Source organism: Dactylosporangium sp. NPDC000555, assembly GCF_040300025.1.
GTDB lineage: Bacteria > Actinomycetota > Actinomycetes > Mycobacteriales > Micromonosporaceae > Dactylosporangium.
In genome coordinates this window covers 1-42689 of sequence record NZ_JBEPDB010000012.1, presented here as the reverse complement: position 1 = coordinate 42689, position 42689 = coordinate 1, and the positions used below count along the sequence as shown (strand labels likewise).

The 42689-nt window shown below is 73.1% G+C and carries 37 protein-coding genes, 1 pseudogene and 1 riboswitch; of the genes and pseudogenes, 15 read left to right on the top strand and 23 right to left on the bottom strand.

Annotated elements, in window-relative coordinates; translation table 11 throughout:
• Positions 1–10: 10 nt before the first annotated feature.
• The 5 genes and pseudogenes from ABT297_RS10520 to mraZ form a co-directional block, all read right to left on the bottom strand.
• Positions 11–1528, bottom strand: a complete 1518-nt coding sequence (locus ABT297_RS10520; RefSeq protein ID WP_350547191.1) for a UDP-N-acetylmuramoyl-L-alanyl-D-glutamate--2,6-diaminopimelate ligase — start codon at positions 1526–1528, stop codon at positions 11–13.
• A gap of 45 nt (positions 1529–1573) precedes the next feature.
• Positions 1574–3775 carry a peptidoglycan D,D-transpeptidase FtsI family protein gene (locus ABT297_RS10515; protein WP_350547189.1) on the bottom strand — a complete coding sequence of 734 codons (2202 nt, stop codon included), beginning with the start codon at positions 3773–3775 and terminating at the stop codon, positions 1574–1576.
• Positions 3776–4042: 267 nt separating this feature from the next.
• Positions 4043–4591 carry a cell division protein FtsL gene (gene ftsL / locus ABT297_RS10510; protein ID WP_350547186.1) on the bottom strand — a complete coding sequence of 183 codons (549 nt, stop codon included), beginning with the start codon at positions 4589–4591 and terminating at the stop codon, positions 4043–4045.
• Between the two features lie 17 nt (positions 4592–4608).
• Positions 4609–5574, bottom strand: a pseudogene (rsmH, locus tag ABT297_RS10505) (16S rRNA (cytosine(1402)-N(4))-methyltransferase RsmH); the annotation flags it as partial.
• Positions 5575–5771: 197 nt separating this feature from the next.
• The gene (gene mraZ / locus ABT297_RS10500) at positions 5772–6203 is read right to left on the bottom strand and encodes a division/cell wall cluster transcriptional repressor MraZ (protein WP_350547183.1); all 432 of its coding nucleotides are present in this window, start codon (positions 6201–6203) and stop codon (positions 5772–5774) included.
• Between the two features lie 384 nt (positions 6204–6587).
• Between mraZ and ABT297_RS10495 the strand changes: the two genes are divergently transcribed.
• Both ABT297_RS10495 and ABT297_RS10490 read left to right on the top strand, forming a co-directional pair.
• Positions 6588–7832 (top strand): Mur ligase family protein, encoded by a 1245-nt coding sequence (locus ABT297_RS10495; RefSeq protein ID WP_350547180.1) that lies wholly within the window; start codon positions 6588–6590, stop codon positions 7830–7832.
• Positions 7822–8532 (top strand): type 1 glutamine amidotransferase, encoded by a 711-nt coding sequence (locus tag ABT297_RS10490; protein ID WP_350547177.1) that lies wholly within the window; start codon positions 7822–7824, stop codon positions 8530–8532. Before ABT297_RS10495 ends, ABT297_RS10490 begins: the two co-directional genes overlap by 11 nt.
• Positions 8533–8623: 91 nt before the next feature.
• Here ABT297_RS10490 and leuS read toward each other — a convergent pair whose 3' ends face one another.
• Together leuS and ABT297_RS10480 are read right to left on the bottom strand one after the other, a co-directional pair.
• Positions 8624–11491, bottom strand: coding sequence for a leucine--tRNA ligase (gene leuS / locus ABT297_RS10485; protein ID WP_350547174.1), 2868 nt, complete (start codon positions 11489–11491; stop codon positions 8624–8626).
• Positions 11492–11690: 199 nt separating this feature from the next.
• Positions 11691–13205, bottom strand: coding sequence for a serine/threonine-protein kinase (locus tag ABT297_RS10480; RefSeq protein WP_350547171.1), 1515 nt, complete (start codon positions 13203–13205; stop codon positions 11691–11693).
• A gap of 276 nt (positions 13206–13481) precedes the next feature.
• Between ABT297_RS10480 and ABT297_RS10475 the strand changes: the two genes are divergently transcribed.
• From ABT297_RS10475 to ABT297_RS10465, 3 genes are read left to right on the top strand one after another with little or no spacing between them, the layout of a single operon-like run.
• A complete protein-coding gene (locus ABT297_RS10475; protein ID WP_350547168.1) occupies positions 13482–14516 on the top strand; it encodes an AAA family ATPase in 1035 nt (344 codons plus the stop codon).
• A gap of 2 nt (positions 14517–14518) precedes the next feature.
• Positions 14519–15817, top strand: coding sequence for a DUF58 domain-containing protein (locus ABT297_RS10470; protein WP_350547165.1), 1299 nt, complete (start codon positions 14519–14521; stop codon positions 15815–15817).
• Positions 15814–18297 carry a transglutaminase TgpA family protein gene (locus ABT297_RS10465; RefSeq protein ID WP_350547162.1) on the top strand — a complete coding sequence of 828 codons (2484 nt, stop codon included), beginning with the start codon at positions 15814–15816 and terminating at the stop codon, positions 18295–18297. The genes ABT297_RS10470 and ABT297_RS10465 overlap by 4 nt, the downstream gene beginning before the upstream one ends.
• A gap of 406 nt (positions 18298–18703) precedes the next feature.
• Here the strand turns inward: ABT297_RS10465 and ABT297_RS10460 are convergent, their stop codons facing one another.
• The 11 genes from ABT297_RS10460 to thiE all read right to left on the bottom strand — a co-directional run bounded on the left by ABT297_RS10460 (position 18704) and on the right by thiE (position 28213).
• Positions 18704–19087: an SCO2097 family morphological protein gene (locus ABT297_RS10460; protein ID WP_350547159.1), complete on the bottom strand. Its 384-nt coding sequence runs from the start codon at positions 19085–19087 to the stop codon at positions 18704–18706.
• Positions 19088–19233: 146 nt separating this feature from the next.
• Positions 19234–20547 (bottom strand): DNA polymerase IV, encoded by a 1314-nt coding sequence (locus tag ABT297_RS10455; RefSeq protein ID WP_350547156.1) that lies wholly within the window; start codon positions 20545–20547, stop codon positions 19234–19236.
• A gap of 10 nt (positions 20548–20557) precedes the next feature.
• Positions 20558–21706, bottom strand: a complete 1149-nt coding sequence (locus ABT297_RS10450) for an alkaline phosphatase family protein (protein WP_350547153.1) — start codon at positions 21704–21706, stop codon at positions 20558–20560.
• A 10-nt stretch (positions 21707–21716) separates the two neighbouring features.
• Entirely contained in the window at positions 21717–22433 is a 717-nt protein-coding gene (locus ABT297_RS10445) for a class I SAM-dependent methyltransferase (protein ID WP_350547150.1), read from the bottom strand.
• A gap of 3 nt (positions 22434–22436) precedes the next feature.
• Positions 22437–24017, bottom strand: a complete 1581-nt coding sequence (thiC, locus tag ABT297_RS10440) for a phosphomethylpyrimidine synthase ThiC (protein ID WP_350547147.1) — start codon at positions 24015–24017, stop codon at positions 22437–22439.
• 72 nt (positions 24018–24089) lie between these two features.
• Positions 24090–24881: a bifunctional hydroxymethylpyrimidine kinase/phosphomethylpyrimidine kinase gene (gene thiD, locus ABT297_RS10435; RefSeq protein WP_502885552.1), complete on the bottom strand. Its 792-nt coding sequence runs from the start codon at positions 24879–24881 to the stop codon at positions 24090–24092.
• Between the two features lie 35 nt (positions 24882–24916).
• On the bottom strand, positions 24917–25456 hold the full coding sequence (locus ABT297_RS10430) for a thiamine phosphate synthase (protein ID WP_350547141.1): 540 nt from the start codon (positions 25454–25456) through the stop codon (positions 24917–24919).
• Complete coding sequence (locus ABT297_RS10425) at positions 25450–26223, bottom strand: thiazole synthase (RefSeq protein WP_350547138.1); 774 nt, start codon at positions 26221–26223, stop codon at positions 25450–25452. Before ABT297_RS10425 ends, ABT297_RS10430 begins: the two co-directional genes overlap by 7 nt.
• Positions 26216–26419 carry a sulfur carrier protein ThiS gene (gene thiS / locus ABT297_RS10420; RefSeq protein WP_350547489.1) on the bottom strand — a complete coding sequence of 68 codons (204 nt, stop codon included), beginning with the start codon at positions 26417–26419 and terminating at the stop codon, positions 26216–26218. Before thiS ends, ABT297_RS10425 begins: the two co-directional genes overlap by 8 nt.
• Positions 26419–26530, bottom strand: a riboswitch (TPP riboswitch). It overlaps the preceding gene by 1 nt.
• A gap of 25 nt (positions 26531–26555) precedes the next feature.
• Positions 26556–27608, bottom strand: coding sequence for a glycine oxidase ThiO (gene thiO / locus ABT297_RS10415; RefSeq protein WP_350547136.1), 1053 nt, complete (start codon positions 27606–27608; stop codon positions 26556–26558).
• Complete coding sequence (gene thiE / locus ABT297_RS10410; protein ID WP_350547133.1) at positions 27605–28213, bottom strand: thiamine phosphate synthase; 609 nt, start codon at positions 28211–28213, stop codon at positions 27605–27607. The genes thiO and thiE overlap by 4 nt, the downstream gene beginning before the upstream one ends.
• Before the next feature lie 18 nt (positions 28214–28231).
• Here thiE and ABT297_RS10405 point away from each other — a divergent pair, with 18 nt between their 5' ends.
• The gene (locus tag ABT297_RS10405) at positions 28232–29206 is read left to right on the top strand and encodes an aldo/keto reductase (RefSeq protein WP_350547130.1); all 975 of its coding nucleotides are present in this window, start codon (positions 28232–28234) and stop codon (positions 29204–29206) included.
• A gap of 61 nt (positions 29207–29267) precedes the next feature.
• Here ABT297_RS10405 and ABT297_RS10400 read toward each other — a convergent pair whose 3' ends face one another.
• Positions 29268–29687 (bottom strand): hypothetical protein, encoded by a 420-nt coding sequence (locus tag ABT297_RS10400; RefSeq protein WP_350547127.1) that lies wholly within the window; start codon positions 29685–29687, stop codon positions 29268–29270.
• Positions 29688–29868: 181 nt separating this feature from the next.
• On the opposite strand from ABT297_RS10400, the gene ABT297_RS10395 reads away from it, so the two are divergent.
• Genes ABT297_RS10395 through ABT297_RS10385 form a run of 3 tightly spaced genes read left to right on the top strand, consistent with a single transcriptional unit; the run spans position 29869 to position 31284 of the window.
• A complete protein-coding gene (locus tag ABT297_RS10395; protein ID WP_350547124.1) occupies positions 29869–30234 on the top strand; it encodes a hypothetical protein in 366 nt (121 codons plus the stop codon).
• Positions 30227–30688: a hypothetical protein gene (locus tag ABT297_RS10390; RefSeq protein WP_350547121.1), complete on the top strand. Its 462-nt coding sequence runs from the start codon at positions 30227–30229 to the stop codon at positions 30686–30688. The genes ABT297_RS10395 and ABT297_RS10390 overlap by 8 nt, the downstream gene beginning before the upstream one ends.
• A 20-nt stretch (positions 30689–30708) precedes the next feature.
• Entirely contained in the window at positions 30709–31284 is a 576-nt protein-coding gene (locus tag ABT297_RS10385; protein WP_350547118.1) for a hypothetical protein, read from the top strand.
• Here ABT297_RS10385 and ABT297_RS10380 read toward each other — a convergent pair whose 3' ends face one another.
• The 4 genes from ABT297_RS10380 to ABT297_RS10365 all read right to left on the bottom strand — a co-directional run bounded on the left by ABT297_RS10380 (position 31285) and on the right by ABT297_RS10365 (position 38923).
• Positions 31285–34644, bottom strand: coding sequence for an error-prone DNA polymerase (locus ABT297_RS10380; protein WP_350547115.1), 3360 nt, complete (start codon positions 34642–34644; stop codon positions 31285–31287).
• Entirely contained in the window at positions 34644–36224 is a 1581-nt protein-coding gene (locus ABT297_RS10375) for a DNA polymerase Y family protein (protein ID WP_350547112.1), read from the bottom strand. The genes ABT297_RS10380 and ABT297_RS10375 overlap by 1 nt, the downstream gene beginning before the upstream one ends.
• A complete protein-coding gene (imuA', locus tag ABT297_RS10370; protein WP_350547486.1) occupies positions 36184–36981 on the bottom strand; it encodes a DnaE2-dependent mutagenesis accessory factor ImuA' in 798 nt (265 codons plus the stop codon). Before imuA' ends, ABT297_RS10375 begins: the two co-directional genes overlap by 41 nt.
• Before the next feature lie 1519 nt (positions 36982–38500).
• Entirely contained in the window at positions 38501–38923 is a 423-nt protein-coding gene (locus ABT297_RS10365) for an SAV_6107 family HEPN domain-containing protein (protein ID WP_350547109.1), read from the bottom strand.
• A gap of 695 nt (positions 38924–39618) precedes the next feature.
• Here ABT297_RS10365 and ABT297_RS10360 point away from each other — a divergent pair.
• The 6 genes from ABT297_RS10360 to ABT297_RS10335 form a co-directional block, all read left to right on the top strand.
• A complete protein-coding gene (locus ABT297_RS10360; protein WP_350547106.1) occupies positions 39619–39939 on the top strand; it encodes an EamA family transporter in 321 nt (106 codons plus the stop codon).
• Positions 39940–40015: 76 nt separating this feature from the next.
• Entirely contained in the window at positions 40016–40504 is a 489-nt protein-coding gene (locus tag ABT297_RS10355; protein WP_350547103.1) for a YbaK/EbsC family protein, read from the top strand.
• 47 nt (positions 40505–40551) lie between these two features.
• Entirely contained in the window at positions 40552–41154 is a 603-nt protein-coding gene (locus ABT297_RS10350; RefSeq protein ID WP_502885551.1) for a monooxygenase, read from the top strand.
• Positions 41151–41687, top strand: a complete 537-nt coding sequence (locus ABT297_RS10345) for a GNAT family N-acetyltransferase (protein WP_350547097.1) — start codon at positions 41151–41153, stop codon at positions 41685–41687. The genes ABT297_RS10350 and ABT297_RS10345 overlap by 4 nt, the downstream gene beginning before the upstream one ends.
• The gene (locus ABT297_RS10340; protein WP_350547094.1) at positions 41684–42424 is read left to right on the top strand and encodes a carotenoid biosynthesis protein; all 741 of its coding nucleotides are present in this window, start codon (positions 41684–41686) and stop codon (positions 42422–42424) included. Before ABT297_RS10345 ends, ABT297_RS10340 begins: the two co-directional genes overlap by 4 nt.
• The coding region (locus ABT297_RS10335) for a glycosyltransferase family 2 protein (RefSeq protein ID WP_350547091.1) at positions 42409–42689 on the top strand (281 nt) is incomplete at its 3' end. The genes ABT297_RS10340 and ABT297_RS10335, both read left to right, overlap by 16 nt.

The window sequence follows — 42689 nt, the reverse complement described above, 5'->3', positions numbered from 1 at the left end:
TCCGTACCGCTCATGCCGCCGCCTCCCTCAGCGCCGCGGCCAGCTCGACCCGGTCGTCGAACGGCAGCACCTCGCCGTTGATCTCCTGGCCGCGCTCGTGGCCCTTGCCCAGCAGCGCGATCACGTCGCCGGGCTTGGCCCGCTCCACCGCGTAGCCGATCGCCGCCCGGCGCCCATCGATCTCGACCACGCCCGCCGCCCCGTCGGCGGCGCCGGCCAGGACCTCGGCGCGGATCGCGGCCGGGTCCTCGGTGCGCGGGTTGTCGTCGGTGACGATCACGAGATCGGCGCCCTGCGCGGCGGCCCGGCCCATGAGCGGGCGCTTGCCGCGGTCGCGGTCGCCGCCGGCCCCGACCACGCAGATCACCCGGCCGCCGCGGGAGGCCGCGAGCGACCGCAGCGCCTTGAGCACCTCGACCATGGCGTCGGGCTTGTGCGCGTAGTCCACGACCCCGACCACGTCGCCGGGGGCCCCGGCGACGTCGACGCGCTCCATGCGCCCGGGCGAGCCGGGCGCGGCGGCGACGGCCCCGGCCGCGACGTCGAGGTCGACGCCGACCGCGACCAGGGACGCGATGGCCAGCAGGGCGTTGGCGACGTTGTGCCGCCCGGGCAGCTGTACGCCGGAGCGGACGGTCCGGCCGCGCCAGTGCACGTCGAACGCCTGCCCGTAGCCGGCGACGGTCACGTTCGACACGCCGAAATCGGCGGGAGCGTCCTTGGATGTAACGGCAGCGGATTCACCAGCTACGGAATAGGTCCACGAGCCCGGCTTGCGCAGTCGCATTACCGACACGTCGTCGAAATTGAGGATCTCGATCGCGGCGCGGCCGTCGAACAGGCGGGCCTTCGCCGCGAAGTACGCCTCCACCGACGGGTGAAAGTCCAGGTGATCCAGGCCGAAGTTGGTGTAGCCGGCCGCGGCGAAGCGCACCCCGCCCACCCGGCCGACCTCCAGCGCGTGGCTGGACACCTCCATCGCCACCGACCGCACGCCGCGCTCGAGCGCCGCGGCGAACAGGGCGTGCAGGTCGGTCGCCTCGGGCGTGGTGCGGATACTGTCCACGGTCAGGTCGCCCAGCCTGGTCTCGACGGTGCCGATCAGCCCGGTGACCTGGCCGGCTGCGCGCAGGCCGGCCTCGATGAGGTACGTCGTGGAGGTCTTGCCCGCGGTGCCGGTGATCCCGATCGTGGTCAGCCGGCGGGTGGGCTCGCCATACACCTTGGAGGCGACGTCGCCGAGCACGTCCCGCGGCCGGTCCACCACGATAAACGGCACGCCGGCGTCGGCGCGCACCCCGGCCTCGAACCCGGCACTGTCGGTGAGCACGGCGACCGCGCCGCGCCGCAGCGCATCGGGGATGAAATCGGCCCCGTGCACCCGGGATCCGGGCAGCGCCGCATAGAGGTCGCCGGGAAGTACCGAGGAACTACTGTGCGTAACCCCGGTGACCGCAACCTCTCCAGAGCCGCCCAGCTCAGCGATGAGCACGGGTCGGACATTCCGCGGACGGGGATAGCCGGGCACGGGGTCAGACCCTACCCGCACGCTCACGCGGCCCCGGAGCCGGTGTCACGGGTAGATCGTGAGCTTCGGTGCTTCGGTGCCCGTCGGCAGAACACCGTAACTGGACAGCGTCAGCGCCATCATCTCCCTGAATACCGGCGCCGCCACCGAGCCGCCCGCTCCGCTGCCGGGCACGTGCGCGATCACGGCGACCACGTAGCGGGGTGCCTCGGCCGGCGCCATGCCGATGAACGACACCACGTCGCCGTCAGCGTACCCGCCGTTCTGCGGCAGCTTCGACGTTCCGGTCTTCCCGGCGATCCGGTACCCCGGGATCGCCGCCTGGTGGCCGGTGGCGTCGCCCAGCGTGGTCACGCCCTCCAGCATGGCCCGCAGCTCCTGGGCCACCTTCGGGTCGAGCACCCGCCGGGTCTGCTGGGCCGGCGGCTTCGACGCGGTGCCGTCCGGCGCGATGATGTTGCGAACCACCGTCGGCTGCACCCACAGGCCGTCGTTGGCGATGGCGCCGTACGCCGCCGCCATCTGCATCGCCGTGGTCGCCACGCCGTTGCCGATCGGGATGGAGCCCGGGCTGGAGCCGCTCCACTTGTCCGGCGCCAGCAGCTGCCCGGGCGACTCGTTGGGCAGCCCGACGCCGGTCCGCTCGCCCAGACCGAACTTCTTCTGGTACTCGTACAGCTTGTCCTTGCCCAGCTTGTCGGCGACCGCGATGGTGCCGACGTTGGACGACAGCGCCAGGATGCCCGGAATGGTCATCTGGGTGCCGTCCTTCTGCGGCGGATGGTCGGTGTAGGTGGTGTCGCCCTTCTTCACCTTCGAGTTCACCGTGATCGCGGTGCTCGGGGTAATGACGCCCTCCTGCAGCGCGGCACCCATGACGATCGCCTTGTGGATCGAGCCGGGGTCGAACACGGTCGCCGTGCACTGGTCCTTCCACTGACTGTTATCCGGCGTGCGGCCGAGGTCGGCGGGGGCGAACGAGGGGTAGCTCCCCATCGCCATGACCTCCATCGTGTGCGCGTCGAACACGATGGCGGTGGCGAAGCGGGCGTTGAGCGGCCCCATCCGCTCGGCGAGGGCGCTCTGCACCGAGTACTGCAGGTCCGCGTCGATGGTCAGCTCGACGGAGCTGCCGGGGCGGGCCGGCTCGAGCTCCTCGTAGCCGTCCGGCAACGGCTTGTCGAGATCGCCCACGCCGTGCTCGTAGACGTGCAGGCCGTCGACGCCGTGCAGCAGCGAGTCGTACTGCTTCTCGATGCCCATGTGCCCGACCAGATCGGCGCGGGAGGTGTACCCGATGATGTTGGACGCCAGGTCGTAGCCGGGGATCTCACGGCGCTCGTCGCGGGCCACCTTGAGCGCTCCGACGCGCAGCGCCGCGACGCGCTCGCCGTCGGCCACGTCGATCTGGTGCACGAGATACTCGAAGCGCACGTCGGTCTTGCCGTCGGCGCCCTTGTGCGGCGTCATCTTGCGGACCAGGTCGGAGCGCAGCACGCCGTACTTGTCCAGGATCGAGAACAGCTTGTCGGCCAGGGCCTCGGGGTCCTTCACGGCCATCGGGTCCGCGGCGACGTAGCGGGTCTCGACCGAGTGCACGAGAATCTTGCCGTTACGGTCGAGAATGGCACCGCGGGAGGCGGGCAGCACGACCCGCGCCAGGCGGTCCCTGAGCCCCTCGGCGGCATACGCGCTGGCGTCGGTGAGCTGTAGCTGCACCAGGCGGACCCCGATGGCGGCGAACATGGCCAGCGCCAGGACGGTGGCCAGCCGCAGCCGGCGGCGGGGCTCGGCGAGCTTCGGCGTCCGCGGGCGGAGCGCGAGCAGCGGCACCCTGACCCGGCTCTGCCGCCGCGGCTTGCGGACGGGCGTCGCGACCGCGGCGCCGGCGCCGCGCGTGCCCGCGCCGCGGCCGGCTCCCTTCAGCGGTCGCCCGGCCCGGCTCCTGGCGCCCGGCTGGACCGGAATGGTCCGTTCCCCACCGCGCTTGCGCCCGCTGACCGCACGGAGCGAAGCGTTCCGTTGCGCGGTGCTCCGGGAATGGCCGTCGTCCGGGTCGCTCGGAGCGGTCCGTTGCGTGCCGTTGCCGCGGCCGGCGCGCTTGGGATCGGTGCGGCGCGGCTGCTCGCTGCGGCCGCCCTGGATTACCTCCAGGGCCGGCCGGAACGGATCCTTGCGCCCGCCCGCCTCGACCGAGGCGTCGCGGACCGAGCGCCCGCGCGGGGTGTACCGCTTGGCCTCGGACATGGTGCCACGCAGCGGCGGCTCCGCGGTACCGTCGCCGCGCTCCGCGGTTTTTCCGCCCCCCGCGCGGGAACGGGCGGAAGCACCGGCACCCCCCACGCCGGCGCGACCGCTCGTCCGCTGCCGGCCGGCGTCACCCCCGCGACCGGCGGTATCCCTGCGCTCGGCGCCCCCGCGCCGCTCGGTTCCGCTCCGTCGATCAGAGGTGTCGCCAGCCATCGTCCCGACTTCCGTTCGTCCCGGCCACTATGGACTTCGATGGTTCCTGCGCTACTTGCTCGGTCCGGGCATCTCCAGCCTGGTGCCGTCGGGCAGCACCAGGAACGTCGGCGTGCGCGAGGGCACGAGGCCCAGCTGCTTCGCCCGCGACGCGAGCGTCACCGGCGACTCCTTGTTGGCCAGGTCGCTGCGCAGCCGTTCCTCGTCGCGGTCGAGGTTCTGCTGCGTGTCCTTCAACGCCGCGAGCTTGAACGCGTTCTCGGCGATCCGCGTGTTGAGCACCAGAATGCCCACGACGCCGGCGAGCACCAGCACGAGTACGAGCGCCACGAAGGGCGCCCGCGGCGCACTGACCGGTGCCGGCGGCGCCACCCGCAGCCGCGGAGGCGTCTGCTTCGTCTCGGGCGCGTGCCGTTGTGGTACGACGTCCGGCTCCGTGGTCTCGTGCTCCGGCTGCAGTGCCGTCGCACCGTCGATCGGGTAGTCCCGTCGCTGCTGCTGGATCTCCTCAGCGGCGCGCCCCGTGGTCCGGCCCCCCGACCGCGGTGCACCCTGCTGAGCCCTGCGCTGCCGGCTGGCCGGCAGTGTCGTCACGTTCATCACACCTCCCCCAATGTGTCTGTCCTGTCTCCTGTTGGATTCGGACGTTGCTTGCGTTCCACCGCGCGGAGTCGCACGGACGCCGCGCGCGGATTGGCCGCAGTCTCGGCCGCGCCGGGAAGCTCGGCCCCCCGGGTGAGCGCCCGCAGCTCCGGTTCGCTGCCGGGCGGCTCGAACGGCAGCTCGACCGGCACGGTCGAGCGGGTCCGCTGGGCGATCGCCTGTTTGACCAGGCGGTCCTCGAGCGAGTGGTACGACAGCACGACCAGCCGGCCCCCGGGCCGCAGCGCGTCCAGCGCCGCGGGGATCGCCCGCTCGAGGACCGCGAGCTCGCGGTTGACCTCGATGCGCAGCGCCTGGAAGGTCCGCTTGGCCGGGTGCCCGCCGGTGCGCCGGGCCGGCGCCGGGATGGCGTCGCGGACCAGTTCGGCAAGGCGGGCCGAGCTGGTCAGCGGGGACTTCTCCCGTTCCCGGACGATCGACGCGGCGATGCGGGAGGCGAACTTCTCCTCCCCGTACACGCGCAGGACCCGGGCGAGCTCGCCGTGGCTGTAGGTGTTGAGCACCTCGGCCGCGGTCATGCCGCTCGTCTGGTCCATGCGCATGTCCAGCGGTGCGTCCTGGGCGTAGGCGAACCCGCGCTCGGCCTCGTCGAGCTGCATCGACGACACGCCCAGGTCGAACAGGCCGGCGTCGATCCGCTCCCCGGCGAGCACCTCGGGCAGCTCGTCGTAGACGGCGTGCACGAGGCGGATCCGGTCGGCGAACGGCGCCAGCCGCCGGCCCGCTAGGCTCAGGGCCTGCGGGTCGCGGTCCAGGCCCAGCAGCCGGGCCTGCGGGTGGGCGCGCAGCACCGCCTCGGCGTGACCGCCGAGGCCGAGCGTGGCGTCCAGATACAGCGCTCCGGGGCGGGTCAAGGCCGGGGCAAGCAGCTCGAGGCAGCGCTCGAGCAGCACGGGCACGTGAACGTCCCGCTCCCCCATCGTCGACCCCCTGCCGGCGGCGGGTCCGCGGCCCGCCGTGATGCTGAACCTGCCGAGTGCGCAAGCGCCGTACCGCCAGCTCCCCATCCGCTCCTCCGCCCTGGCGCCGGGGAAGTGGCGTCAGGACTTCGAGAGACTCTGAGCGGCTGGAGAGCTGCCGATACGGCGGCCTCAAAGTCGGATACTGCAGTTGGACCTCACAGCCCTCCCGGCAGCACCCCCTCCTCGATGCCCGCGAAGTCTTCCTCGCTCTCGGCGAGGTAGCTGTCCCAGGCCTGGCGATCCCAGATCTCCACCCTTGTGCTCGCCCCGATCACGACGAGTTCGCGGCCCAGCCCGGCATACTCGCGAAGATGCTGCGGGATGGTGACCCGGCCCTGCCGGTCAGGAACCTCGTCGTGAGCGCTGGCGAAGAACACCCGGCTGTAGGCGCGGGCCGCCTTGTTCGTCATCGGCGCAGCGCGAAGCTGTTCGGCGATCCGGGCGAACTCGGCGCCGGGAAACACGTAGAGGCAGCGCTCCTGTCCCTTGGTGATCACGACACCTCCCGCCAGCTCGTCCCGAAACTTGGCCGGCAGGATCAACCGGCCCTTTTCGTCCAGGCGGGGAGTATGGGTGCCCAAAAACATGCGGCATCCACCCCTTCCCACCGCGAACGGTTCCCCCCGGGGCCGGCCGAGCCCCCCGGCTCCGCCATCGCGCTCCACTGTACTCCACTTCCCTCCACCGTCAACGGAAAACCACCCGGTCCGCCAGCGGCCCGGGTGAAGAATCCCCACGTCAAAAGGGGTGACGCCGGGTGGAGGAGCTCGGGCGTGCCCGTTCGGTTGAGGGTGTTGCCGAGGGATCAAAATTCGGGCAAAACACCCATGAATTCCACGTTCTCCGCCCGCGGCTGCGTTTCCGTGGCCGCGGTGGAGGAAAGTGGGGTGTCACGCAGAGCCCGTAGTCCGGTTGGGAGCGTCGCGCCGTCCGGGTAGGGTCAGCGCATCGCCGAACACCGTGGAAGCGAGATGACGGACAACAAGCTGCCGATGCGGGCGAAGCTCGCCACCTCACTGTCGCGCGGCGCCGCCGCGCTGTCACGCGCCACCGGCCGGGGCGATGGTTCGGTCATCGGCGGCCGGATCGGCCTCATGATCGACCCTAACCTGCTCGCGGAGCTCGCCGCGGGCCGCCAGATCGCCCTGGTTTCCGGCACCAACGGCAAGACGACCACCACCCGGCTGACCGCGGCGGCGATGGGCGTGCTCGGCCCGGTCGCGACCAACAGCCTCGGCGCCAACATGCCGACCGGGCACACCTCGGCCCTGGCCAAGGCCGGCGCCACGCCGTACGCGGTGCTCGAGGTCGACGAGCACTACCTCAAGCAGGTGCTGGACCAGACCCGGCCGAAGGTCGTCGCGCTGCTCAACCTGAGCCGCGACCAGCTCGACCGGGCCAAGGAGGTCGCGATGATGGCGGCCCTGTGGCGCGACGCGCTGCCCGGCCGCGGCCTGCACATCGTCGCCAACGCCGACGACCCGATGGTGGTCTGGGCGGTGGGCAAGGCGATCGCCGACGGCACCAGCGTCACCTGGGTCGCCGCCGGCCAGCGTTTCCACGACGACTCCTGGGTGTGCCCGGGGTGCGGCGGCTCGATCGAGCGCAACGGCGAGCAATGGGCGTGCGCAGAGGGCGACCTGAGCCGGCCGGCGCCGCACTGGACGATCAGCGGCGAGGGCGTGGTCGACGACACCGGCACGTACCACCACGTCGTGCTGCAACTGCCCGGCCGGGTGAACCGCGCGAACGCGGCGACCGCGCTCGCCGTGGCGGCGCAGTTCGGCGTACCGGCGGCGAAGGCGGTGCCGGAGCTGGCGAAGGTCGCCTCGGTCGCCGGCCGCTACGCGGTCGTGGTCCGCGACGGGCGCACCATCCGGCTGCTGCTGGCCAAGAACCCGGCCGGCTGGCTGGAGTCCTTCGACATGGCCGAGGACGTGCCGACGTTGCTGTCCATCAACGCCCGGGACCCCGACGGCCTCGACACGTCGTGGCTCTACGACGTCGACTTCTCCCCGCTGCGCGGCCGCCGCGTGCTGATCACCGGCGACCGGGCCATGGACCTGGCCGTGCGCCTCGAGGTCAACGAGGTCCGCTTCGAGCACGTGCGCTCGTTCGGCCAGGCCCTTTCGCTGGTACCGCCGGGCCGGCTCGAGGTCATCGCCAACTACACCGCCTTCCAGGACATCCGAGCGGAGCTGGACCGTGTCAACTGAGTCCCATCTGCGCCTGATCTGGCTCTATCCGGACCTGCTCTCGACGTACGGCGACCGTGGCAACCTGCTCATCCTGGCCCGCCGCGCCGACCTGCGCGGCCTGCCGGTCGAGTGCGCCGAGGTGCGCGCCGACCAACCGGTCCCGACCGATGGCGACGTCTACCTGATCGGCGGCGGCGAGGACGGCCCGCAGGCCCTGGCGGCGCAGCGCCTGACCAACGACGGCGGCCTGCACCGCGCGGTCGAGCGCGGCGCGACGATCTTCGCGGTGTGCGCCGGCTACCAGCTGCTCGGCCACTCGTTCTTCGCGAAGGGCGCGAAGTATCCGGGCCTGGGCCTGCTCGACATCGACTCGGACCGCGGCGAGACCCGGGCGGTCGGTGAGCTGACCGGCGAGATGCACCCGGCGCTGGGCCTGCCGATGCTGACGGGCTTCGAGAACCACGGCGGCCGCACCCACCTCGGCCCGGGCGTGAAGCCCCTGGCGCGGGTGACGACGGGCATCGGCAACGACGGCCAGTCGGAGGGCGCCTGGAGCGGCCGGATTCTGGGCACGTACTCGCACGGCCCGGCGCTGGCCCGCAACCCCGCCATCGCCGACCTGTTGCTGCGCTGGTCGACCGGCCAGACGATGGAGCCGATCGACGACCGCTGGCCCACGGCGCTGCGCGACGAGCGCCTGTCCGCGGTCTCGAGGTAGCCCCGAGCCGTCCGTCTTCGCGGGAAAGAACAAGGCAGGAAAGAACAAGGCCGGTCCGAAGCGATTCGGACCGGCCTTTCTCGCAAGCGTGTCAGACCACGACCGAGACCATGCGGCCCGCGATCACGATGACCTTCTTCGGGGTCTTGCCGGCCAGCTGCTCCGCGACCGCGTCCAGCGCCGCCGCGCGCACCGTGTCCTCGTCCGCGTCGGCGGCGATCTCGATCTTGCCGCGGACCTTGCCGTTGACCTGCACCGGATACGTCACGGACTCGGCGACCAGGTAGGCGGGGTCGGCGGCCGGGAAGCCGGCGTAGGCGATCGAGGACTCGTTGCCCAGCCGCTGCCACAGCTCCTCGCCCAGGTGCGGCGCGAACGGCGCGATCATGCGGATCAGCGGGTCGGCCACCTCGCGCGGCGTGCCGGCCGCGGAGACCTGCGTGACCCGGTTGGTCAGCTCGATCATCTTGGCGATGGCGGTGTTGAAGCGCATCTCCTCGATGTCGACCCGCACGCCGTCGACGACGCGGTGCAGCAGGCGGCGGGTCTCGTCGTCCAGCGCGTCGTCGGTCACCCGCAGCGCGTCGGTCTGCTCGTCCACGACCAGCCGCCAGACCCGCTGCAGGAACCGCTGCGCGCCCACGACCGCGCGGGTCTCCCACGGGCGCGAGACGTCCAGCGGGCCCATCGACATCTCGTAGACGCGGAAGGTGTCCGCGCCGTAACGCTCGCACATCTCGTCGGGCGTCACCACGTTCTTCAGCGACTTGCCCATCTTGCCGTACTCGCGCTGGACGGGAGCGTTACCGAAGTAGTACTTGCCGGGCTCGCGCTCCTCGACCTTCTCGGCCTCGACGTACACGCCGCGGGCGTCCTTGTACGCGTACGCCTGGATGTAGCCCTGGTTGAACAGCTTGCGGAACGGCTCCTCCGACGAGACGAAGCCGCGGTCGAACAGCACCTTGTGCCAGAAGCGCACATACAGCAGGTGCAGCACCGCGTGCTCGACGCCGCCCACGTACAGGTCGACGCCGCCGACGTCGCCGGGGCTCTGCGGGCCCATCCAGTAGCGCTCGTTGGCCGGGTCGACCAGCTTCGAGCCGTTGACGGGGTCCAGATAGCGCAGCTCATACCACGACGAGCCGGCCCACTGCGGCATCACGTTCGTCTCGCGGGTGTACGTCTTCGGCCCGTCGCCCAGGTCCAGCGTGACCTCGACCCAGTCCTTGGCGCGCGACAGCGGCGTCTCCGGCATGCTGTCGGCGTCGTCGACGTCGAACGTGCGCGGCGAGAAGTCGTCCACCTCGGGCAGCACGACCGGCAGCATCGACTCGGGCAGCGCGATCGGCAGGCCGGTCTCGTCGTAGACGATCGGGAACGGCTCGCCCCAGTACCGCTGCCGGCTGAACAGCCAGTCCCGCAGCCGATAGGTGATGGCCCCGACGCCGTGGCCGTTGGCCTCCAGCCAATCGATGATCTTCGCCTTGGCCTCGGCGACGCCCAGCCCGTCCAGGCTCAGTCCATGAGGCGCGGTCGAGTTGATCGCCGGCCCGTCGCCCAGGTATGCCTTGCCGTCGAAGCCCTCGCTCGGCTGCACCGTGCGGATGATCGGCAGGTGGTAGACCTCGGCGAACTCCCAGTCGCGCTCGTCCTGGCCGGGCACCGCCATGATCGCGCCGGTGCCGTAGCCAGCCAGCACGTAGTCGGCGATGAAGACTGGGATCTTGCGGCCGTCGACCGGGTTGGTCGCGAACGCGCCGGTGAAGACGCCGGTCTTCTCCTTGGCGTCGGCCTGCCGCTCGACGTCGGTCTTGCCCGCGGCGAAGGCGCGGTAGGCCACGACCGCCTCGGCGGGGGTGGCGTGCCCGCCCGTCCACCGCTGCGCGTCGGTGCCGTCGGGCCAGGCCGCCGGCACGATCTCGTCGACCAGCTCGTGCTCTGGGGCCAGCACCATGTACGTCGCGCCGAACACGGTGTCGGGGCGGGTGGTGAAGACCCGGATCGACGTCTCGGACCCCGTCGTGGTCGTCGCCGGGAAGTCGATGTGCGCGCCGCGGGACCGCCCGATCCAGTTGCGCTGCATCGACTTGACCTTCTCCGGCCAGGCCAGCCGCTCCAGGTCGTCCAGCAGCCGGTCGCCGTACGCGGTGATCCGCAACATCCACTGGCGCAGGTTGCGCTTGAAGACCGGGAAGTTGCCCCGCTCGCTGCGCCCGTCCGGGGTGACCTCCTCGTTGGCCAGCACCGTGCCCAGGCCCGGGCACCAGTTCACCGGCGCCTCGGAGATGTACGCCAGCCGGTGGTCGTCGACCAGCCGGCGGCGCTCGACCGCGGACAGCTCACCCCATGGGCGGCCGTCCGGCGCCGGGCGCTCGCCGCTGCTGAACTCCTCGATCAGCTCCTCGATCGGCCGGGCCTTCTGCCGCTCGGCGTCGAACCAGGAGTTGAAGATCTGCAGGAAGATCCACTGGGTCCAGTGGTAGAACTCGGTGTCCGTCGTGGCGACGCTGCGCCGGTCGTCGTAGGCCAGGCCCAGGCGGCGCAGCTGGGTGCGGTACCGCTCGACGTTGGCCTCGGTCGTGGTGCGCGGGTGGGTGCCGGTCTGCACCGCGTACTGCTCGGCCGGCAGGCCGAACGCGTCGAAGCCCATCGGGTGCAGCACGTTGTACCCGGCCATGCGGAAGTATCGGGTGTAGCAGTCCGTGCCGATGTACCCCAGCGGGTGCCCGACGTGCAGGCCGGCGCCCGACGGGTAGGGGAACATGTCCATCACGTACAGCTTGGGCGCGCCCGCGCGCGGGTGGCCGGGGTCGCTGAGCGGGCCGGTCGGGTTCGGCGCGTAGAAGGTGCCGTTCTCGGACCAGTAGTCCTGCCAGCACGCCTCGATCTCCGCCGCCATCGCCGCGGTGTACCGATGCGGCGGGATGTCGACCGCTCCGTCGGTCACTGCCTCGCTCATGACTGTCCCCACCTCAGGTCTCGGGTTCCTCGAATTGTCCGGGCACGAAAAAACCCCTCGCGCAGGAGGGGTCGCCGTGCCGTCGCAGCTAGTGCGTCAGCACGGCTCGCTAAGAAGCCGGACCACCCGGGTCATATCCGCAGTGTACCGCAGGCACCGAGGCGTTTTCCCGCCCGTCGATCCCGATGGTCACACAGCGCTACGCCGATATGACGGTCGGCGCCCCGCCCGCACAGGCCGCGACGTAGCGCAGCCGCTGCCCGCCCCGGTCGAACTCGACGCGCGCCTTGGCGTGCCGCCCGAGGTCGGCCGAGACGAGCGCGATGCCGTCGGCCGGCACGACCTGCCGCACGCTGACCTTGCCCCCGGTCCGGCCGCACGCCGCGACGATCACCCCGCCCTCGGTCGGCAGGTTGGCGCCCCGCCCCGGGTTGCCCTGGTCGCCCTGCCCGCCCTGGTCGTTCCGGCCGCCCTCGTCGTCCTGCCGGCCGCCGCCCTGCCCGCCCGGGTTTCGCGCCGCGGTCGTCGCGGTGGGTGACCCGGCCGGTGCCGTCCCGGTCGCGTCGCCGGAGGCCGTCGCGGGGCCCGCCGCCTGCGGCGCGGTGCGCGCGAGACCGGCCTCCAGCCGCGGGTCGCCGCCCGGGCGGCTCGTCGCGAACGCCACCAGCGACGCCGCGACCGCGACCAGCGCGCCGGCGCCGGCCAGCACGCGCCGGCGCGCCCCGCGGGCACCGACCGGCTCCGAACCGACCGGCTCGGCGTCGCCCGCGGACGTCCCCGTCGGCGCGGACGCCGGCCGGAGCGACGCCTCGGATGACGGCGTCAGCAGGTCGGTCGGGTACTCGAGCGGGACGGGGGTGCCGGGCGCCGGCTCCTGCGGTACCACCGAAAAACGCGGAACGATGCCCGCGGCCCGGGCCAGGCGGGCGGCGACCACGACGGCGGCCGGACGCTCCGCCGGGTCCTTGGCGAGGCAGCTCATGCACAGCTCGCGCACCTCGGGTGCCACCCCGGGCAGGTCGGGCAGCGGCTCGGGCGGGACCGACAGGTGGGCCGCCACCATCTGCGTGTTGGACTCGGCGTCCCAGGGCAGCCGGCCGGTGAGGCAGCGGTAGAGCACCAGGCCGAACGCGTAGACGTCGCTGGCGGGCGTGACCTCGTCCGAGACCACGCGCTCGGGCGCCAGGTAGGCGGCGGTGCCGAAAACCCGCACCGAGCCGGTCGGCGGGTCGGGGATCCCCACGAACCCGACGATCCCGAAATCGAGAACCTTCGCCGCATCCGGCGTGAGTATGACATTGGCGGGCTTCACGTCGCGGTGTACGAGATCCTCGGCGTGCGCGGCGGCCAGACCGGCGGCGACCTCGGCGCAGATCCGCACCGCGGCGGAGGGCGGCAACGGGCCGCCGCGGAGGCGCTCGGCAAGCGTCGGGCCGCGCAGCAGCTCCATGACGACGAACGGGGTGTCGTCCGCCGCCTCGCCGTAGTCGTAGACACCGGTGATGTTCGGATGCGAAAGACGCGCGGCCGCGCGGGCCTCCAGCCAGATGCGCCGCCGCCAGTCCGCGTCGGCGGCGAGCCCGCCGGCGAGCACCTTGACCGCGACCTCCCGGCCCAGCACCCGGTCGTGCGCACGCCACACCACGGACATGCCGCCCTCGCCCAGCCGATCGGCGAGCAGGTATCTGCCGTTGAGTAATTGCCCGGCTTCCACGCGACCAGTCTGCCGTAATCGACGCCGGCCGCATCCCCAGCGACCGTTTACCAGTGATTCGGATGGGTACGACCGGGCGTTCAAGAAAGTCGCCGACGAGCCGGGCGGGATGTCCGCAATGACGGAATCCCGTCCGGCGCCGTGTCAATTCCCCCGCTAGCCTGAGGGGAAACGACGGCTCGGTGCGATCCGATGACAACGTTTTCGCGCAACCGAGCGGTTCACCTGTGGGTCGTACACCTGACGGTGGGCACGGCAAGACCATGAGGAGGCCAGTTGACCAGGCACCGCACGTTCGAGGAACTCGGGGCTCCGCTTCCCGCTCCCGAATTCCGCGCCGCGACCGATGCGATCGTCGCCAACATCGAACAGGTCATCGAGGGCAAGACCGCCACGGTGCGGCTGGCCCTGGCCGTCCTGCTCGCCGAGGGGCACCTCCTCATCGAAGACGTCCCCGGCGTGGGCAAGACCAAGCTCGCCAAGGCCCTCGCGCGGTCGATCGACTGCTCGGTGCGGCGCATCCAGTTCACGCCCGACCTGCTGCCCAGCGACGTCACCGGCGTCAGCGTCTACAACCAGGAGACGCGCGACTTCGAGTTCAAGCCGGGCGCGGTGTTCGCCAACGTCGTCGTCGGCGACGAGATCAACCGGGCCTCGCCGAAGACCCAGTCGGCGCTGCTGGAGAGCATGGAGGAGCGGCAGGTCACCGTCGACGGCGCGACCTACCCGCTCCAGGTGCCGTTCATCGTCATCGCCACGCAGAACCCGATCGAGATGGAGGGCACCTACCCGCTGCCCGAGGCTCAGCGCGACCGGTTCACCGCCCGGATTGCGATGGGCTATCCGGACATGGGTGCGGAGCTCGCGATGCTCGACGTGCACGGCCGTCACGACGCCCTCGACGACCTCGGCCCGGTCTCCGACGCGATCACGATCCGCCGGATGATCGCCAGCGTCCGCGACGTGCACGTCGCGGACGCGGTGAAGCAGTATGCGGTCAACATCGTCACCGCCACGCGCGAGTCCGGCGAGCTGCGCCTCGGCGCCTCGCCCCGCGCCACGCTGCAGCTGCTTCGCACCGCCCGCGCCGTCGCCGCCATCGAGGGCCGCGAGTTCGTGCTCCCCGACGACCTGCAGGCGCTCGCCGTGCCGGTGCTCGCGCACCGGGTCATCCCCACGGCCGAGGCGCAGCTGTCCCGCCGGACCACCGACGCGATCATCGCCGAGCTCGTGCACCGCCTGCCGCTGCCGTCCGACCGCCAGCAGCGCTCGCCGTACGACACACGGCCGCAGCAGTACGGGGGCCGCTGAGCATGCGAGAGGCGCTGCGGGGGCTCACCACCCGGGGTCGTAGCTTCCTGGCCGCCGCCGCAGCGGCCCTCCTCGCCGCCCTGATCCTCGGCGAGCGCGACCTGCTCCGCGTGGCGATCCTGCTCGCCGCGCTGCCGTTGCTTTCCGCGGCGTATGTAGGGCGGACCCGCTACCGCCTGTCCTGCAACCGCACCCTCGACCCGCACCGCGTCCAGGTCGGCGCGAGCGCGCGGGTCATCCTGCGCCTGCAGAATCTGTCCCGGCTGCCCACCGGCACGATGCTGCTGGAGGACCGGCTGCCCTACGCGCTGGGCAGCCGGCCCCGCCTGGTGCTGGAGAAGCTGGGCGCTCAGCAGGCCAGCTCGGTCGCCTACACGGTGCGCGCCGACGTGCGCGGCCGCTACGAGGTCGGCCCGCTGGTCGTGCGGCTGACCGACCCGTTCGGCCTGTGCGAGCTGACCCGGGCGTTCCCGTCGGTCGACCGGCTCACCGTCATCCCGCAGGTCGTGCCGCTGCCGTCGGTGCGCCTGGCCGGCGAGTTCGCCGGGACGGGCGAGAGCCGCGCCCGGTCGGTGGCCGTGCACGGCGAGGACGACGCCGCCACCCGGGAGTATCGCTACGGCGACGACCTGCGCCGGGTGCACTGGCGCTCCACCGCCCGCACCGGCGAGCTGATGGTCCGCCGCGAGGAGCAGCCCTGGGAGAGCCGGGCCACGGTCGTGCTCGACACCCGCGCCGCCGCTCACCGCGGCGAGGGCCCCACGGCGAGCTTCGAGTGGGCCGTCTCCGCGGCCGCGAGCATCGCGGTGCACCTGCGCCACGCCGGATACAAGATGCGCCTCGTGACCGACGCCGGCGTGGACGTCGACGCGAGCGAGATCGACGGCGACGGCCCGCTGCTCGACCAGCTCGCCGACGTGCGGCTGGCCCAGCGCGGCGACATCGGCACGCTCATCGAGCGGGTCCGCCGGCGCAGCGACGGCGGCCTGATCATCGGCATCTTCGGCCTGCTGTCCTCGGCAGAGGCCGAGCTGCTCGCCGCGTTCCGTTCCAACAACGCGACCTGCGTCGCGCTGTTCATCGACTCCTCGACCTGGCTCAATCTGCCGACGACCGCGCGCGAGGAGGCCGACCGGGCGCACGGCGTCGCCGCGCTCGCGCTGGTGCGCAGCGGCTGGCGGGTCGTGGAGGTGCCGCACGGGGCCAAGCTGTCCGCGCTGTGGCCGCAGACCGGCCGGGGTTCGCAGGGCTTCGCCTGGCGGGCCGCATCCGCGGAGAGCGTCGCTGGAGGAGTCCGGTGAACCAACGCAAGCACCTGACGCTGATCGCGGCCGGTTCGGCATACCTGGCCTCGCTGCCGCTGATCAACGTCTTCGAGCACTACACGTGGGCGTTCCGGGCCCTCCTGGTCGTCGCCGTCATGTGCGGCGTCGGCCTGCTGGTGCGCAGCCTCCGGGCGCCGGCGTGGGCGCCGACCGCGGCGATGGCCGCGGCCGCGCTGCTCGCCCTGACCTGGCTGTACCGCAGCGGCGAGGAGTACCTCGGCATCCTGCCCTCGCCGGGCACGTTCGCGCACTTCGGGCAGCTGCTGCGCACGGCGTCGACGGAGATGAGCGAATACGCCACCCCGGTTGGCGACCGGGACGGCTTCCTCTTCCTCGCCACGCTCGGCGTCGCCGCGGTCACGCTGCTGGTCGATCTGTTCGCCGTCGTCGTGCGTCGGCCCGCGCTGGCCGGCCTGCCGATGCTGGCCATCTACTCGGTGCCGGTCACCGTCGACACCGAGACCACGAGCTGGCTGCCGTTCGCGCTCGGCGCCATCGGCTTCCTGTGGCTGCTCGTCACCGACAACGTCGACCGGGTGCGCCGCTTCGGCCGCCGCTTCACCGGCGACGGGCGCGACGTGGACCAGTGGGAGCCGTCTCCGCTCGCCGCGGCCGGCCAGCGGCTCGGTGCGCTGAGCGTCGCCGCCGCGGTCCTCGTGCCGCTGGTGCCGTTCGCGATGCCGAGCGGGATTCTCCAGAGCCTCGGCGCGGGCACGGGAGGTGGCGGGGGTGCCGGGATCGGCAGCGGCCACAACAGCAAGTCGGTGAGCATGTTCGCGCTGCTGTCCGGGCAGCTCACTCGCACCAAGTCCTTCGACATGCTCAAGGTCACCGACATCGACGACGACCACCCATTCTACCTGCGCTTCAACGTGCTCGAGGAGCTCTCCGCCAAGGGTTTCAGCGCCAAGCCGATCGCCGGCGGAGCGCCCGTGGGCAACGGCTTCGCCCGGCCCGAGTGGGACTCGCCGGTGAAGGCCTCCCCGCACCAGGCCCGCATCGAGGTCACCAACGAGCTCGCGATCAACTACCTGCCGATCTACACCTGGCCCACGAAGATCGACAAGATCAGCAACAACTGGTCGTTCGATCCCAAGACCGCCGTCGTGTACTCCGGCAAGGAGACGACGGCCAAGAAGTCCTACAACATCACCTACCTGCGACCCGAGATCACCCCCGAGCAGCTGCGCAACGCCGACCCGGTCAACGCCAACGACCCGCAGCTCAAGGACCTCGCCATCGCGCCGGCCAACGCCGTGGTCAAGTCGAAGGTCGAGGAGCTCATCAAGGGCAAGACGAACCAGTACGACCGCGTCAAGGCGATCTACGACTTCTTCTCGCCGAACAACGGGTTCACCTACGACACGACCACCGGCGCCGACACCAGCGGCACGAAGATCGCCGACTTCCTGCTGAACAAGAGGGGGTACTGCGCGCAGTACGCCGCGGCCTTCGGCTGGCTGCTGCGGGAGGCGAAGATCCCGGCACGGGTCGCGTTCGGCTTCGCCCGGGGCGGCAACAGGTCGGGCAAGACGATGACGCTGACCAACTTCAACCTGCACGCGTGGACCGAGGTGTACTTCCCGGGCTTCGGCTGGCTGCCGTTCGACGCGACCCCGCCGGCGGCGATCGGTGGCTCGGTGCAGACCTCGTACCTGCCGACGACGACCACCGCGCCCGGCGACGACGACCGCGACCGGCCCGGCAACAACCCGCGTGTCAACTCGTCGGAGTTGGCGGCGCCGGCACCCGGCGACCCGCACGACAACCCGGGCGACACCGGCGGCCAGACCGAGGGCGGGACCCGCAGCGTCACGGCGCGCGTGCTCGACGCCGTGTCCAGCACCCTGGGCATCACCCTCATCAGCGTCGCCCTGCTGGCCCTGGTCCTGGCCACGCCGGCCGCCGCCCGTGCGCGCACCCGCCGGCGACGGCTGACGCTCGGCCCGGTCGGCACGCCCGTGCCGGGCGACGGCCCGACGATGGTCGTCGTGCCGAACGACGAACGCTCGTACGTCGCCGCCCGCGCCGACGCCCACCGCGCCTGGGACGAGCTCGTCGACACGATGGTCGACTACCGCGTCCAGATCGTCGACGCCGAGACCCCGCGTGCCACGATCGACCGCCTCGTTAAGAAGGAGCGCCTGCGCGACAAGGCCGAGGCCGGCGCGCGGCTGCTCGGCACCGTCGAGGAGCACGCCCGGTACGCCCGCGAGCCGCTCACGGGCCGTGAGCTGCGCTCGGCACTCTCCGCGGTCGAGTCGTCGTTCGCCGCGAGCGCGACCCGCAAGGTCCGGCTCACGGCGAAGTTCCTGCCACCGTCGGTCCTGCGCCGCTGGCGCACGAGCTTCAGTGCGCGCTCGAACGCCCTGGCGCTGGCCCTGGGCCACGGCTGGGACTCGTCGATGCGCGCCGTGAGCGTGCGCCGCATCGTGGCCCGCCGCGTCGACCGCTGATTCGCTCCGCCAACGCTGAGGGACGCTCCTTGCGGAGCGTCCCTCAGCGTTTCACCACTCGCTTTTTCACCCGCTCCGCCTCCCCCGACGCTCCGGGCGGGATCGCCGGCCGGCGATGGTCAGCGCCGACCGCGAACCATGCACGACCGGCCGGCCGCATGACGGCCGAGACCTGACGCGACCTGCCTGGACCACGATCGCTTCAAGATCGGCGCGCACCTCGGATCGGTCGTATTCCGGGCGATGCGCCGCATGACGGCCGCGCTCCGTCCACGGCGGCACCGGCGACGCGACAGCACGAGCTGCGGTCATGGTTCAGCAGGGCGCGGCGGGTCGGAGGATCCCGGGCATGCTTCACCCACTTGCCGGCCACCCCGCACCGGGGTGGCCGACGGGGGGCCGGGCCTTAGAGATCGCCTTCAGGGCGGCGGCGCCAGCGTTCCTCGAGGCGGTCGACCAGGCCGCCGCGACGCTGGCGGGTGCGGCGCGTGGCCGTGCCGCCGACGGCGTGCAGGTCGACGCTCTGGCCGCGGCGATATGCCTGGACGCCGAACGCGAGAGCGCCCAGCATGACCAGGAAGCCGCCCACGCCCAGAAGTGGGATGCGAATTGCCACGCCGTAGACAAGCAGCGCCATGCCGGCCAGCAGCAGGATCCCTGCGGCGATCATCCGGCGCTTGGCATGGAACCGCGGGTCGGTGGCGCGCACCGCCGAAGCGAACTTGGGATCCTCGGCTAGCGACCGCTCGATCTGATCGAACAGCCGCTGCTCGTGCTCCGAGAGCGGCACGGCACTCCTCCCCGGTCGCGAAGGCCGGCCCTGTAGGGACCGGCGGTCCGGCACAGCCGGACGGCTGCGTACTGGCAAGTTTACGAGGGGGTCAACCAGTCGGAAAGCGGGACGTTGGTCCGGTCGTGGCGATTTTCCGACGAGTGTCACTCGTATGTCCTTCCATTGTGTCGCCTCCGAGGCTCTTCCGCCCCCTCCCCCGCCGGTGCGGCTCCATTTCCGCCGGTGCGCATTCCGTCACCGCGCAGCAGGCTGGCGGGCTTGACGAGGCCGGCGCCGAACCGCGCGGCAACGGCGTCGGCGGCCCGCTCGGCGTCGCGCCAGCCGTGATCTCGCTCACCCAATGTCATCTGCCGGGGCATGCCCTCGGCGTGGACGAGGCCCTCGACGCGCACGCCGATGAGCCGGATGCGCTCGCCAATGCGCGCCGCCTGGAACAGCGCCCAACCGATCTCGAAGATCTCGCGGCTGACGTCGGTGGGCACGTCTACGGTGCGTGACCGGCTGAGCGTCTGGAAGTCGGCCAGCCTGATCTTCACCGAGACGGTGCGCCCGGCCTGGCCGGCGTGGCGAAGGCGCCGGGCGACCTTGCCCGACAGCGCCAGCATCGCGCGTCGGACGGTGGACAGGTCGCTCACGTCGACGTCGAAGGTGGTCTCGGCGCCGATCGACTTCTCGACGTGGTCGGGAATCACCCGTCGGGGGTCGCGCGCCCAGGACAACTCGTGCAGGTGGTGGGCGGCGGCGTCGCCCACCGCGGCGCGCAGCATGCCCACCGGCGCGGCGGAAAGGTCGCCGATGGTCCTGAGCCCGAGCCGCTGGAGGGTCTCGGCGGTGCGCTCGCCGACGCCCCACAGCGCCTCGACGGGCAGCGGGTGCAGGTACTCCAGCTCGCGCTCGCGCGGGATCACCACCATCCCGTCCGGCTTGGCCCGGGTCGAGCCGAGCTTCGCCAGGAACTTGGTCGCGGCCACCCCGACCGAGCAGGTGAGCCGCTGTTCCCGCGCGACCCGCCGGCGGATCAGCGCGGCGATCCCGGCCGGGCGCCCGAGCAGCTTGCGCGCGCCGGCCACGTCGAGGAACGCCTCGTCGAGCGAGAGCGGCTCGACCAGTGGCGTCACGTCCCGGAAGATCGACATCACGGCGCGGGACGCTTCGGTGTAGGCGGCGAAGTCGGGCGGCAGGAACACCGCGTGCGGGCACAGCCGCTGCGCGCGCGTGCCCGGCATCGCGCTGCGCACGCCATACTCGCGCGCCTCATAGCTGGCCGCCGACACCACGCCGCGCGGCCCGGCCCCGCCGACGATGACCGGCTTGCCGCGCAGCTCGGGCCGGCGCCGGATCTCCACCGACGCGTAGAACGCGTCCATGTCGACGTGCAGCACCGTGCAGCCGGTGTCGTCGGCGTCGGGCCCGAACTCCCCGGCGCCTCCGCGCGGTACAACCTGGCTTCGCCCCACACCGCGAACCTTAGCGCCGGACGACCAGCAGCGGGATCTCCATCTCCGCGGCGGTGGCCGAGCCGTGGAACGCGATCATGTCGGCCAGGCGGGGCGGCTCGTGCGCGCTCGCCAGCACCACCCACCGCTCCCGGCACACCACGACCACGTCGCCGATGCGGGAGAGGTGGGAGTCCGGAACCGGGCCGAACCAGCCCGTGGCCACCGCCTCGTCGCGGGTCGTCACCCAGGCGCCGTCGCCCAGGATCCCGCGCCACGCCGACAGGACGTCCTGCTGCGCGCCGGGGACGGTGTGCAGGTAACGCACGCGCGGCTCGCCGGCGACGATCGCCACGCCGTCGGTGAGGCGCGGGTCGCGGTCCAGGTCGATGCGGCGGTCGGCGGGGACGTCCAGCTGGCCGTGGTCGGCGGTGACGATGAGGGCCGCGTCCGGCGGCAGGCCGTCGATCAGGCGGGCGAGCAGGCGGTCCGCGGCGGCGGCGGCCGCGTGCCACTGCGCGGTACCGATGCCGAAGTTGTGACCGGCACGGTCCACGTCCGGCAGATAGCCGTAGACCAGGCGCGAGTCCGGCAGGGCGGCCAGCATCTCGGCGGCGATGGCGTCGGCGGCCACGCCGGGGCCGAACCGCGCGCCGCGGTAGGCCGAGCGGGTCAGGCCGCTGCCGTTGAAGGCCGGGTTGGTGACCACGATCGGGGCGAGGCCGGCCTCCTGCGCTCGGGTGAACGCGGTCGGCAGCGGCTGCCAGTCGGCCGGATCGGGCTCGTCGGTCCAGGAGAGGTGGTTGACGACGTGGTCGGTGCCGGGCCGGTTGAGCGTGAAGCCGACGATCCCGTGATGCCCCGGAGCGGCTCCGGTTCCGAGGGTGACCAGGCTGACCGGGGTGGTCGACGGGAAGCCGGCGGTGATCGCCCGGCCGGTCCCGAGGTGGCCGCCGGCGAGGCCGGCGATCGTCGGGGCGTGCGGCGCGGCCGTGGCCAGCTGGTGCCAGCCCAGGCCGTCGATCAGGACGACGGCGATCCGCCGCACGCCGTCGAGGAGCGGCGCGAGGCCGAGCGGGTCTGGCTCGCCGGGGGCGCCGAGCGCGTGCAGCACGCTGGGCATGACGTCGGCGAGGCTGCCGTGGCCGTATCGCGGCTCCACGGTCGACAGCGGGTCCATCAGGGGCCCGTCACGAGCGGCGGGCCAGCAGGTGCAGCTGGGTGGCGATGTCGCGGTAGGGCGGCGTGCCCGCCAGGACCAGCTCGAACGCGGCCAGCGCCTCCGGCTCGCTCTCGGCCACGGTGCCGGGGACGAGGTCGGCGACGACGCGCACGCCGTGGACCTGCTCGACCGCGAGACCGCAACCGTCGAGCAACGCGGTGGCGGTCTCGGCGCTGTACCGACGGCGGAGCCGGTCGCGAGCGTCGCCCCCGCCGTCGGGGCTGGCCACCAGCAGCGCGGCAGCCGCGATGTGGCCGCCGATCGCCCGGGCGAGCACGGCCGCGGCCCGGCTGGCCACGACCACGCTCGCCGCGCCGCCGGGACGCTGGGTCCCGGCGAGCGCGGCGACGACCTTGTGCGGGTCGTCCACGACCTCGAGCAGGCTGTGGCAGAGCACCAGGTCGACGCTCTCCGGCGCGATCAGGTCGGCCAGCCCGTCGCCGTCGCCCTGCACGGCCCGCACCCGCTCACCCACGCCGGCCTCGGCGGCCCGCCGGATCAGCGCGGCGAGCGCGTCGGGGCTCGCGTCCACGACCGTCACGGTGTGGCCGGCCTGCGCCAGCGGTACGGCGAACCCGCCCGTGCCGCCGCCGACATCGAGGATGTTCAGTGACCGGTTGGCCCGGGCAAGCTCGCGGCGCAACACCTGCCAGATCACCGCGGTGCGGGGCGCAGAAGACTCCACGAACTAGACCTTAGACTCCGTCCGGGACTCCGCCGACTCCACCGTCGTGGCGAGCGGCAGGTACACCTGGCTACCCGCCGCCGTGAACTCCTCCGACTTCTGCTGCATGCCCAGTTCCGCGTAGCCGCGCAGGTCCTGGCTGATCCGCATGGAACAGAACTTCGGGCCGCACATCGAGCAGAAGTGCGCGGTCTTGGCCGGGGCGGCCGGCAGCGTCTCGTCGTGGTACGCCCGCGCCGTGTCGGGGTCCATGGCGAGGTTGAACTGGTCCTCCCAGCGGAACTCGAAGCGGGCCTTGGACAGCGCGTCGTCCCACGCCTGCGCGCCCGGGTGGCCCTTGGCGAGGTCGGCCGCGTGCGCCGCGATCTTGTACGCGATGACGCCGGCCTTCACGTCGTCGCGGTCGGGCAGGCCGAGGTGCTCCTTCGGGGTGACGTAGCACAGCATCGCGGTGCCGTACATGGCGATCATCGCCGCGCCGATCGCGGACGTGATGTGGTCGTAGGCGGGCGCGACGTCGGTGGTCAGCGGGCCGAGCGTGTAGAAGGGCGCCTCGTGGCACCACTCCTTCTGCAGGTCCACGTTCTCCTTGATCTTGTGCATGGGCACGTGGCCGGGGCCCTCGATCATGACCTGGACATCGTGCTCCCAGGCGATCCGCGTCAGCTCGCCCAAGGTCCGCAGTTCGGCGAGTTGAGCCTCATCGTTGGCGTCGGCGATCGAGCCGGGGCGCAGGCCGTCGCCGAGGGAGAAGGCCACGTCGTAGCGGGCGAGGATCTCGCACAGCTCCGCGAAGTTGGTGTACAGGAAGTTCTCCTCGTGGTGCGCCAGGCACCAGGCGGCCATGATCGACCCGCCGCGCGACACGATGCCGGTGACCCGCTTGACGGTCATCGGCACGTACCGCAGGAGCACGCCCGCGTGCACCGTCATGTAGTCGACGCCCTGCTCGGCCTGCTCGATGATCGTGTCGCGGTAGGCCTCCCAGGTCAGCCGCACCGGGTCGCCGCCGACCTTCTCCAGCGCCTGGTAGAGCGGCACGGTGCCGATCGGGACCGGGGAGTTGCGGATGATCGCCTCGCGGGTGGCGTGGATGTGCTTGCCGGTCGAGAGGTCCATGACGGTGTCAGCGCCCCAGCGGGTCGCCCAGGTGAGCTTGGCGACCTCCTCCGCCACGCTGGAGGACACGGCGCTGGTACCGATGTTGGCGTTGACCTTCACCAGGAACCGCGACCCGATGATCATCGGCTCGCTCTCCGGGTGGTTGACGTTGTTGGGCAGGATCGCCCGGCCGGCCGCGATCTCGTCGCGCACAAGCTCCGGCTCGACGCCCTCGCGGATCGCCACGAACTCCATCTCCGGGGTGACGACGCCCCGGCGGGCGTAGTACAGCTGCGTCCGCTCGGTGGGCCCGCGCTCGGCGATCCACTGCGCGCGCAGCGCCGGCAGCCCCGCCGGCGGGTCGTTGAGCGGGCCCGACGTGTCGTAGAGGCGGACCGGCGGGTTGTCCCCGGTCAGCTCGACCTCGGCGAACGGCACGCGAAGGTCGGGGCGGGAGCCGGCGACGTACACCTTGCGTTTCATGGGCGCTCCTCCTGGAAAAGGGCACGGCGGGGCGGACCCCTTGCGACACAGGGGACCGAAATGTCCGGAATATTAGGTAAATTGGCCCCACGCGAGCGGGCCGTGACCCGCTCCGAGGGACCAGCCCGCGGAGCGGACCAGGGCGTCGTGGACGTAGGACTTGGCGCCGGCCAGCGCGTCGGCGAGCGAGTCGCCGCGGGCGAGCCGGGCGGCGGTGGCGGCGGCGAAGGTGCAGCCGGTGCCGTGGTTGTTCGCGGTGGCGATCCAGGGCGCGCTCAGCAGCGACACCTGGCCGTCGTGCCACACCGCGTCGACGGCCTCCGCGCTGCCGCGCAGGTGACCGCCCTTGACCACGACGCAGCGCGGCCCGTAGGCCGCCAGGTCGGCGGCCGCCTTGGCGGCGTCGTCGGCGTCGAGCACGTCGCGGCCGAGCAGCACCGACGCCTCGCGCAGGTTGGGCGTGACGACGGCGGCGTGCGGGAAGAGCAGCTCGAGGTACGCGCGCTCGGCGTCGGCGGTGAACAGCCGGTCGCCCGAGGACGCCACCAGGACCGGGTCGACGACCAGGGCGGACAATCGCGGGGCGTACCGCGCGACGAGGGCGACCGTCTCCGGCGTGGCGAGCATGCCGGTCTTGACGGCCGCGACGGGCAGGTCGTCGAGCACGGCCTCCAGCTGAGCGGCGACGAAGCCGGAACCCACCGCGGAGATGCCCCGCACCCCGACGGTGTTCTGGGCGGTCAGCGCCGTGATCACGCTGGTGCCGAACACCCCGTGCGCGGCGAACGTCTTGAGGTCGGCCTGGATGCCGGCCCCGCCGCCCGAGTCCGAGCCGGCGATGGTGAGCGCGACGGGCGGGTTCACGTCCGGCCGCCTGAACGAATCCCGATCCACTCCGCTCATGCGTTCAGCAGCTCCTTCACGAGTCGGGCCGGGTCCTCGGCGCGCATGACCGCGCCCATCACCGCGACGCCCGCCGCGCCCTCGTCGAGGCAGTCGCGCACCCGCGCGGGGTTGTCCACGCCGCCCAACGCGTACACCGGGATCGGCACGGCGAGAGCCATGCGCGCGAGGGCGGCCAGGCCCAGCGGCGGGCCGTACCCGGGCTTGGAGCGGGTCGGGAAGATCGGCGAGAGCGTGGCGTAGGCGGCGGTTTCGTCCGCGGCGGCGGCGCAGAGCGAGTCGAGGTCGTGGCACTTGCGCAGGGCCGGGTCCTCCTCCAGCAGCAGCCGTCCACCGACCGGGTCGAGCGCGGCACGCAGGTCGGCGGCGAGCTTGAGGCGCCGCCGCCGCGGGAGGTCGTGCTCGCGCAGGACCACCATCCGCACTCCGCCGTCGATCGCCATCGCGATCAGCTCCGGCAGCGGGCGCCCGGCCTGCTGCCGGTCGGTGAAGACGATGAGGCCGGGCTCCACCGGGGCCTCCACGGGCGCTACCACGGCATACCTCCGGTCGGGCTGGACGCGGTCGCGTGCAGGCGGCGGGGGATCCGGCCGGCGAGGTGCGCCAGCCGTCCGGCCCGCACCGCCAGGCGCATCGCCTCGGCCATGCGCGCCGGGTGCTCGGCCCGGGTGACCGCGGAGGCGAGCAGCACGCCGTCGCAGCCGAGCTCCATGGCCAGCGCGGCGTCGGAGGCGGTGCCGATGCCGGCGTCGAGGATGACCGGGACGGTGACCTTCTGCCGGATCAGCGCGATGTTGTGCGGGTTGCGGACGCCCATCCCGGAGCCGATCGGCGCGCCGAGGGGCATGACCGCGGCGCACCCGGCGTCGGCCAGGCGCTGGGCCAGGATCGGGTCGTCCGAGGTGTACGGCAGGACGACGAACCCGTCACCGACCAGCTGCGCGGCCGCGGCGACCAGCTCGACCCCGTCCGGCAACAGGGTGTCCTCGTCGCCGATGACCTCGAGTTTGACCCACGCGGTGCCGAACGCCTCCCGCGCCAGGTGGGCGAGCTTCACCGCCTCGGTCGCCGTGTAGCACCCGGCGGTGTTGGGCAGGACCCGCACGCCGCAGCGCTCGATGACACCGAGTAGCGACGGCGCGGCCGGGTCGAGCCTTCGCAGGGCGACGGTGACCAGGGCGGTGCCGCTGGCGCGGATCGCGGCCTCCAGCGCGGCGTGGCTGGTGGCTCCTCCGGTGCCGAGGATCAGCCGCGAGGGCAGCTCGATGCCGTCGATGACCAGGACGTCGAGGTCGTCAGCCACCCTGCACCGCCGTCAGCACCTCGACGTGGTCGCCGTCGGCGGGGCGGGTGTCCGCCCAGCACGACCTCGGCACCACGTCACCGTTGAGGGCGACGGCGATCCCGCGCGGATCGTCTCCGGCGAGCGAACGCACGACGTCGGCGACGGTGGTGTCGTCGTCGACGGTCGATGCGACGGCATTGACCACAAGATGCATAACGCTCACTCCTGCCTCCCTGCGCCGGCATGATCCGGATCAGGTTCGACGGTCGGGGGCTCCACAGCCCCCCTCTCAGCCCGGTCGCACCGGACTCCCGTGGGGTAACGCCTCGACCATAACGCCGCCGCCGGGCTCAGGTAAAGCGCGCCGCCCCGAACGCGTCGACATCAACGGTGGTACAGCCGTCGACGACCAGGTCGGCGAGCGCCGCTGCGGTGACCGGGGACAGGAGCACGCCGTGGCGGTAGTGCCCGGTGCCCACCAGGGTCCGCGCGCCCGGCGGGCCGCCGGGGAGCGGGCCGAGGACCGGGGCGTTGTCCGGCGTGCCGGGGCGCAGTCCGGCCAGGGTCTCGGCCAGGGCCAACTCGGCCACGCCGGGCAGCAGGTCGGCGGCGGGGCGGAGCAGGTCGAGCACGCCGCCGGCGGTGACCGTGGTGTCCGCGCCGCGCTCCTCCTCGGTCGCGCCGACGACCAGTTCGCCGTCGGCGCGCGGCACGAGATACACGTGCCGGCCCGCCGCCACGCCGCGGATCACGTGCCGGACCAGGGGCTCCGCGCCGCGCAGCCGCAGCAGCTGGCCCTTCACCGGGCGCACGGGCAGGCCGGTCAGCGACGCCGACCCGACGCCGTTGGCGACGATGATCACATCGTCCCGCAGCGTGGAAAGCTCATCGACCTGCTGCGATACGAACCGCAGCGGCAGGCCCCGCAGGGCGCCCAACAGCAGCCGCGGGTCGGCCTGATGGTCGCCGGGGGCGAACGCGCCGCCGCGCACCCGCGGGGACAGCAGCGGCTCCCGCTCGCGCAGCTGGCGGCCGGTGAGCGGCTCGATCGGCGTCCCGGCGCGCCGGTAGTAGCCGACGAGCCGGTCGATCTCGGCCTGGTCGTCGGCGGTGAGCGCGACCAGCAGCGTGCCCTCCGTGCGGTAGCCGATCGGCCGCCCGGTGCGCTCCCGCAGCCGGGCGGCGAAGCCGGGCCAGCGGCGCATCGACTCGAGCATCAGCGCCTGCAGGGCCTCCTCGCCGAAGACCGCCTCGGCGGCGGGGGCGAGCATGCCGGCCGCGACCAGCCCGGCGCCGCGCGTGGGGTCGGGGTCGTAGACGGTGATGTCGCGCTCGCCCCGCTCGAGCAGCTCGAAGGCGATGGCGAGCCCGATGACCCCGCCCCCGATGATGCCGATGGTCATGCGACGAACTCCGCGGCGGCGGCGTACGGGTCCGCCGCGCCGCTGACCGCACCCACCACGGCGACCGCGTGCGCGCCCGCCGCGAACAGCTCGGCGGCCCGCGTCGCGGTGACCCCGCCGATCGCGACGACGGGCACCTCGACCGCCTCGGCGACCGCGCGTATCCCGGCCGGGCCGATCGCCGCCGGCAGCCCGGACTTCGTCGCGGTCGCGAACGCCGGCCCGACCCCGAGGTAGGAGGCCCCGTCGGCGACCGCGCGCCGGGCCGTGCGCGGGTCGCGGGCGGTCGCGCCGAGGATGGCGGCGGGCCCGAGTATCCGCCGGGCCGCGGCCACGGGCAGGTCGTCGGCGCCGATGTGCCCGCCGTCGGCGCCTGCGGCGAGCGCGATGTGCAGCCGGTCGTTGACCAGGCAGGTGCGGCCGAGCTCGCGGCACATGGCCAGCACGCGCACGGTCAGCTCGTAGGCCTCCCGATCGGTGACGGCGTCCTCGGGCCGCACCTGTATGACGTCGAAGCCCGCCCGCAGCGCCGCGGCCACCACGTCCAAGGTGTTGCGACCGGGCCGGGTGTCGGTGACAAGATGGAGTCGTCCGAGGCTGTGCACCGCGATAGCTTCTCAAATATGAAGCAGCTACGACTCGGCCGGACCGGCCTGCAGGTCTCCGAAATCTGTCTCGGCATGATGAGCTACGGCTCGTCCGCCTGGCGCGACTGGGTGCTCGACGAGGACGCCGCCGACCCGTTCGTGCGGCGCGCGGTCGAGGCCGGGATCACGTTCTTCGACACCGCCGACGTGTACTCGCTGGGCGAGAGCGAGCGGGTCACCGGACGGCTGCTGGCGCGGTACTTCGCCCGCCGCGACGACTACGTGCTCGCCACGAAGGTGCACGGCCGGATGAGCGACGCGCCCAACGACGGCGGCCTGTCCCGCAAGCACATCCTCGCCGGCATCGACGAGTCGCTGCGCCGGCTGGGCACCGACCACGTGGACCTCTACCAGATCCACCGCTGGGACCCGCACACCCCGATCGAGGAGACGATGGAGGCCCTGCACGACGTCGTCCGGGCGGGCAAGGCCTGCTACATCGGGGCGTCGAGCATGTACGCCTGGCAGTTCTCCAAAGCGCAGCACGTGGCCCGCGCGCACGGCTGGACCCCGTTCTCGTCGATGCAGAACCATTACAACCTGGTGTACCGCGAGGAGGAGCGCGAGATGCTCCCGCTGTGCGAGGACCAGGGCATCGGCGTCATCCCGTGGAGCCCCCTGGCCCGCGGCCTGCTGGCCGGCAACCGCGGCCGCGGCGGCGAGCGACACACCACCCGCGCCAGCAGCGACTCGTTCAGCGACATGTACACCGACGACGACTTCGCGGTCGTGGACGTCAACGCCGAGGTGGCCGCCGAGCGCGGCGTCTCCCCGGCCCAGGTCGCGCTGGCCTGGCTGCTGTCCCGCCCGGCGGTGACCGCCCCGATCATCGGCGCGACGAAGCTCCCCCACCTGGAGGACGCGATCGCCGCCACCGAGCTGACCCTGGACGAGAAGGAGATCGCGCGCCTCGAGGCCCCGTACGTGCCTCACCCCGTCCTGGGGCACTGACCCGGCGGCATGCGAAAGGGCCCGGCCGAGCGGCCGGGCCCTGCGTGGTTCTAGCGGGGTGTCAGTTGGAGGCGACGCCGAGGTGGCCCTCTCCGCCGTGGAACTGGGTGCCCTGAGCGAAGGTGGTGTCGAGGCGCTGCTGCAGGGCGTCGAGCTCGCCGAAGTTGGCCTGGTGGGCGTGCTCGCTGCCCTCGGCGACGGCGACGTGGTCGTCGACCTCGGCGTTGTGGCTGTAGTTGGTGAAGTCGGTCGCCTCGTAGTGCGCCGCGGCCGGCTGGTCGTACTCGACGTGGTGACCCTGCGCGAAGCTGGTCGACTCCGCCGCGTGGTGGTCCTGCTCGTACTGACCGAACTGGTTGCCGTAGTCGGCCTCCGAGCCGTGGGCCTGGTGCAGCTGGTTGAGGGCGTCGTGCTCCTGGCCCGCCTCGTAGTGGCCGTAGTCGACGTCGTGGCCGCCGTCGCCGGCGTCGAAGTCGCTCATGTCTTCCCCCTGGTCGTCGTTGCGTTGCGCAAAACGGTAAGGCCACGGTCGCGCGGAAAAATCCCGGAATTGTGCCAGTGGCGGGTAGCCGACAAAAAGTGAACCGCCCTCGCGGCGGCGGGCCGTGTCACCTGGGTAGCCACGACGAGCGGCCCCGGGCCGGCCGGATACGCTGTCGGCCGTGATCGGGCCGCTGGCAGTCGCCATCCACGTGCTGTCGCTCGCGCTCGCCGCCTGGGCGTTCGCCGAGTTCTTCCGGCGGCGGGAGCCGGCCTGGCCGCTCTTCGCCGGCCTCGGCGTGGTCGAGGTGCTCGTGCTCGTCCAGGTCGTCGTTCTCGTGGTCCACCTCGCCGGTGGCCAGGGCCCGTCGACCGGCGGCGAGCAGGTCACGCTCGTGGGGTACCTGCTCACCGCGGCCCTGCTCCCCCCGGCCGGCGCGGTGCTCGCCCGCATGGAGCCCACGCGGTGGGGCTCGCTGCTCATCGGTGCGGCCGCGCTCATCGTGCCGGTGCTCATCCTGCGACTCGGACAGATCTGGAATGGCTGACTCGACCCCGCAAGCCCCGAAGGGCTCGCAAGTACGATCGCTCAACAAGGGCCCCGGGCGCGTCCTGGTGGCCGTCTACGGCGTCTTCGCCCTCTCCGCCGGCGCCCGCGCGAGCGTGCAGATCGCCACGAAGTTCCACGAGGCGCCGCTGGCGTACACCCTGTCCGCCCTGGCCGCGGTCGTGTACATCGTGGCGACCGTCGCGCTGGCCCGCTCGGGCGCGCGCTCCCGGCGCATCGCCCTGGCGGCGGTCGGGTTCGAGCTCGTCGGCGTGCTCGCCGTGGGCACGACCAGCCTGCTGGACAGGCAGGCGTTCCCGGAGGCGACCGTCTGGTCGGGCTTCGGCCAGGGGTACGGGTACGTGCCGCTGGTCCTGCCCTTCGCCGGGTTGTTCTGGCTTTGGCGAACCTCCCGGCGCGAACCGGTCGCCGAGGCGACTGCGCCGAGGGATTGACCTGCCCCACCATGCACGGCATGACCACTTCCCGCGGCCCCGCCACCGTGCTGTTCCTCGTGGCGGCCGTCGAACTCCTGATCGGCGTCGGCTTCCTCATCGCGGGGACCATCGCGGTGGGCGCGGCGCTGATGCTCGGCGGCCTCCTGCTGTGCTGGCTCGGCATGAGGTTCAACGTCCGGGCCGCGCGGGCCCGCGCCCTGCGCGAGCGGGGCGTGGCCGGCACTGTCGACTGGGAGTTCACACCGTCGGCCGGCGCCGCCGAGATCGAGCGGGCGGTCGCCGCGCCGGCCCCGGTGGACCCCGCCGAGGCGGCGCGGGACAAGGCGCACATCCTGGCCACGGGCGTGTCGGGCACGGTCCGGGTGCTGTCCGCCGAGTTCGCCGGCAGCCTCGATGAGCGGGGCCGCCCGGTGTACTCCGCGCAGTTGCACATCCAGGTGGAGGGGCGCGATCCGGTCGCCGGGCCGGCCGTGTTCGCGGTGCCGCTGGAGCGCGTCTCGGTCATGCGGCCCGGCGGCGTGATCCCGATCAAGGCCGATCCGTACGACCCACGGAAGTTCGCCGCCGACTGGGACCGCCTGATCACCCCGTGACTAACGGAAGTCCCGGGAGGGGGAGCGGATCGGCAGGGTCAGCGCCGCCAGGTGGTCGGCCCGCAGGTTGAGCACCCCCTCCGCCTTCTCCAGCACCCCGCGCACGATCATGGCGTTCGCCGTCCGGGCGACCCGGCGGTACCGCTGCCAGAGCCCCGGCGTGCAGGTCACGTTGAGCATGCCGGTCTCGTCCTCCAGGTTGATGAACGTCACCCCGCCGGCCGTCGCCGGGCGCTGCCGGTGGGTCACGATCCCGCCGACCGACACCCGCCGGCCGTGCCCGACCCCGTGCAGGGCCTCGATCGACAGGGCGCCGATCGTGTCCAGGTAGGGCCGGGCGAACTGCGCCGGGTGCGCGTCCGGCGCCAGGCCGGTCGCCCACACGTCGGCGATCATGCGCTCGACGGCGTCCATCCCGGGCAGCATCGGCGCCCGGGTGCCGCCGGTCGTGCCGGGCAGCCGCCCCGCCGTCTCCTGCGCCGCCGCGCCGGCCGCCCACAGCGCCTCGCGGCGGGTCAGCCCGAGGCAGGCGAACGCGTCGGCGGTCGCGAGCGCCTCCAGGTGTGTCGTGCTCAGCCCGGCGCGACGGGCGAGATCGCTCATCGAGGTGTACGGCCCGCCCTCGCGCCGGACCTCCTCGATGCGCCCGGCGACGGCCTCGCTGAGCGAGCGCACCGACCGCAGCCCGAGCCGGACCACCGGCCCGCCGCGCCCCCAGTCGCTCGGCTTTTCGGATATATCCGATGTATCGTCTTCTTCCGGCGGTTCCAGCGTCGCCGCGGCGGCGCTCGCGTTGACGTCCGGGCGGCGGACCGTCACCCCGTGCCGGCGGGCGTCGTCGACCAGGCTCTGCGGCGAGTAGAAGCCCATCGGCTGGGCGTTGAGCAGCGCGGCGCAGAACGCGGCCGGGTGGTAGCGCTTGAGCCAGGCGCTGGCGTACACCAGGTAGGCGAAGCTCATCGCGTGGCTCTCCGGGAAGCCGTAGTTGGCGAACGCGGCCAGCTTGTCGAACAGCTCGCCGGCCAGCGCCCCGGTGATGCCGTTGCGCGCCATGCCGGCGAAGAGCCGGTCGCGGATCGCGGCCATCCGCTCCATCGAGCGCTTCGAGCCCATGGCCCGGCGCAGCTCGTCGGACTCGGCCGGGGTGAACCCGGCGACGTCGATGGCCATCTGCATGAGCTGCTCCTGGAACAGTGGCACGCCCAGGGTCTTCTCCAGCGACGGCCTCAGCAGCGGATGCGGGTAGGTGACCTCCTCCAGCCCGTTCTTGCGCCGGATGTACGGATGGACCGAGCCGCCCTGGATCGGGCCCGGCCGGATCAGCGCCACCTCCACCACGAGGTCGTAGAACTCGCGCGGCTTGAGCCGCGGCAGCGTGGCCATCTGGGCCCGGCTCTCCACCTGGAACACGCCGACCGAGTCGGCGCGGCACAGCATGTCGTACACCTCGGGGTCGTCCAGCGGCATGTGCGCGATGTCCAGCTCAGAGTCGATCATCTCGAACGCGTACCGCAGCGCCGAGAGCATGCCGAGCCCGAGCAGGTCGAACTTCACCAGCCCGACCGAGGCGCAGTCATCCTTGTCCCACTGCAGGACGGTGCGGTTCTCCATCCGGGCGTGCTCGACCGGGCACACCTCGATCACCGGCCGGTCGCAGATGACCATGCCGCCGGAGTGGATGCCGAGGTGCCGCGGGAACGTGAGCAGCTCGTTGGCGAAGTCGATCACCGGCGCCGGGATCTCGTCGAGCTCCGCGCTCGCCATGGGCCCCCAGCGCTCGACCTGCTTGCTCCACGCGTCCTGCTGCCCCGGCGAGTGCCCGAACGCCTTGGCCATGTCGCGGACCGCGGACTTCGGGCGGTACGAGATGACGTTGGCCACCTGGGCGGTGAACGTGCGCCCGTACTTGCCGTAGACATGCTGGATGACCTCCTCGCGCCGGTCCGACTCGATGTCGATGTCGATGTCCGGCGGGCCGTCGCGCTGCGGGGACAGGAACCGCTCGAACAGCAGCCCCCATCGCACCGCGTCGACGTTGGTGATCTTCAGCGCGTAGCACACCGCGGAGTTGGCCGCCGAGCCGCGCCCCTGGCAGTAGATGCCGTTGCGCTCGCAGAACGTGACGATGTCGTGCACCACCAGGAAGTACCCCGGAAAATCCAGCTCCTCGATCAGCGCCAGCTCGTGTTCGAGCTGCTCATAGGCCTTCTGATCGCCGCGGTACCGCTCGGCGGCGCCCCGCATCGTCAGGTGCCGCAGCCACTGCATCTCCGACACGCCCGCGACGGGCACCGGGTACGCCGGCAGGTTCGGCGCCACCAGCTTGAGGTCGAAGGACAGCTCCTCGCCGAGGGCGGCGGCCCGGGGTACCGCATCCGGGAAGGCCGCGAACCGGGCGGCCATCTCCGCGCCGCCGCGCAGGTGCGCGGTGCCGGCCGCGGGCAGCCAGCCGTCGATCTCGTCGAGGCTGCGCCGGGCCCGCACGGCGGCGAGCGCGGTGGCCAGCCGGCGGCGCCCCGGCCCGGCGTAGTGCACGTTGTTCGTCGCGACGACCGGCAGCTTTTTCCGCGATGCGAGGTCGGCGAGCGCGTCGTTGCGCTCGTCGTCGAGCGGGTCGCCGTGCGAGGTCAGCTCGACGGCCACCGAGTCCGCCCCGAACAGGGCGACCAGCCGGTCCAGCTCCGCGCGCGCCGCGTCCGGGCCGGCCGACAGCAGCGCGGCCGGCACGTGCCCCTTGCGGCACCCGGTCAGCAGCATGACGTGGTCGCGCAGCGCCGCCGCGGCCTCCTCCAGGTCGTACACCGGGCGGCCCTTCTCCCCGCCGCGCAGGTGTGCCTCGCTGATCGTGCGGGACAGCCGGGCGTACCCCTCGGGCCCCCGGGCCAGCAGCAGCAGGTGCCGCCCGAGCGGGTCCGGCTCGCCGTTCTGTGGCCCCGGCAGCCCGAGCGACAGCTCCGCGCCGAACACGGTGCGCATCTCCAGGGCCCGCGCCGCCTCGGCGAAGCGCACCACCCCGTAGAAGCCGTCGTGGTCGGTGATCGCGATCGCGGACAGCCCCGTCCGGGCCGCCGCCTCGACCAGTTCCTCGGGGTGGCTCGCCCCGTCGAGGAAGCTGAAGTTGCTGTGGCAGTGCAGTTCCGCGTACGGGACCGCGTCGACGGGCCGGGCGAGCGGCGGCGCCTCGTACTCGGCGCGCTTGCGCGTCCAGGCCGGCGAGTCCCCGCCGTCGCCGTGGTCGGCGGAGAGCACGTCGGGGTGGTACCCGGGCCCGGGAGGCTCCCAGCTCTTGGCGTCCTTTGTTCTCCCGGAGAGCCGCCGCTCCAGCTCCGACCACGGCACGTCGGGGTTGTTGAATCCCATCAGTCGTACAGCGCTTCCACGAACCAGGCTCCGCCCCGCAGTGCCGCGAGGACGGCCCGGTCGTCGGCCAGCTGCAGCTGGAACCGCGCCGCGCGCCGCGACTCGCCGTCGGCCCACCAGCGCTCGTCCACGGGCCAGGGCCCGGCCCACCCGACGATCCCGACGGCGCGCTCCTCCGCGCCGATACGAGCCTGCGCCGGTACCCCGCTGAGCTCCAGCCGCCCGCCGACGCGCACCGGCCGCCCGTCCGCGTCGAGCACCTCGGCGGGGATCGGCTCGACGTACACGGTGGCGGGGCTCGGCCCTGGCAGCCGCCCGGGCCAGGGCGCCTCGTCCCCATGCGCGATCCGCTCGTCCCCCCAGGCCACGAGCCGGATGCGGCTGCGGTCGGCCCGCCCGCCGTCGAGTACCGCGGTCAGCACGGCGTCGGGCCCGAGCAGTCCCTGGACGCGGGTCAGCGCGCGGTGCGCCCGGTCGCGCTCCTCGCCGGCCTCGCCCCACAGCCCCGGCTGCAGCCCGAGGTGCTCGACCACGCCCTCGGGGATCAGCCGCAGCCGCGCGATCCCCGTCGCTCGCGTGCCCTTGCCCCGCAGCCAGCCGTCCAGTTGCCAGCGCAGGCGGTCGGCGATGGCGTTCACGCTCAGCAGCCCGTCGTGGCGCCAGGTGCGCACCAGCTCCTCGCCGGTCTCGGTGACCGCCTCGATCGTCAGACGGGTGCAGGCCAGGCCGTGCGACCCGAGCCGGTCGTGCAGCCGCTCGGCCAGCGCCCGGGCCGCGAACGCCGCCGCGTCGACGCGGTCGACCGGCTCGTCGAACGTCTCGGCGACGTCGAGTTCGGCCGGCGGCCGGCGCGGGGTCAGGCCTGCACCCGCCTGGCGATCAAGGCGCCCCCCGGCGAGCCGGTGCGCGAGCGCCGCATCGAACCCGAACCGGCCGAGCACGTCGGCCCCCGGCAGCGCCGCGAACTCCCCGAGCGTGTGGATGCCGAGCCGCCGCAGCAGGTCGGCCAGCCCGGGCCGCCCGAGCGCCGTGATGCTCAGCCCCGACAGGAACTCCGCGGTCTCCCCGTCCGGCACGATGACCCCGGCCCGCGCCGCCAGCCCCGCCGCGAACGTGCCCTCGGCGATGCCGGCCTGCGCCTCGACGTCGCACTGCTGGGCGATGTGCTCGACGATGCGCTCGGCCGCCGCCGCCTCGCCGCCGTGGTACCGGGCCGGGCCGCGCGCCGCCAGCGCGCAGGCCCCCGGCCGCAGCGTCTCCACCCCGGCCGCGATCGCCTCGACGGCCGCGAGCACCGGCTCGAACGCCCGCATGTCCCGCCCCGGGTCGTGCTCGAACACGATGAGGTGGGGGCACCGCCCCTGCGCCTCCCGCTTGCGCAGCCCCCGCCGCACCCCCTCCGCCCGGGCCGCCGGCGACGCGACCAGCACCCGGTTGGCGTGCATGACCGCCACCGCCTCGTGCGCCGGATACCCGTCGACGATCTCGGCCGCGATCACCGGCCAGTCCGGGCACCACACCACGATCGTCCGCACCGCCTCACCCCACCCTGCGCAGCCCGGCCGGTTCCTCACGGACATCCGGTACCGCTCCGATCGCGGGCGCCGAATCGGCGTCGGCCGGCAGAGCGCGAGTAACCGGCGGCAGGACGCCCTCCAGGGCCGGCAGCCACAGCGTCACCTCGCGCGGCGCGGCGGCCGCCCCTCGGCCGCGGGCCTGGATGGTCATCTCCCGGCAGCGCAGCCGTCCCCGCCCGGCGCCGAGGCCACCCCAGGCCCCGCGCACCGGCGCGACGGTCAGGTCGGCCCCCGTCCAGGCTCCCGCCGGCATGAGCACGCTCCCCCGCTGCCGCGCCCGGGCCGCCAGCCGCCCGGCCACCACCGGCGCGACCGGCCCGGGCGGCGCCGCCACGACGATGTCGACCCCGTCGAGCAGCGCGGCCACGATGGTGGTCCACTCGGTGCCCGGATTCGGTACCAGCGCCAGCCGCTCCAGCGCGATGCCCATCTCGGCCGCGGCGATCGGGCTGAGCGCCGGCAGCCCCACGACCGCACACCACGACCCGGCCCGCGACGCCGCCGCCAGCAGCGCGAGCAGGACCGACGAGGTGTGTACCGCGATCGTCGCCCCGCGCCGCAGCCCACCACCCGGCAGCAGCGCCCGCAGCCCCGACAGCACCGGCAGCGTCCGGGCGCTCCCCGTCTCCCCGGCGTCGCGCCCGGCGGCCGTCCGCACCACACCGCCCAGCCCCGCGGCCCGCACCACCTGCAGCCCCGCCGCCCGCCCCGCACCGCCACCAACAGAGGAGCGCGCCGACCCGATCGCCGTCCCCCGCATCAAGCCGCCCTCCGCACCGCCCCCCGAACCACACAGCGAGCCTGCCTCCGCCACACCGACCCCCGAACCACACAGCGAGCCTGCCTCTTCCGCACCGGCACCCGGACCACGCAGCGAGCCGCCCTCGCCACCGACCCCCGGACCGCGGAGCGAGCCGCCCTCGCCACCAACTCCCGGACCGCGCAGCGAGCCTGCCTCCGCCACATCGACTCCCGGACCACGGAGCGAACCGAGCGCCGGATCAAGCGCCGGACCGAGCGCCGGACCGAGCGCGGGACCGAGCGCGGGACCGAGCGCGGGACCGAGCGCGGGACCGGCCGCCGGGCCGAGCGCGGCACCAGGCGCCGGGCCGAGCGGAGACGGACGCGTCGGTTCGCCTCCGGTGCGGCAGGGCGGCTCGTCACCGAAGGGGCGGGCATCCTCGACGCCGAGCCCACCGGCCTGGTCGCGGTGGTGCGCCGGGTGACCATCCCCCGGCTCGGCCCCCGTCGGCCGCTCAAGCCGCTGGGGCGCGGCCCGTCCTCCGACGACGGCGATCGACGCCCATTCGTCGTCCTCGGGACGCACATCGTCGTACGCCTCGTCGTAGAACTCGGCGGCCGCCGAAGCCGACATGCCAGCCACGGCACCTGCTCCCCCACTGTCGTGCTCCTCGTTTCTCCCGGCCCGACGCCCAAGAGATAAATCCAAATAAACGCGGGCAAATCGCCCTGAGGCAGAACGCCTGCTGTCACCATTGCCGCCGGGGGACCACTTCCCTCCCCGACCTCAGCGGCGCCGTCGCCACCCAGAGGCCGGATCACACCCAAGCCGAGCCGGGACCAGCACCCGAACGGCGACACCCCCGCGACCCGGCTCGATCGCCGACCGGACCGTCCTGCCACCGCTGTTCGCCCGCCCGGCGGCAAACACGTGGCGCATCACGGACCACATCCACCAGCACCTCGACCGGATCGCGACGGACGGGCAGCGATTGAATCCGGCAACAAATCGACCGTCCACGAACCGTCCACCGCGGCGAGCCAGACCGGATCGAAACCGCGCGACGAGGGCCCGAACCCAGGCGACGAATCCGCCGCCCAGGAACGGCCAGCCGCGACGAATCGGCCGCCCGGCAATCGAACGGGCGCGACTGACGAGCAGCCGCCCAACGAACGAACAGGGCCCCGGCCAAAGGCTCGGCGAACAAGCGATGGCCAGCAGCCCGACGAGCCGGCCAGTCGGCGGACTGACCGTCCAACGATCGGAGCAGGACCGTGAGCCAGAAGCCCGGCGAACAGGCGATGGGCCGGCAGCCCGGCAAGCCGGCCAGTCGGCGGACTGGCCACCCAACGAGCCGAGCAGGGCAACGGCCGGAAGCTCGGCGAACGAGCGATGGGGCCGATCGCCTGGTGGGCCGGATGGCTGCCGAGCGGCCGCCTCGCAGGCCCGGGCAGCCCAGCGGGCGAGCGGCTCGGGCCCATGGTGGGCGGCTCGGGCTTGGCGGGTGGTTGGCACCGGTGCGCAGGGGGACGCAGCGTCAGCTGGCCAGGCCCTCGAGCCTCGGCTGATACGAGTAGCCGAGGGCGACCTCGACGACGGCGATGAACTGCTCGGCGGCGCGCATCAGGTCGTCGGCCTCGCGGGCGCTGACCACGCGGGGGATGCCGGCCTCGGCGGCCGAGCGCTTGCTGGCGCCCGCCGCGAAGAACGACGCCCACTCGGACAGCTCCGGGGCGACGAGCACGAGCAGGGACCAGACGCTGGTCACCCGGCTGCGCCGGCCGGGCGCGGCGGGCACCGCGCGGGCGGCGAGCACCGCGGCGGCCGCGCGCAGGGCCGCCAGGTGGGCGGTGGCGTAGCGCATGCCGTCGGTGCGGATCTCCGCCGCCTCCTCGAGCCCATGGCGGGCCAGGGTCAGCAGCTCCCGCGGGGTGCGATGGGGAAGCGCGTGTGCGGGCACCGGAAGCTGCTGACGGGACGCACCGCCACCCGGGACAGGGGTCGGGAATCGACTGACGTTGGACGAGCTGGTCGAACGGTTCGTCGGCATCGGTGCTCTCCCTCTGTGGTGCGTCGGCAGGTTTTTGCCTGTGGTGCGCATGGATGCGCGTGCCGTGTCGCCGTGGGGGGAGTCACAGCGCCACGCGGGTCGAACGGGTGCCGTTGCCCGCGATGGGCGACGGCGTGCCGGCCGGGCGTGGAGCTTCCCCACACCACACCCGGCCGGCTGGGTCGCCGCACGCCGCCCGGGGGTCGTGGGCGGCGAGCGGCGGCCCCGCCTGAGGCCAGACCCGCGAAAATCCGGCCTCCGCGGTGTCGCGGACCGCGCTCGGGATCGGCGCCGCGAATCGCTCTTCCCGAAGCAGTTCGAACACTCGTTCGATGGGCTAAGACTACACCGGGGAGGGCGGTGGGTGGCAATGGTTGGGAGAGAATTTTCGAACACTCGTTCGCATGATTCACTCCCCGGCCGTCACCCGGGCCCACCACCGGGAACGGAGCCACCCTAGTCAGGGGGTACGACAAAAACCGCGGGCAAGACGCCGCCCGTAAGGAGCGAAATAATCGATACCCCTGATCGCTACGCTCATCGGGTGAATCACCAGCCCCGGCCCGCCGCCGGCGTCGCGATGGTGGTGGCGCTTCGACCCGTCCGTGCTCTTCAGGCTCACCGCCACCAGCCAAACCGGACACCTGCCGGTGTGGCTGGTGCTGACGTACATCGTGATCGGCGGCTTCATCGCCCCCTACCTGCTGATCGCCGGGGCCATGCGGCACCTGCCCCCGACCAGCGTCGGCATCATCGGCATGGCGGAGCTGGTGGTCGCCACCGCGGTCGCGTGGCTGGCGCTGCACGAGCACCTCGACGCGGCCCGGATCGCCGGCGGCGCGCTGATCCTCGCCGGCGTCGCGCTGGCCGAGACCGCCCGGGTCAAGGCCGAACCGTCGGACCCGAGCCATGTTCCACCCAACTGAGTCCACGCCCAACTGAGTCCACGCCCAACTGAGTCCACGCCGAACTGACCCGCCGAGCGAAAGGCAAGATGGACACATGCAGCCACATCCCAACGTCCAGGCGATCCAGGACGCGCTGGACGCCGCCGGCGCGCGCGACGCGTCCGGCGGGCCGTGCCGGGTCAAGGTGCTCACCGAGGCCGTGCACACCGCCGCCGCGGCCGCCGCGGCGATCGGCATCGAGGTCGGCCAGATCGCCAACTCGCTGATCTTCGACGCCGGCGGGGAGCCGCTGCTCGTGCTCACCTCGGGCGCGCACCGGGTCGACACGGCCAAGGTCGCCGCGCTGCTGGGCCTGGCGAAGATCAAGCGCGCCGATGCCGGCTTCGTGCGCGAGCACACCGGGCAGGTCATCGGCGGGGTCTCCCCGCTCGGGCACCCCAAGCCGGTGCGGACCCTGGTCGACGTGGACCTCGCGCGGTTCGGCGAGGTGTGGGCGGCCGGCGGGATCCCGCAGGCGGTCTTCCCGATCACGTACGCCGAGCTCGTGCGCATCACCAGCGGTACGGCCGCCGAAGTGGCGTGATCGCGCGCCTTCACATCTGGCGGGTGCCGCGGCGCGCGGTGCCCGCGATGTTCTGGTCCATGGCGGTCGACAGGCGAAAGATCCGGCGCGAGTCGTACTTCGCCAAGCTCCTCGGCACCGCCCGGGGCAGCGAGTTCGGGGTGGGCGCCGCCGACCTGACTCGGTGGGCGGCGCTCGTCGTGTCGGACGGGGAAGCCCGCCCGCCGATGCGGGGCGCGTCGAGCAGCTGCACCATCACGCTGGAGCCGATCGCCAGCCGCGGCACCTGGTCGGGCCGTTCGCCCTTCACGCCGGAGCCGGCGGCGGGGCGTGACGGGCCGATCGCGGTGCTGACGCGGGCGCGGCTGCGGCCGTTGCGGGCGGCGGCCTTCTGGCGGGCCATCGATCCCGTCGCGCGCAGCCTGCGCACGGCCGAGGGGCTGCACTGCGCCTTCGGGGTCGGCGAGGCCCCCGTAGGATTCCAGGGCACGGTGAGCCTCTGGCGCTCCGCGGCGGACGTCGTGCGGTTCGCGTACCGTCGGCCCGAGCATGCCGCGGTCGTGGAGCGCACGGCTCGCCAGGGCTGGTATGCGGAGGAGCTGTTCGCCCGGTTCCGCGTGCTCGGCATCGACGGCGACCGAGAGGTGATCGGGTGGAGGGACGGCCAGTGAGGCTGGTGCGGTGGCACGGGGAGGACCTGGTCGAACGCCTCGACGACGTCATCGCCGTGTACGGCGAGGCCATGGGCTACTCCGTGCAGCTGCTGCAGACCCGCCGCGGCTACGTCGCCGGGCACACCCGCCGCGAGGCGTTCCAGGCGGTCGCCACCCTCGACGACGACGACAACCTGCTCGGCTTCGGGTACGGCTACCGTGGCACCTCCGGCCAGTGGTGGCACGATCAGGTCCGCAGCGCGCTCAAGCGCGACGCCCGCAAGCATTGGCTGACCGACTGCTTCGAGCTGGTCGAGCTGCACGTCCGCCCGCTCGCGCAGGGGCACGGCATCGGCGCGCGCCAGCTGCACGAGCTGCTCACCAACGCCGCGCAGCAGACGGTGCTGCTGTCCACGCCCGAGGCGCCCGAGGCGACGTCGAGGGCCTGGCGGCTGTACCGCCGGTTCGGCTTCGTCGACGTCCTGCGCCACTTCAACTTCCCGGGTGACGACCGCCCGTTCGCCGTGCTGGGCCGGGCCCTCCCCCTGTGAGGACCTGGTTCGGCCTCGGCGCGCTGGTGCTCGCCGAGATCGGGTATCCGCTCACCGACGGCCGCGCCCGCGCGGCCCTCGTCGTCGCGACGGTCTGCCTCGGCTTCGCGCTGTCGGTCTGGCACGCGTACTCCACCCGGGGCACGCGGACGGCCGGCGCGCTGGTGCTGGTCACGACCGGCGGCGGCCTCCTGGTCGAGGCGGTCGGGCGCTCGACCGGCCACCCGTTCGGCGCCTACGACTACACCGGCGCGCTCGGCCCGCGGCTGCTCGGCGTGCCGCTGGTGATCCCGCTCGCCTGGACCTGGATGGCCTGGCCGGCGTGGGTGGCGGCGGGGCGCCTGACCGCGCGGCCGCTCGCCCGCGTCGGGGTGGCCGGGCTCGGGCTCGCCGCGTGGGACCTGTTCCTCGATCCGCAGATGGTTTCGCAGCGGTACTGGCTGTGGCACACGACCACCCCGGCGCTCCCCGGCGTGCCGGGCATCCCGCTGACCAACTACCTGGGCTGGCTCGGGGTGGCCCTCGCGCTGACGGCCCTGCTGCGCCTCGCGCTCGGGGACGACCCGCCCCGGCCGGGAGCCGATGCGCCGATGTACGCGCTGTACCTCTGGACGTACACCTCGAGCATCATGGCTCACGGGCTCTTCCTGGGCCTGCCCGCCTCGGCCGCCTGGGGCGCGGTGGGCATGGGCCTCGTCGCGGTCCCGCTGGCGGTGCGGTTGTGGCGCTCCTCCTGATCGGCTGCGCGGCGCTGCTCGCGCTGCTGATCCACACGCTGGCCAACGCGCGCCTGCTGCGCCGCCCGCCGGTTCCCGGGGCCGCCGACGGGGTCGCGCCCGGGCGGGTCGCGGTCCTGTTGCCGCTGCGCGACGAGGCCGCCCGCGCCGAGCCGTGCCTGCGCGCGCTGCTGGAGCTGCCGCCCGCGGTACGCGTGCTGGTGCTCGACGACGGATCCACCGACGGCACCGCCGAGCTGGTGCGGCGCGTCGCCGGCGACCGGGT

Coding starts and splice junctions, on each gene's coding strand:
- ABT297_RS10515 (WP_350547189.1), bottom strand. CDS start 3,775: ATGTCCGAGGCCAAGCGGTACACCCCGCGCGGGCGCTCGGTCCGCGAC.
- ftsL (WP_350547186.1), bottom strand. CDS start 4,591: ATGAACGTGACGACACTGCCGGCCAGCCGGCAGCGCAGGGCTCAGCAG.
- mraZ (WP_350547183.1), bottom strand. CDS start 6,203: ATGTTTTTGGGCACCCATACTCCCCGCCTGGACGAAAAGGGCCGGTTG.
- ABT297_RS10495 (WP_350547180.1), top strand. CDS start 6,588: ATGACGGACAACAAGCTGCCGATGCGGGCGAAGCTCGCCACCTCACTG.
- leuS (WP_350547174.1), bottom strand. CDS start 11,491: ATGAGCGAGGCAGTGACCGACGGAGCGGTCGACATCCCGCCGCATCGG.
- ABT297_RS10470 (WP_350547165.1), top strand. CDS start 14,519: ATGCGAGAGGCGCTGCGGGGGCTCACCACCCGGGGTCGTAGCTTCCTG.
- ABT297_RS10450 (WP_350547153.1), bottom strand. CDS start 21,706: ATGGACCCGCTGTCGACCGTGGAGCCGCGATACGGCCACGGCAGCCTC.
- thiC (WP_350547147.1), bottom strand. CDS start 24,017: ATGAAACGCAAGGTGTACGTCGCCGGCTCCCGCCCCGACCTTCGCGTG.
- thiS (WP_350547489.1), bottom strand. CDS start 26,419: ATGCATCTTGTGGTCAATGCCGTCGCATCGACCGTCGACGACGACACC.
- thiO (WP_350547136.1), bottom strand. CDS start 27,608: ATGACCATCGGCATCATCGGGGGCGGGGTCATCGGGCTCGCCATCGCC.
- ABT297_RS10405 (WP_350547130.1), top strand. CDS start 28,232: ATGAAGCAGCTACGACTCGGCCGGACCGGCCTGCAGGTCTCCGAAATC.
- ABT297_RS10400 (WP_350547127.1), bottom strand. CDS start 29,687: ATGAGCGACTTCGACGCCGGCGACGGCGGCCACGACGTCGACTACGGC.
- ABT297_RS10390 (WP_350547121.1), top strand. CDS start 30,227: ATGGCTGACTCGACCCCGCAAGCCCCGAAGGGCTCGCAAGTACGATCG.
- ABT297_RS10385 (WP_350547118.1), top strand. CDS start 30,709: ATGACCACTTCCCGCGGCCCCGCCACCGTGCTGTTCCTCGTGGCGGCC.
- ABT297_RS10380 (WP_350547115.1), bottom strand. CDS start 34,644: ATGGGATTCAACAACCCCGACGTGCCGTGGTCGGAGCTGGAGCGGCGG.
- ABT297_RS10375 (WP_350547112.1), bottom strand. CDS start 36,224: ATGTCCGTGAGGAACCGGCCGGGCTGCGCAGGGTGGGGTGAGGCGGTG.
- imuA' (WP_350547486.1), bottom strand. CDS start 36,981: ATGCGGGGGACGGCGATCGGGTCGGCGCGCTCCTCTGTTGGTGGCGGT.
- ABT297_RS10355 (WP_350547103.1), top strand. CDS start 40,016: ATGCAGCCACATCCCAACGTCCAGGCGATCCAGGACGCGCTGGACGCC.
- ABT297_RS10350 (WP_502885551.1), top strand. CDS start 40,552: ATGTTCTGGTCCATGGCGGTCGACAGGCGAAAGATCCGGCGCGAGTCG.